Here is a 57,671-nt window from a genome sequence, read left to right as displayed (position 1 = left end):
AGATGGGATTGAAGAAATCACCCAGCAATATGGGTATCACCTGTTGGTGTACAGTACGCATGAGGATGTGGATCGGGAGAAAAAAATCGTCAATCTGCTGATGAATGGAAGGGCAGATGCGATCATTATGTCCGTTTCCAGTCAAACGAGCGATATTTCCCACCTGACCCGATTGCATGAGCGTGGATTTCCTTTGGTGTTTTTTGATCGGATCTGTCCGGATATTCCCACGACCAAGTTTATAACCAATGACTATGAAAGCGGATTTGAAGGCACCAAGCATCTGATTCAGCAGGGTTGCCGAAAAATTGCCTTTTTGATGCTTTCCAAAGAGCTTTCCATCACCAAAGACCGCTATCGGGGCTATTTGGATGCTTTGAGGCAGGCAGGATTGTCTCCCGAACCACAATTGAATATCACTTGCTGCCAGGAAGAAGAGCAGAATATTGAAGACATCCGGCAGATGCTGCTGTCCCCAAATCGGCCGGATGGAATTTTATCTTCAGTAGAGAAGCTTGCTTTGGCAACCTATCATGCCGTAAAGCGTACAGACTTGAAGATTCCCCAAGATTTGAAAATTATCAGCTTTTTCTCAAACCTTAGTATTGCGAGTTTGTTGCATCCTTCATTGACCACCATCACGCAGCCGGCCTTTTCGATCGGAGAAGAGTGTGCCAAGTTGTTGATGAAAAAGCTGACCAAACCCAGACAGCCTGATTTACCCAATCAGGTCATCAGTATTCCTTCTAAGATTACCATTAGATCCTCTACGATCGCGATATAACTTGTTTTTGGTTTTTTTAATTATGAAAAAAGGCTCTGAAAATCAGGGCCTCTTTTTTTTGCTGAAGATTGCGGGGAATCGTATTCTTTTATCTAAAAGGTTTTCGAAGATAGATTGAATCTATCAGAAGGAATCGATTTTGATTTTTACCCGATTTCTGGGTATTTCGATTCGTTATAGGGTACTCCAAGCAAAAAAGCCCTGAAATTTTTCAGGGCTCTTTAAAAGAAGTTGAAATGGAATTAATAACCTGTGTTCTGAGGGAATCCTGAAGGACCACCTTCTGCTCGGTCTATTTGATTCTGAGGAATCGGTCTCAATACATGGAAATCTTTGATATTAGGAGCTGCTTGAGCATTGTGTAATCTGACTCGTTCGATTAATTTACCCCATCTTTTCAAATTAAGCCATCTAAATTGCTCACCTGTCAGTTCTCTAGCGCTTTCTTCAATTAAGAAATCAAGATTCATTTGAGAAGGAGTAATTTCCATGGCATCAGCTTTTCCTGGAAAAGCCGCTCGTCTTCTCAAAATATTTATGGTGGCCGTGGCTTCCGAAACTTTTCCCTGCATTAACTGCGCCTCTGCCAAAAGGAGGTACGTTTCTCCCAATCTCATTGCTATAAAGTCACGTCCCCCTTCAAACTGAGTCAAATCCGCTCTTCCTGGATCCAAATGCTTTTTCAACCCTGGAAATAATCTTTCATCGTAACGGCTAGGAACCAATACCTGATATTTTTTCTTAGCTCGGTCCGCCAATGGCATTTCAAAACCGGGAATGTAAATAGCCGTATCACCCTCAGCAAAAGTGACGGTAGGTTTAGACAAATCAAAGCTGGTGTTGAAAGTGCCTGGTCTGTTTGAAAAATAGACATCTATAAAAGAAGCCTTGTACCTGCTGTCATTTTCACGATCTTTAAATACCGTGTTCAAAGCATAGGGCGTTAGCCTGTATCGTTTGAAAGGACGCCCATTTTGGGTGTCTCTTCGCATACCAGCTTGCACATCATACTCCATCAGGTAAAACACATGGGAATTATTTCCCCCACCGTTGGTCAATGGATCTCTGGTATATTGGATAGACCAAATGACTTCATCATTTCTTTCGTTACCAAACTGATAAATCTGGCTATACTGTGGAAGGAGAGTAAATCCATAGCTGCTGATAACACTTTTGAGAAGAGGTTCGGCTTTAGCAAAATCATCAGCTTGCTTTGCCTCGGAAGTTCCTTTGGTCAGGTAGACTTTTGCCAATAGGTTTTGAGCGGCTGCCCGGGTTACTCTTCCGTATTGGACAGATACTTTAGTGCCTTCCAAATCTGGAATAGCTGATTCCAAGTCTCGAATGATGGCTGCATAAACTTCAGAGACAGGAGCCCTGCTTACTTTTTTATTCGGCACAATATTCTCATTTAGCTGTAAGTCAATAGGTCCAAATAGCTGCACCATAATGAAATAATTGTGGGCTCTTATGAATTTGGCTTCAGCTACCCGTTGCTTCTTGATATTCTCAGCCATCCCTGTCACATTTTGTGCGCGGTCAATTACAGCATTACAGGTATTAATCCCTCTGTAAAATTCGTCCCATAGTTCGCGTACATGTCCATTCTGAGAATCGAACTGATTGGTATAGGTATTCATGAATTTCCATGAACCATCTGCTCCATTAGTGTAAACATCTGTTCCGAATTCAGTCAAATTATGACCTCTTTCTGTTCCATACCAAGACCTTAAGGAAGTGTAAGCAGCATTTACTGCATCTTCAAGTCCCTTTGGAGTATTCATATAATTACTTCCGATCTGGGAAACAACATCCTCTTGAAGTTGGTCTTGACACGAAAATGTCAAAGTGAGTGTCAAAGCCAATGCCCCTGATTTAATCCAGGACTTCATTTGATATAATTTTGATATTTTTTTCATAGTTCAATTGCTTTGTAATTAGAACTTTACGTTGATTCCGAAAGTATACTGAACCACTGGTGGGGTCACGTTTGCAGTAATAGCGCCAGCCTCAACTCCCTGTTCGCCATCAATAAAGGTCTCTGGATCAACTCCTTTATGTACTGATCGATATTCAGACCAGATGAAAGGGTTTTGGATACTGCTGTACAATCTCAAACTGCTGAATCCGATCTTTTTCAAGGTAACATCACTGAAGGTATAGCCGAAGTTGATGTTTCGGACCTTTACAAAACTTCCGTCAAACAAATTCATGGATGAATTGTATTTCGGGAATTCTTGGTTCTCGTTAGGTCTTGGATAGGCATTGGTTGGGTTGTTTGGCGTCCAATAGTCTACTGCCAAATTGTTGTATCTGCCAAACAAGTTATTATTACTTGTGTGGAATAAGGATCTGATCATTGATCCTTGTCTGGTGAATATGAAGAAGGAGAAGTCCAATCCTTTGAAAGCAAACCGGTTGGTAATACCCATGGAGAAATCAGGAACTGCTGACCCCAAAAACTGACGATCCAGAGAGTTTATTCGGCCATCTCCATTAAAGTCTTCGACTTTTATCTCTCCGGGCTTGTCCCCAAATCCAGCAGCTATGTCCTTCTCGGAAGTCTGCCAGATTCCTATTTTCTTGAGATCAAAGAAAACTGTCAAAGGCTTCCCGATAAATCTTCCTGCGGCAATGTCATCCCCATTGGGAAGTGAAACAATCTTTTCTCGATTTCTCGTGAAGATGATATCTGTTGACCATGTGAAATTCCCTTTTTCAATATTCAGGGTAGAAAGAGACAATTCGATACCTCTGTTTTGAGTTTCACCGATATTGGTGGTGAATCCTCCAAATCCGGTGGAGTTGGGAAGTGGCTGAGGGGCTAGCAAGTCAGAAGTATTGGTCACATAATATTCTAAACTACCCAATACTCGTCCTTTGAAAAAGGAAAAGTCTACCCCTGAGTTGAAGGTGGTTGAAGTTTCCCATCTTAAATCAGGATTTCCAATCGTATTGGGCCGGTATCCAAATGCTGCTGTATTTACATCCCATGCATAGCTGGTTCTTCCTAACAAGGCCTGAGTTTGGTAAGGCACAATAGCTTGGTTTCCTATTGAACCGTAGCTTACTCTAAGTTTTAACTGGTCCACTTTGCTGGAATTTTTCAGGAATTCTTCCTGATGCATATTCCAACCTATCGCCGCAGAAGGGAAATAACCGAATTTGTTGTTTTCACCAAATCGGGAGCTTCCATCTGCCCTTACGGTTCCAGTAATTAGAAATTTATCTTTAAAGGTGTAATTTACCCTTGCCATGTAGGAGAGTAGAGACCATTCTACCAATTGGGTATTGGCACCTGTTATCTGGGAGGCATCACCCAATCGGTGAAACAACTGAGAAGGGGCTGGAATTCCTTGAACGCTCAGTGTAGTTTGCTCAAATCGATCTTGTTGGAAAGATTGGAGGGCCGTAATATTAAAATTGTGTACAGAATTTAATGTCTTGTTGTAGGTGACGATGTTCTCCAAGGTGTAATTGAAGTTGAATCGATCATCCACACTTCCGGTAGGAGGTCCACCGCGTCTCGCATTGGTCTGTGATCCTGTAAAACGGCCGTTTCTTCTAATGTTTAAGTCGGGTCCGAATACCAAACGGTAGGTTAGTCCTTTGGTGATTTCCCAAGAACCATACAAGCTGGTAAATGCTCTGTATCTTTTAGTTTCATCCACTTGAGCGCCGGGTACAATTTCGGCAAACGGATTGGTTCTTAATCCGTCAGTAGTAGGCAAGAAAATGAGGTTGCCATTATCATCATAAGGTTTTCCGAGTGGGTTTTCAGCTAAAGCACCGCCCATAGGATTGAAATTTTCTCCGTTTCTCAAACTGGAAGTAAAGAGAGTGGAGGTTCCTATTTTGATCTTTTTGTTTATTTGATGATCAAGGTTAACCCGGAAGGTATAACGGGTAAAATCTTGGTTGTAAATAATCCCAACGTCTTTGAAATAATTTCCGGAAACGAAAAACGTTGTTTTGTCACTTCCGCCAGAGACTCCAATTTGGTGATTTTGAATATTTCCCATTCGTAAAAGTCCAGCAGGATAATCTGTGCTTCTTCCCAAAGCAATACTCTCGAGCTCTACTGGTTCAAAGATTTTGGCATCCGCCTCAGCGGTAGCAGGACCTTCCGGATATCTTCCGGTTGCTCTTCGGGATTCTCTTTTGTATTCGGCAAAGGCCGGTCCATCAAATACTTCAATTCGCCCTAATTCTTGGTTGAGGCCATAATAGGAATCGACCGATACTACGGTTTTTCCTACATTTCCTCTTTTGGTCGTGATCAATACTACGCCATTTGAACCTCTGGAACCATAGATCGCTGTAGCTGACGCATCTTTCAATACTTCCATTGAGGTGATATCACTTGGGTTGATATCTTCCAAACCACCCACGGTTGGGATTCCATCTACTACATAGAGAGGCTCATTGGATGCGTTGAATGAACGACGACCACGGATACGGACCTGTGGTGCAGAACCAGGCTTGGAACCTGCCTGAGTCACATCTACCCCAGCAGCACGTCCTTGGAGTGCCTGACGGGCGTCAGTAATAGGAAGTTCTTGAATTTCTTTGTTCCCCACAGAGGAAATTGCTCCTGTCAGCTGACTTTTCTTTTGGGTACCATAGCCGACCACGACTACTTCTTCCAGATTAGATACATCCGGAGATAGTGTTACATCAATTTTTGTCCGGCTTCCTATGTTCTCCTCTAGACTGTTGTACCCTATGAAAGAGAAAACCAAAACCCCACTTGAGGGGCCGGTGATGGAATATTTTCCATCCAAATCAGTGGTAGTGCCACGAGTGGAACCTTTTAGAAGAATGGATACCCCAGGTAGGGGCATTCCTGTTTCATCCAATACGGTCCCACTTACCTGCGCATCTTGTGCTTGCGCAATTCCTGCGCTTAGCAGCAGCATCAACACTACCGATAGGTAAGTGTAAAACTTTGTTCGCATAAATTAAGGGGTTATTGTTAATAGATAGAATTGGTTGCAATTGAATTCAATACTTGATGTTGACAAAAGGATAAAATATGATCCTTTCGGTAGTAAAAGGTAGATAAAAGGAAAAGTAGGGGCAATCCCGTAGATTTTTAAATTACGGAATCGATTGCGCGTATGAATCCAAAATGAAATAGAAAAATGTGGCTATAACAAAAAATTAACAAATCATCTTTTGTTTTAATAGAAACTCAATAATCGTGTGTTTGAAGCGCGTGATATACAATGAATGTTCGATTTTCATAAATAATGTATATCCATTGAATAAAAATATTTCACCAATAAAGATGACTTAAATAAAAACACCCGGCCTTGAATCAAAGCCGGGTGAGGTTGGAATTAAGAAAACCAATCAAACAAATTTACCTTATGAGTTTCAGTTAGATTTTGGGAGGTTCCCAACCTTTTTCATATTCACGGGTCCAAAGAGCCATGGCTTTGGAAGAGTTGGTGATGTGCCCATTTTTAGGATCACAAATCAAGGTTTCTCCCGTACGGCTGCTGATATTGGCCAAGTGGCAGAGTAGGGTAGAAACTGCACCTTCTTCGATGTTGGAATTTTGCTTTTCCTTGCCTCTTACTGCATTGAAGAAATTGACCACGTGAGTGGTACTCATGTCGCCACCACCACCCAAGACAGTGCCCCCTTCATTGTTGCTGGCCAGGTTGGACTTCACTTCTTTTCCAGTCCGGTCAAATTGTTTATAACCTCCTCGGTCTACATACACCGAACCCTCTGTTCCGTAGATGATGGTGCCCCTGTCCGAACCATAAGTTTTGTAGTTGTTCCGACTTTTCCCTTCCCATTGGATGATTCCTCCATTGGCAAATTTGAAGGTTGCGTCCATGGTGTCATACATGGTCCAGCCGTCTTCCGGATAGTGCATTTTTCCGGAAACCACCATCACTTCACTGGGATAGTCCACCTGCAAGGCCCATCGTGCGACATCCAATTCGTGGGTCGCATTGTTTCCAGTTTCGGCCGTTCCATAATCCCAGCCGTACCAGTGCCAATTGTAGTCCCAGGTATCGTGCATATAAGGCTTTCGGGGTGCGGGCCCCTGAAAAAGCTCCCAATCCAGTCCCTGCGGGGCGGCTTGAACTTTAGGTATCGGGACTGCCCCACGGTTATTGCTGTAGAAGGCTTTCGCCATGTACACTTTGCCGATCGCACCTTGATGAATTGCGGAAATGATTTCGCGGCTTTCCGGAGCGGAACGCTGCTGATTGCCCATTTGCACCACCTTATTGTACTTCTTTTGAAGTGCAATCAGCAATTCTCCTTCCCGTGGATTATGAGAACAAGGTTTTTCCACATAGACATGCTTGCCTCGCTCCAAGGCCAACCAAGTACCCGGCGCATGCCAATGGTCTGGAGTGGCGTTGATCAAGACGTCCACTTCCTTGTCATCCAATACTTTTAAAATATTTTGCTCTTGCTTGGGCTGGTAATCGATCCATTTTTCAAAGTTTTTGGCTGCCCTGGGCATCTGCGACTGCATGGCGTCGCAGAGGTACAGCAGATTGACATTGCTGGTCTTTAGACCGATAGGCTCGTAGAAAGCACCCAATCTTCTTCCCAATCCGGCAATGGCTACGTTCAGTCGATCATTGGCACCAAGAATTCGGGCGTAGGATTTGGGAGAAAAGCCCATGGCTCCCAAGGCTGAAATTCCAAGAGTGGCCGCAGTACTTTTTTTGATAAATTCTCTTCTGTTGGATTTACTCATGATTCAAAGAGTTTTGCCTTTTTGGTTACTTCAGTGGCTTGATTTTGATGTTTTTGTAGCTGACCTCGTCTCCATGATCCTGAAGAAGAATACGCCCTTCTTTGGCTTCTCCGAAATTTGGCCACACTTTATATTTACTGATGGCTACCAAGTCGCGGTATTCTTTGGAGCCTCTTACATATTCGATCACTTTGACACCGTTGATATAGTGCTCGACTCTATTGTCAGGATAAACTACGATTCGGCCTTGATTCCATTCCCCTGGCTTTCTCACAAACCGGGGTTGCTTATTGGCTTTGATCAGGTCATAGAGCGAAGCTAGGGTTCGGTTGCCGTCGATTCCTTGCTTGGCATCGGGATGATTGACATCGTCGAGAATCTGGTATTCGAGACCGATCGCGGAACCTTTGTTGCCTTCTGACAGGGTTACAAAATATTTCACTCCGCTATTTGCACCTTCTGTGATTTTAAAGTCGAAGGCCAAATCAAACGCACTGAACATCTCTGTCGTCACAATGTCTCCAAAAGAATTGGATTCGCTGCCGTCAGATTTTTGAATAGTGAGGATTCCGTCCTGAATATTCCAGCCTTTTTCCGGGAAGGTGTTTTTATAGGCACCCACCCATCCCTTGTTGGTTTTTCCGTCAAAAAGCAGTTTCCATCCATTTTTCTTTTCCAGATCAGTTAGCTCGTTTTTTAGCGTGCTGACCACGAACACATCTCCTTTGAATGGGATCGGTTTTAGGTTTTCGGTTTGGATTCGAACATTCCTGAAATAGGTTTTTCGGCCTTCATCCTCTTTGTTTTGAATGCTGTGAACCTGAAGCCCTATAAAGCCTTTGGCATCCATGTCATCCACGAAGTAGGCGACTTCCTGCCCATTGATCCACGTTTTGATGGTATTTCCGATGGCTTCGATTCGATAGGTATTCCATTCGCCCATTTTGAAGGCAGATTTGGCAGCCGGATTCAAATCAAGTGGATAGAACCAACCTCTACGGGCTTCATCATACACGCCTCCAGACCAGGCTCTAGGCGTTGGATCCGCTTCGATCTGATAGCCATAAACCAAGCCTTGGCCATTTCGGGCCGCCGGATCAAATTGTCCTCGGGCCATGATGCCGCTGTTGGAAGAAATATGATTGATCTTGAGATCTACCTCTAAAATAAAGTCGGTATACATTTGGTCGGTAACCAAAAAGGTATTGCCTGTTCCGTGAACCGCAGTGCCTTCAATGACTCCGTCTTTCACTTCAAAGGTGGCTTTGCCCGCAACAGCTTTCCAACCACTCAGGTCTTTGCCATTGAAGAGATTTTTCCAATTTCCGGTTTGGGCTTGGACTGTCAGAGACAACAAAGTCAAAACGGCTAGATAGGCTATTTTAAATTTCATGGGTTTGTTTTTTTGAATCAGCTAAAATTCAGGAAATAGGCGGGTCAGGACAATAAACTTTGGACTCAATTTACGAAAACGATTGCGAGTTTTTCGAGAGAAAACCGGATAAACGGCGTGGATTTGTCAAGGAATTCGGATTTTGATTGATGCATTTAATACATGAATTCTTCTGAATTGAGAGGGTGAATGATTTTTCACCAAGTAAGTTCAGGAAGAGAATTGAGGAGCATGGAAATAACCTTCTTTCCATTGGTTTTTGCCTAAGGAAGAATTTTGGCCCAACTGGACTGAAACTTGTTTCGCTTGGAATAATGGGACGAGTGAGTCTATTTTGATTGGAAAGTCTGAGGTAATCATTCCTTTAAACCATTAAGTGCCTTAAGGAATTTAAGAAGTCAGCAAGTGATTTTTTCTAAGTTCATTCCCCTCGCCATTCATCAAGAAATCCTTAATTGCCTAATTTCCTTCATGGTTTTAAAATCTTTATCCTTTTTCCCAGAAGGTTAATTCAAGCCGATTTCCCTGATGTATTTCTTGAACATTCGGAGTTTGATCGTTCTGTTTACTACTTTTGCGCATGCTTGATTTCAACCAGAAAGGAAAAGTTTTTATTACGTGTAAGGACCGTTCGGTCATGTATCTGGAGCAGGAAGTACGTGAACTGGGATTTGTTCCTACGTCTGTTACCCGAACCGGACTAGAACTTGTGGCTTCCTTGGAGGACTGCATGGACCTCAATCTACATCTTCGTACCGCTTCCCATGTGCTGTATGAGATCAAGTCTTTTTACCTGAGAAATGCAGAAGATATTTACCGCCGCTTTAAAGCCATTCCCTGGGAAGAATACCTGGATGTGGATGGGTATTTTTCAGTGAATTCGGTAGTTGATAATGAATCGGTCACGACGCCACTGATCGTGAATGTGAAGGTAAAGGATGCGATCGTAGACCGATTTCGTGAACTCAAAGGTCGGAGACCGGATTCGGGATCGGATTTTATCGGATTGGTTTTTCAGGTTTTTTGGAAAGAAACCCAAGCTTCTGTGTACATCAATACCTCAGGAGAGACGCTGGCCAAGCATGGCTATCGAAAGATTCCAGGCAAAGCACCGATGATGGAAGCGTTGGCAGCCGCCACGATCTATGCCACCGAGTGGAATACCCGCGTACCATTTATCAACCCCATGTGTGGTTCGGGTACCTTGGCGATCGAAGCGGCCCTGATGGCCTCCAAGCGCTATCCGGGTTTGTATCGAAATGAGTATGCTTTTCAGTATATCCTCGGCTATGATCCGCAGGCTTTTTTGGCCAAGAAGAAAAAGCTGGAAAATAAAGTCATCCATGACCCTGGAGTAGTCATTGTAGCATCCGATATTTCCCTTCAGGCTATTTCTTTTGCCCGGGAAAATGCGGCATACGCAGGAGTGGAGCACATGATTGATTTTCAGGTGTGTGATTTTGCCGAAACCGAAATTCCGGAAAGACCCCGTGGAGTGATCATGTTTAATCCCGAGTATGGAGAGCGATTGGGTGAAAATGATGAACTCGAAGTGACCTACAAGCGCATGGGGGACTTTATGAAGCAAAAATGTGCAGGATACCGGGGCTATATTTTTACAGGCAATCTTGAACTCGCCAAAAAGGTGGGTCTAAAAGCCAGTCGAAGGATCGAATTCTGGAACGGAACCATCGACTGCCGTCTACTCAAGTATGAGATGTACGAAGGGAAGAGGGAGTAGCTTTGGAGGATTGATCCGTCGCGGGAAGTCAGCAGTCTAAAATCAGACAGCTGAAAGAGTGTTCACTTATTGGTATTTGTTCGTAAGTCAGGGCAGAAAATTATTTCATTCCTACCAATCTGAAGGGAAGCATAAAAAGATTTCTGATCAAATCAAAACTCAGGTCAATGGCAAATCCCAACAATCTGAAAGGCAGGAGCAAAAGCCAGATGAAAGGATAAAGAATCAGAGCTAGAATAGCCAGTGGCCAGCAAACGATAAAGAGGAATATCCAAAGCAGGAAAGTGAGCATGGTGGATGAGTTTTGGTATCCTTAGTCAAATTACATTCCAAGTCGAAAAATCAAGGCTGAGGGGCTGTAGAGATGTTTTTTGGAATAAATACTGTTTTGAAATCGGACACTTTTTTTCGGACACTATTTTGGAGTGGAGCAAAGCCTAAAATAGTCTTTTCGCTCCTGTAAAAGGACTCGGGTGGTTTTTTAAATATAGACAATTAGTTTATATTCCAAACTTAAGTAACAAAACACCGTCTTTTCCATGCGCCTGATTCTTTTGCTGCTTTTTTTCTTGGTTCAAGGGCTTGGCTTTAGTCAGACGATTATTGGAACCGTTCGGGAAAAAAGTTCAGGTCTGCCACTTCCATTTGCGAATGTGTTTGTCAGCAATACCACTTTTGGCAAGGCGACGGATAAGGATGGGAAATTTCGGATTTCTGGAAATTTGCCTCAGGAAATCGAAGTGGTGGCATCTTTTGTAGGGTATATCACTGAAGTAAAAAAAGTGTCTATCCGAGGGCAATCTGAAATTCTTTTGGATTTTGAATTGTCCTTCAATGAGTCCAACCTTTCCGAAATCGAACTCAAAGCCAAGCGGGATAAAGCTTGGGAACGGGAATTCCGTCGCTTTGAAGAGGTTTTCTTGGCGCTACCCGATGATTCTTACAAACCCAAAATCGAGATTGTAAATCCGTGGGTAGTAGATTTTGAAAAGGTGAGAGTTCAAAACGGAGCGAATTACCTCAAAGCTTCAGCTCAGGAACCCATCAAAATCATCAATCGCGCCTTGGGATATGAGATCGATTATTACCTACAGGATTTTCGGGTTTTGAGAGTGGGATCGAGATTTTATGGACAAGTCTTTTATGAACCCATTCAAGGAGAACCTGAACAGGAAGAAGCCCGGGACTTGGCAAGAGATGAAAATTACTACAGTTCTATCCGTTACCTAAATCAATCAATTCTCCTCAATTTGGCGGATACCAAGCATTTCCGGATTTACCATGCCATACCGGACGAGTTGGATCGAGTAAGGACGAATGATTTTACCCGGGAATTGAATAAGTCCATCATCCCCATCGCCAATGATTCCATCTTAAAGCGGCCGCTGGGAGATGGAAACTTTCGGATTTTTTTGCCGGGAAGAATGGAAATCCATCATCTCGACAAGGAGTGGAGGAATGACTATTACACCAATATTTATCACGCGATAAGTTGGATTCAAGCGCCGAATGGCTACTACGATGTGGATCGAAATGGTGTTCTACTCAACCCCACCCAACTCGTACTTTCTGGCTATTTGGGCAGGCAACGAATGGCAAGAATTCTCCCTTTGGATTTTGAACCCAAAACAGATTTCGTGGTGGGCTCTATGACAGAGGAAGTAGTCCATGACCAGGGACAAAAGTTTAACCGCTTACGGGAGAAACCCTGGATAACCACCAATAAACCCTATTATTACCCGGGAGAGGCAGTTTGGATTGGAGGCCAAATGCTGTATCAGGAGGCCATATGGTCAGATACGCTCAGCAGGGTGATTCACGTGGATTTGGTCACGCCGGATTCTGTTTTTCAATCCTATCAGTTTCCCATCGAAAACAGCAGGATTTCAGGCGGTTTTGTATTGCCCTCTGATTTGCCTGTCGGCAACTATGCCTTGCGGGCATATACAAATTGGAGCCTCAATTACCCGGCGTCTGATCAGTTTCATCTTGAATTTCCAGTCATTGATCCAAGGTATAAGCCCAAGCCGGAGAACCCGGTTGAGGATTCGTTTATGGGAAGTGTCGAGGTAACCGAGACCTATTCGATTTCGGATTCCTTATCTTATCGGGTGATGGATCTGGAATTGAATTTTTTGGATGAGTTCCAAAATCCACTTGAGGCCAAATTTGTCATCACCATGACGGATGCCGAAGAGGTTTCCTTTCTGAAACCCAAAAGTGATTTGGAATCTTCGTTGAATTGGTTTGACAAGACGCTTCCAAAAGATTTTTCCTCGGAATGGTCACGGCAGATTGAATACGGAATTTCGGTTCAGGGGGAATTTATTCCCGCCAACAGGCGCCAGTCTTTTTCACAGCGGATTACGGTAGTCAGAGGAGATTTGGAGGATTTTGGGCAAGTTAAGTCAGATTCCTCAGGAAGATTTTGGGCGACAGGCTTGTATTATTCCGGTACTGCTCAGATTGCTATTGCAGCGGTCAATGAAAAATCTCAACCCTTTGGCACAGTGAATTGGATTCCTATGTCCAAACCTAGCCCACCGACCCTCATTCCCACCTTGGAATACGACCTAATCTCTCGCCCAACGGAAAGTCAATTTTTGGATACCTCCGGAGATTATATTCTGCTGGAGGAGTTTGTGAAAGAGGTTTCAAAGGAAAACCTCTCAGATAGGTATGGTTATTCAGAGCCAGATCGGGTGATGGACGAAAACAGCATAAAGCTCAGCACCACTTTATGTGATGTTTTACAGCGTATGGGCTTTAATTGTCGAAGTCAGCGTTTTGGCAATTATACTTATGGAGAGCGAACCGGTAGCCCGCTTTTAATTATTGACGGTTTCAAATATCCCTTTTTAGAGGGTGGTGAATTTAAGGAGATGTTAGATTCCTTTGTTCCCCAGGAATTAGAATCTGTTGGGGTATATACCTATGGAAATATGGTTTTTGGAATGGCGGGATATGCAGGTGTGATTGTTTTAAAAACCAAACGAGGCCAAAAGTTTACGGTCGATTCCGATCGAAAATTTAACTCGGATGGTTTTGGGATCTTTCCTGTTCCGGGATTCACAGATTTCGCTCCATTCCTTAAAAATCCACCTTCAGATCAATACCTCAGAAGAAAGCCTACGATCTATTGGGAGCCTGTTGCTGAAACAAGCAATGGGCAATTTCAAAGCAAGGTGAAAGTGCCTTATGGCACCAAATCAATCCATATCCGGGTCGAAGGCAGATCGGATGATGGCGAGGCTTTTTCAAAATTGATCAAGATTGAACTTTAGTATGCCTGATGGTCAATCACCTTTCCCATTCCCTGTAGGTGTTCCCACAGGAAATCGTTTTGAATTGGATGGAAAATTGCCAAATCAAGAAAATAGGCTGATCCCTGTCGTCCATTGCATTTCAATTGGCAAACCCATTTCAGGAAATGATTTTTAGAAATTAATCCTGCATATATGGTTTTATGATTGTCCGCTATTGCACCACCAGCCAAATTCTCTTTGTTTAATGGGTCGGATGCTTCGACTGTGCTCAGCACAGGCGACCGATGGATTCTTGATTTCTGCCTTTTTGAGAAATTTCTTAAGCCAGCTAAGTCACAGGTATGAAAGCAGATATGCAGATATGGTTTTTATCCTAAAATCCAGTACCTGTGAGGACCTCGAAAATAGATTGTTAGGAAAAAAGATTACATTGAAGAGGTAACTAGTTTTTGAATCTGTTGAACGTACACCGCCTACTTCTTTTGCTGCTTTTTTCCTTGGGATATGGGGTTTCATATACACAAACCATCACGGGCATTGTCAAAGAAAAGGGCTCCGGCTTGCCACTTCCATTTGCCAATGTGTTTATCAATAACACCACGCTTGGAGCTGCAACGGATATGGACGGAAAGTTTGTGATCCAAGGCAATCTCCCGGAACAGCTTGAATTGGTCGCTTCATTTGTAGGCTATCGAACCGTTTCAAAAGTCATCAATCGAAAGGGGCAATCCGAATTCCGTCAGGATTTTGAATTGGAATTGATTGAAGACAATCTGAATGAAGTAGAATTGAAGGCCAAAAGAGACCGAAATTGGGAACGCAATTATGCCACGTTCAAATATGTTTTTTTGGCTGTCCCAGAAGACCCTTATGGGCAGGAAATTGAAATCCTGAACCCATGGGTAATTGATTTTGAGCGGGTTAGATCCAATGATGAACTCAATTACATCAGAGCATCGGCACAGCAACCCTTGAAGATTGTCAATAGGGCTTTGGGTTATGAAATTGAGTATTTCCTTCAGGATTTTAGAATGCGATGGGGCGCGTCCCGATATTATGGATTGGCATTTTATAAGGAAATGGCGACCGTAGATTCTACCTTTCGATCCAAATGGAGAGAGGGAAGACTAATCAATTATCGGAGTTCGGTAAGGCACATGGCTCTGTCCTTTTTGCTCAAAAATCCGGAAATTCAGGATTTTAATTTTTATCAGGCACGGGCAACCATTCCAAAAGAAGATCGGACAAATGACTACTATTATGAGCTGGGAAAATCCATTTTTCCGGTCAATGTAGGCACCATTTACACCAAGCCCTTGGGAAATGGAAGTTATCGAATTTACCTTCCGGAGCGCATCGAGGTGCATCATCTGGCCCAGCCTTGGACAAATGATTATTACGCCAATATTTATAAAGCTATTTCCTGGATTGCCACACCCAATGGGTACTTTGATGTCGACCGATATGGGGCTCCAGTCAATCCCACGCAGGTGGTATTGTCGGGATATGTAGGAAGACAACGAATGGCCAGATCTCTTCCTCTGGATTTTGTTCCTGATGTAGGCCTCACTGAATTTGTGGAGGATTTAAAAGTATTTCACCATCGGTATGTGACCTTAAACAACCAACGCGAAAAGCCTTGGTTGACTACCAATAAGGCATTTTATCATCCTGGCGAAACGATGTGGATTGGAGGGCTGATGCTCTACCAAAATCCCGTGATGCAGGATACACTCAGCAGGGTGGTTTATGTGAATGTGCTGAATGAAGAATATAAATCTGTTCATCAAGCGAGATTTCCGATTCAGAATGGAAAGATTTCCGGAGGAATTACCCTTCCCGATTCCTTAAGAAAAGGGAATTATTTGCTTCGAGCCTATACCAGATGGAGTTTGAATTACGGGAAGAGAGATGTTTTTGAACTTCCCTTTCCAATCCTCAATACCAATGAAATTTTGGCGATCAATGAGCCCGATCAAGAGAAACTTTTTGGGGACTTTGATGTCGTTTCATCCCATACGGTTTCGGATTCCAGTTTTTATCGGGTCATGGATTTGGAGCTGAAAGTCTTGGATGATTTTGAGAATCCCATAGATTCAGAATTTATTTTATCCGTGGTAGAGGGAAGTCAATCGCAGGAAGTTCATGAAAAAGATCAGCTAGAGAGCCATTTAAATTGGCTGGAGGATGATTTGGCGAACACATTTGACAGTGAAATGCCTAATCCCATCGAATATGGAATTTCGGTGGAGGGGAAATATTTTCCAAATAAGAAAAGAGGGACTTTGGCCACTGTGATCACTTTGGTCAAAGGAGATTTGGAAGATTATGGCAGGGTCAATTCGGATTCCGCCGGCCGGTTTTGGGCCTCGGGATTTCAGTTCAGGGACACCGCTCAAATTGCCATCGCTGCTTTGGATCCAAAGATGAGATCTTTGGGAAAGGTGGAGTTGATCCCCTTTCAGCACCCCATATTCCTCGGTACTTTTCCTAAAAGATCCTACCAAGTCGAAATTAGACCCGATTCCGCTCACTCCATGATGGACATAGCGGAGGATTATTATTTACTGGACGAATTTGTAAAAGAGGCCCAAGAATTAAAGCCTCAATCAAGCGGGGAAAATAATTATGGATATGGAACACCTACTCAGGAAGTCGGGCCTGATCGGCTGGAGCGTCAAACTATGGGTGAAATTTTGGGCTACCTGGGTTTTAATCTAAACACCTTTAAATTCAGAAATTATAATTTCTTAGAAACGGTAGGCATGCCGCTTTTGATAATCGATGGTGTACAATTGGCTTTTTTAGATACTTCTGATTTCAGAAATACCTTGCTTGATTTTGAGCCATCGCAACTTGAATCCATCAAGGTATATTCAGACAATGTCAGCAAGACAATTTTTGGCATGGCGGGGTATGCTGGGGTAATTATGATAGAGACAAAAAAAGGATTTCGAACTGGTCCTGATTCCGATCGAAAATTTAATTCCGAAGGTTTTCAGATAGTTGATGTTGCTGGATTTTCAAGCTTTCCGGAGTTTCCAAAAGATCCTCCATCAGATCAGTTTTTGAGTCAAAAGCCCACGATTTATTGGGAGCCCAATGCACAGACGGTAGAGGGAGTCTATAAGACCAAAATCAAGGTGCCCTATGGGGTAAAACTGCTTCGGATTCGGGTGGAAGGAAGAACCATGGAGGGTGATTCCTTCAGTAAAATGCTGAAAATTGAAATTTGATGTCGGGCTAAAGAAGCTGATTTTTAGAATTTTGAGGATTAAATTCTAATCTGTTTTATGATAGATCACTTTTCCCACTCGCTCAATATGTTCCAAGAGGGAATCGTTCTGAATCTGGTGTAAAATTGCCACATCAAAAAAGTAGGGCTGATAGCTATCGTCCAGATCGTTCCAAAAGGCGAGTTGATCGGATAGTTTGAGATCTTTTCCTACCAACACCATATCCACATCACTACCCGGTCTATAGTTTCCTTTTGCTCGAGAACCATACACCACGATCTTTTCGATCGAAGGGTATTTTCTGGCAAATGCCCTGATTTCCGCCAATTGGGAGTCTTTTAGACCCAATTCGGATGCTAATATCTCATTCGCTAATAAATTCATTCTTTGGTTTCAAGGTTATCGAGCAATTGCTTTATCAACGGGTAATACGTAGTGATTACGTCTTCTTCTATAGATTCAGCAGTATCTTGATTATAAGTGTGTGAGGTGAGATTTCTACTTTTTACCATTTCCATCCAAATTTCTCCATCGGAGATCAATCCTAATTGAAAGGCTTGACGAAAGGTGTCCTTTGATCCCATAAGTTCGGTATAGCCCATATCTATCAGGTAATCTTTTAATGTAGTCCAAGCTAGTTCATAAGTGAATTCAAAGGCTTTTATCAAACCTTGCCTTTCTAATTCATTAAGATCAGGAGTTTTTACAGCTTTTTCCAGTTGAATAAAAGCCCTCTTAAAATTTTGAAGTCTCTGCTTCCATCGGACATCCATGTTTTCCATGATTACAATTTAGTCACATCCAAGGGACAAAAAAAACCGCCAAGTTCTCACTCGGCGGTTTAATGGTTAAAGTCTTTATTGAAGCTGACTCGTGAGCTTATCGATCTTTTTGCTCAGGTTTAAGATGGCTTTGGCGTATCGGGTATCCCATTCCTCCAGTCTTGTGGTGTTTTTGATCGCCACTTCATATTGGATACCGGGAAGAATCCACGATGCGTATCCGGAGAAAGGATCATTGCACACATAGAGGGATTTGTACCAGGATCCATAATACATGCCTTTGGGATCAATCCAGCTTTTCTCCAGCCCGATCAGTCCTTTGTTGATTTTCTGAAGGGATGAAGCAGAAAGGTTTCCGGCAGTAAGTCCGCTCTCCAAGGCATTTTGATAGGCCGCAGAACTGGCCTCCAAGCTTCTCAAAGCCGCATCCACCTGATCAAAGCCCGCAAAGTTGGCATCGATTGTTTTCACATTTTTAACAGCCTGTTCAAAGTGGCCCTTCAAATCTTTGGCATACCGAGGGACATCATAAGGAATGACTGCCGCATTGGCCTGACGAATGGCCACCAAGCCAAAAAGTTGGGCTACTGCTCCGCCCATTTTGAAACTCGGATCGGAAAACTTGGAATAGTAATGCAGGTTATCATAATTGGAGTGATAGGCTGTAGGGCCTCCCGAACCACCGCTTAGCGAAGGAATCCCCACATGCATGTAGAAAGCGATGTGATCCGAACCTCCGCCTAGATTGCCTATTCCCGGCTCTGGGTTTTTTCCAGCCCAAACTTCGAACACGGTTTTGGAGGAGTCTGGATAGACTACTTCTTTCGAGGCATCTATGATGAGTTTTTTCAAAGTGGGAGCTGCCGAAGCACCGAAGTTTCTTCCAGAAACCCCACCGTCAAAGTTCATGTAAGAAACAGCCTTGGCACCGAGTTCTTTTTTGAGATGCTCTACCCATTCGGTAGATCCGATGACGCCCTGTTCTTCAGCATCCCAATGTCCAATCAAAATGGACCGGGAGGGCTTTTGGCCCTTTTTGTACAATTCCCCCAAAGCCTCTGCAAAGGTCAACAGCATCGCTGTGCCGGAATTGGGATCTGTGGCACCAAAAGACCAAGCGTCATAATGACTGCCCAAAATGATCCACTCGTCTGGAAAGTCTTTTCCCACAAAAGTTCCAATCACGTTGTTGGCACGGATAAAGTCCGGTTTCTGGTCCACCATGACCCGGACTTTTAGCTCTTCACCTCCCGTGATCCTGTAGGTAAACGGCAATGCCCCCTGCCATTCTGCTGGTACTTCCGAGCCGGTCATGCGGCTGAGGATTTCTTTGGCAGCGCCATATCCAATGGGGGTGACTGGAATCGTATGAAAAGCGACATCCGCCGGATCATCGCGCTTGATTTTTTTGGCTCCGTCCAAAGGTAGAGCGGGACGGTTGGGTGTCAATGGATCGCCCGTAAAATCCAACGTCAGCATGGACCCACGCTGAATGGTCGTTTCGTTGAAAAAGGGACCCTTGGGATAAACCTCACCCCGGGTAAACCCTGAATCTTTCGGGTCGGTGTACACTACCAATCCGATCATTCCATACTGTTCGGCATATTTGGCCTTGTATCCCCGGAAGTTGCCTCCGTATCGTGCCACTGCAATTTTACCTGCCAAAGGAACGCCCATTTCGGCAAGCTTCATGAAGTCTTCCCGGGTTCCGTAATTGACATAGACGACTTCTGCCGTCACATCCCCGCTTCCGGAGAAGGCATTGAATCCCAAGTGAAGTCTGGGATCTTTGGAGAAAGGATCTTCTTCGATTTCTCCTTCTTTCTGCGAAAGGGTCAATTTCACCGGGGAGATGATCTGCAATTCGGATTTGCCCGGATGATTGGGGAGGTACACGTCATAGGGCCACACCTTGACTTCCATACCGGCATCCGACATGGTTTTGACCATATAATCTTTGACCAGTTCGTTTTCGGGAGTACCGGCGATGTGCGGGTTTTTGGTGAGTTCGGTAAGGTGGATTTTGAACCTGTCGTAGTCGACGGCTTTCAAAAAGTCTGCTTCAAATTTTTTCTGGCCTTCGAGCTGAGTGGGGAGAAATCCATCCTGCTGCGCCAAAGCCTGAAAAGATAGAAGCGAGGCGGCGGTGAGAGCGAGTAATTGGTGTTTCATTTTTTTGAATTGAAAGATTTTAAAATTTGAAAATTGAAAAATTGGGAAAAAGGCTACGGAGTATTAAATCTTCCAATTTTCCAATATTTTAATATGTGTATCCGGAACAATGCTCGTAGGTCTTGAATAGCGAATTTTCCTATATGAAAAATCCTCCCGTCATTCGTCGGGACAGGCTCCTAGCCCCCTTGGTAAGTAGGAATCCGCCTATTTTGAACCTCAAAACCTAATTTAAATCAGTAACGTGCAAACATGCGAATACACATATATTTTAATTTTCCATTTAGAAAAAAAAGGCCACAGAATCGCTTCCATGGCCTTTTTTAATTAATTAGCCTTCAAGCCTGGAGACCTTTCCAAAAACTCCTGATAAAGTCGGATATGTCTGTTGGACATCGGGATTCTGTATCCGTCGATAAAGACATGGATGATCTGGCTGCGTGTCTCAAAAGGATCGCCTGTGGATACAATCAAGTTTGCTCTTTTCCCAGTTTCCACCGAGCCGTATTGATCCGCAATACCGAAGATCTCAGCAGGATTGATGGTCACTGCTTTAAGCGCTTCCTCTTTTCCCAGTCCATAGGCAGCTGCAAATGCAGCATGGAAAGGAAGGTTTCTTACGTTTTCTTCTTCATCCGTTCTCAGTGCCACTTTTACTCCTGCTTTGGCCATTTTTCCGGCGTTGGAATAGGCCGCATCGTATCGGTCCGACTGACGGGTAGGAAGTTCCTGCACCGGACCGGTTACCACAGGGATTCCGGATTTGGCGATTTCCTCTGCTACTCTCCAGCCTTCAGCTACACCTGAAAATATCACTTTGATTTTTTTGTCTTGGACCCACTTGATCGCATTCTGAATATCAGAAGCTGCATTGACTTCGATCAAAAGGGGAAGTTCGCCTGCGATCACTTTGGAAAGCTGTTCCATTTCAGGGTAGTAGGAAAGTTCCGCACCGGATTTCTTCAATTCCAGGTAGCTCTTGGCATTATCCCAGATGTCATTGGCTTCTTTCATCGCCTTTTCTGCATCCTTCTTGATGTCCTCTTCGGATCTGCGGTCAAAACGACCACGTCGACCCGAGCTCGGGAAACTCATGGCCACCGCTTTGAACCCGCCGTACATCTGATCGGGTGTGTAGCCATTGAGGTTGATCAGAGCTGCGGTACCAGGGAAAAGTCCACCGGTAGGAACCGTCAAAACAGTGGTCACACCTGATACGCGGGTGACTCCGATCGCTTCAGAATTTGGATTGACGGTGGTCAATGCCTGCATGTTTGGCGTCACGTTTCCGATTTCTGCGTAGTCGACAGTTTCAGGAACAGAGCTCACTTCCACCAGGCCGAGGCGGGTTCCCCCATCGATCATTCCCGGATAGATAAACATTCCGGTACAGTCGATGACTTCTGCATCTGCAGCGGTGATGTTGGCCCCAATCTGGGAAATTTTACCATTTTCCAACAAAACTGAGGTATTGGAAAGGGTTCCTTTAGTCACTGTGACAACGGTAGCATTTTTCAGGAGGAATTTTCCTGTGCGAGGCTTTACAAATTCCCCGTCGATCTGGGCCATTGCCACTATCGGAAGCAGGGCAAGTAGAGCGGCACAAAAGGTTTTTAAAATTCGTTTCATTATCGTCTTGAATTTTCGGGGTGATTAGTGTTTTTCTTCTAGAAATGCGCCTTGAAATGCCTCGAAGTACGCATCTACATCCTGCATGCAACGATGAGCTTCCTCATTGGCTCTTAGGAAGATCGGCTCGACCATCTCAGTAGCAGCGACCAACTGACGCTGATCATCCTTATCTGACTTGATGTCAAAATATTTCACACCGTCCACGAAAGTCATCTGAGGTACTGCATAGGATGAAAGAGGGTGGGACTCAAAAATCACCAAATCAGCCTGCTTGCCCACTTCGATGGAACCAACTTTGTCATCGATGCCGAGTTGCTTGGCAGGATTGATGGTGATCATAGCCAAAGCCTCATCGTCGGTCAATCCACCATATCGCTGCGTTTTGGCAGCTTCATGATAAAGGTGACGGATCAGTTCCGCCGAATCGGAATTGATGGAAGTGATGGCGCCATTACGCTGAAGGATGGCCGCATTGAAGGCGGTGGAATAATACACTTCCATCTTGTACGCCCACCAGTCTGCAAATACAGAAGCACCCATGGTGTATTCTGCAATTTCCGGAGCTACTTTGAAGCCTTCGTTGGTGTGCTGGAATACCAGTTTTTTGATGTTGAAATCCTTCGCTACGTTGATGAGCATGTAGATTTCGTCTGCACGGTAAGAGTGGCAATGGATGATGATTTTGCCATCCAGAATATCTGCCAAGGTTTGCAAGCGCTCGTTGTACACCGGAGGAGTTACCGTATTTCCTTTTTGCGCCTTAGCCGCATTGTAAGTTTCCCAAGCCTTTTTGTACTGAAGTGCTTCACTGAAGCCATTTCTCAGGACAGCTTCCACGCCCATTCGAGTGCGGGGTTGGATGCCATTTCCCCGGCCGTGAACCCGGGTTGGGTTTTCACCCAAGGCAAATTTGATCGTGCGTGGCGCATCTTGCATGATGATGTCAGCAGGATCTTTTGCGCCCCAACGGTGCTTTAAGGTCGCATTTTGTCCACCTACCACGTTGGCGGAGCCGTGCATGGCATGGGAAATAGTCACTCCACCCGCCAAGGCTCGGTAGATTCCGATCTCAAAGGGATTGACCACATCCTTCATTCTCACCTCGGAGGTGATGGGAGAGGAGGCTTCATTGACCACATCCAAGGCCACGTGAGAGTGTGCATCGATGATGCCTGGCATTAAGAATTTGCCGGTGGCGTCGATCGTTTGTACTCCGGAGGGAGCAGCGATATTTTTTCCGATTTGTTTGATTACGCCGTCCTGAACGAGGACATCTGAATTTTCCAGATTTCCTTTAGTCACAGTCAGAACAGTCGCGTTTTTAATCAAAACACTGCCTTTAGGGGTTTGTGCTTGGGCGACACTTAGTCCCAAGCCTACAAAAGCAGCAAGTAAATAATTGAGCTTATTCATAGGATCAGTTGCTTAGGCTAGGTGAAGAAAGAGTGGCTTTAACCGGGAAAGAACCCATTTGCGGAACGGAAAGAGATCCTTCCATGGAGTTGCCGTTGATTTCTCCAGTGATGCTCACGGTGAGGCTCAATCCTCCGGCGTTGACATCAAACTCAAAACTGAGCGTTTTTCCGTTTACAGAGGCATTTTTGATCGGAGAAGTAACTTTTCCAGATCCGGCCGGATCGTCATAGCTGATGGTTCCACTCAATACGCCATTGGTTCTTTTCAGTACAATTTCACCGCCTGAACTACCGGCAGGAGTTTCTGAAGTGTATTCCCAAACCCCTTCCACAGAACCGGCTGGAGCTCCATCCGTTTTTCCATTGCCATTGGCGGCCTTCTTTTTCACTTCAAAGTCAAACACAAAACCGTCAGCGACCACATGTTTGATTTGGGAATCCTCCTTAAATAAAGAATCTGTGGTAATGACCAGATTGGCCATTTTCCCTTTTTCGATAGTTCCGGCTACTCTGCTGATACCAAGGATCGAAGCGGGATTGGAGGTCAATGCGGCCAAAGCAGCTTTTTCGCTCAGTCCGTTTTTTACCAAAGTCTGGATAGTCTTCATGGCATCACCGGCTTTGGCATCTATCGTTGTGAAAGCAAAGGCAATTCCTGCTTTTTCCAGCATAGCAGCCTGTTTCAACGCATTTTCATAGGCTTCTTTTACTCTTGCATATTGTGCTTTGGTATCTTCGGTCACCCCTTCGGATTTCTGAGCCTTTACGGCTTTGTCATCCGGGACTTGAAGTTTGATCAATACCGGAGTACCGGTGGATTTGATCAGGTCGATCACCGTTTCATAATTTTCCAATCCTGAAAGGATCAATTTGAAGCCGAATTCTTTTTGAAGTGCGATGGCTCTTCTGATTTCCAGATCAGATGGTGCGGTGAAAATGACAGGAATCTGCTTCTGAACTACGGCGGCCATCCCTTGCTGGGTAGGAGTGACCTGAGGTCTTTTGACACCGGCAGTGGATGCATACATTTTTTCATGCTCCAATGCTAGCGTGCTATTTTGGTACACGTCTCTGAATTTTGCCATCACTCCGGCGGCAGTGGCTGGATACATTCCTCTGGAACCTCTGAAATTGGCCGCCAATCCGGAATTGATCTGGATCAGATTGGTAGCGTTACCGGCACCCAAAACCATAATTGCTGCTTTTCCCGGAAGCATCCCTCCGTCAGGGATGACCTGACTGATGGTGAATCCAGCTTTTCTCCAATCGTCAACCTGACTGGATGACGCACTGAATTGCTCCGTAGCGGATCTCCAAGGCGTGATTCCTGCGATTTCATCGGGAGGATTGGAGGAGACGAAATCCTTTGGCCGCTCTGGATCTTTGGGTTTGGTGATTCCCATATTGCCTGCGCCGTCAATAAATCCCGGATAAATAAACAGCGAATCACCGGCAAATACTTTTGCCTCTTTTGGAATTTGGATACCGGAACCAACGCCTAAAATCACGCCGTCTTTAAATACAACAGTGGCTTTGCTGCCGGGTTGTCCGGGTGAGGTGATCACAGTTGCATTGGTGATGGCATAGGTGCTGGTCACGCGTCGCTTGCCTGTGGGGTCACTTTGTCCCCATGCAGCATGCGTCAAAATTCCAGCTGCCAGCAAGCCCAACCAACCTGCTTTCAGAAATTGTTTTTTCATTTGATTGATGGTTATTCTTCAATCAGCAAGCTAGTAAATGCCCATGGACTATCCAGATGGAATTATTTTTTCAATCTTTTTTTTTGACCAATGGTGTGTTACAGGTACTGAAATGCGAATAATTGCATTTTATTTACATTGAATTCAAATCCTCCTTATTTGGATGGTAGAGGATGCTTTGATTTAGGATTCTGATGCTATCTTTAATAAGAGTTTATCCCTGAAATATGAAAAAAATCCTAATTATTGAGGATGATTTGTTGATTTCAAGCCTAGTTCAGTTTAGGCTAAAAAAAGACGGTTATGACACCCACCTCGTGCAAGACGGCAATGAGGGGGTGAAAGCCATCGATACCCTTAATCCGGATTTGATCATTACAGACGTGATGATGCCCTTTCGCAGTGGAATCGAAATTATCCATCATGCCAAGAAACATCAGCCTGACACTCCGATCATTGTATTGAGTTCTCTCGGAGAGGAAGAACAGGTGGTGTTGGAAGCATTTAATTTGGGGGTGTCTGACTTCATACCTAAACCCTTCAACCCAAATGAACTTGCTATTCGTGTGAAACGGATCCTGCAATAATGATGATATGAGGACATTTTTACTCCTGACCTTTCTTTCCCTTCTGACGATTTCGTGGACCAGGCTAGAGGCACAAGAATCGATTATTCCCCAAGACAGTACTGATTTTGGGGATTTTTTGGTTTTACAGGATCAGGTTCCCGGCCTGAGTTTTCGCTGGCAAATCAAGGACAAATCCCTACCTGAATCCCTGCTCCTCGACAGTCTTTTCCTGTTTGCGAAAACTGATTCGGGCTATATTTCCCAACCTATGGAGCATTTTGCCCAACTCCATGAAATGTCCAGTCGGTTTGGTTTGGATAGTCTGAATGTTGGATTGTCGTATAGGGTCTACTCCGAAGAGGTTTCTTGGCAAGGAGCAAGGGAGTACTTGGCCAACTTGGTCAGAAACGGAGATTACCAACCGATCTATGAAGTAAAAGATGTCTCGGAAGATCTTGTCGTATTGGCGAAAAAGACTCCTTATTCCCCTTTTTTGAAGTTTAAAATTCTATTTATCTCTGATTACAAACTGTTTATTGTCACTGCTGTAATCATCTTCTTTTTTGTTGTTTCTATCGTTATGATAATTTTCATGATTATCCTAAAGGTGAAAAAAAGTAAAAGAGAGCAACACAAAAAAGAATATGAAAATCTGATCATAGATCCATTGACTTCCCTTCTTTTTGAAAAAGAATTGGATGAAATAAGCGTCATGAAAGCATCAGATTTCCATGCTTATTTTCCTGCCGAACTTTTGCAAAAAGTATTATTCAAAGAAGTGTTGATTCAGAAGATCATCGGTTTGAATAAAAAGATGAAGGGGGAGTTTAAAGGTAAATTGAAGACTATATATCAAAAACTTGATTTGGACAAAATGTCCATTCAATCCCTCAAATCAGGCAAGTGGTACAAGATCACGCAGGGATTGGTGGAGATCAACGAGATGGATTTGGTCGAAGCGCTGACAGAAGTGAAAGGTCATGCCAATTCTGACAATTTTCATGTCCGGTCCCAGGCAGTGGCGACCTTACTCAATCTTTCTGAGAAAGTCGATCTGAACTTTTTGAAAGATCAGACCTTCCCGCTGTCTGAATGGCAGCAGATGAATTACCTCCGGATCATCAAGTTTGTCAGTAACGTAAAACCACTGAAACTGGAAGTGCTCTTTGAATCAAGCAATCAATCCATTCGAGTTTTCGGGATCAAACTGGTCCGGATGCTCGGCAGGCTGGATCTATTGGTCAATTTGGCCAACATCAGTGAGGAAGTGGGACTGGAGGAGCAAATCGAAATTTTGGAAACCTATGAAACCCTCGGCGCTCATATGGAGGTAGGGTTTATCAATAGATGTCTTTCTTCTGAAAATGAAGAATTGGCCTTTGCTGCTGCCAAGGCCGCGTTTTCGTTGGGGGATGAAAATTCGGTTAAGCTGATCTACAGCCGATTGGCAAAAGATCAGCTTTCATTCAAATTGAAAAAGCAGTTGCTCAAAACCCTTCATGCCTTGGATATTTCCAAATTTGATCAGGCCACTATCGGAGCGTCAGACCCCATTTCCGGACAGATTCGAGCCCACATTTTAGACCCCCTGTTGAGCCATGTATAGTTTTCTGTTCTATTTTCTGTTGGAGGTCTTCGGACTGATGTTTTTGATTCTCAGTTTTGCGGTCATTTCCATTTATATTTTGCTGATGATTCTCAGTGCCCTTGAAATGAGGGATTACCTGAGGAAAAACCGATTCGCAGATTATGGGGATATCATCACGTCTCCTATTGCGCCAGGGGTGTCCATTTTGGCACCGGCCTTCAACGAGGGAATGACAATTGTCCAAAATGCACAGAGTTTGTTGTCTTTGCATTATGGGAAATTTGAAGTCATCATTATCAATGACGGGTCGAAAGACGATACCTTAGAAAAGCTGATTGAATCCTTCGAGCTGGAGAAAACCAATTTTGCCTATTTTCCTGAAATCGAAACCAAGCCGGTCAGAGGAATTTACCGCTCCAAAAACATGTCCTTCAGAAGGCTGGTGGTCATCGATAAAGAAAACGGTGGAAAAGCGGATGCGTTGAACACCGGGATCAATGTCGCCAACATGGAGATTTTGGCCTGTATCGATGTGGATTGCATCTTGTCGAGTGATTCTATTTCCAGGATGGTGAGACCGTTTATGGAGGAGACAAACCGTAGTGTGATTGCTGTAGGTGGTGTGATCGGCATTGCCAACAACTGCGATGTACAGGATGGAACCGTGACACAATACCGGGTGCCAGAAACCATGCTGGGGAAATATCAGGTCATTGAGTATTTCAGGGCTTTTTTGATGGGCAGGATGGCCTGGTCCAGAATCAATGGTTTGATGTTGATTTCCGGTGCATTTGGGTTTTTCAAAACCGATCTGGTTCGAAAAGTCGGAGGATATTTTCCCAAGACGGTAGGCGAAGACATGGAGCTGGTCGTCAGAATGAGAAGATACATGGAAGAGGCAAAAATCCCCTACAAATTGGGCTTTGTCCCCGATCCCTTATGCTGGACAGAAGTGCCTGAAAATGCGGCTATTTTGTCCCGTCAGCGAAACCGATGGATGAGAGGAACCATTGAGACTTTACAGCTTCATCAGGCGATGCGGTTGAATCCCAAGTATGGAATCTTGGGAATGATCTCCTATCCCTTTTGGGCGATTTTTGAAAAATCTGCCCCGATATTGGAAACAGCAGGTTTGCTTTACACCTTGATTTTGCTGGTGACAGGTGATTTCAGCGCCATCTATTTCTTTGCTCTTCTTGCTTTGATGTATTTGCTCTCTTTGTTGGTTTCTGCGTTTAGCGTACTCTATGAGCAAGTAGCCTTCAATAATTACAAAGACAAAAAAGATCTCCGAAAACTCATTTGGATGATTATCATCGAGCCGTTTACAGTACATCCAAAAATCGTATGGTGGGGACTGAAAGGTCATATCGACTTCATCAAAGGAAAAGGAGGCTGGGGCAGCATGATCCGCACCGGCTTCAAGAAGGCAGAAGACAAGAAAAATATCCAAACTCAAGCCACAACAAGTTAATGAAGAAGCTGTTTTTTACACTTTTCATGATCAGTGGGGTGCTGATCGGAGCAAAGGGCCAAGATTCATTTGATCCGGATGAGCTTTTTTCCCAAGCCAGGACTCAAATCATGGGAGGGAAATACCAAGAGGGCAGAAAAATTGCCTTTCGAGCCTTGTCTAAATATCCCAACTACGCTGATATTCTAATTTTGGTAGGAAGAAGTTATGCTTGGGAAGGGAAAAATGATTCTGCCAATATTTACTTTGAGCGTGCCATCATCGCATCTCCAGCTTATACCGATGGGTATGTTGGCTATTTGGACAATTTATTCTGGTCTGACAACCTAAATACCGCGGCCGAGGTACTTCAAAAAGCCAAATCCAACCTAGGAAGCCCGATTCCTGATGAGATTACCTACAGAGAATCCAGGTTGTTTTATTATCGGGAAGAATATGATCAGGCGTATGATTTGGCCAAACCGCTTTTTGACAAAGGATTCAATCAGGAAGGGATGTTGGCTTATATGCAAAATCTGCAGCGATTCAGAAATACCAACGCCATCGGTGCTACCTATGATTATGACACGTTCTATGGAAGTACCTCCCCTTGGCATACTTGGTCAGTCTATGGAAGGACGCGGACCAAACTCACGGGTGCTTTGATAGCGCGGGTGACACAATCGGAGCGATTCAATGGATTTGGGACGCTGTATGAGTTGGATGCCTATCCTTCCATCGGAAAGAATGGCTATGCTTACCTTAACCTGGGCGGTTCAGGTGCAAGTTTCTTCCCCAAACTGCGGTTCGGAGCTTCTTATTACCACAATCTACCCAAAGCCTGGGAGTTGGAAGGCGGATATCGGTATTTAGGATTCACTCAAGTTACACACATTCTCACGGCTTCTGTGGGAAAATATGTAGGAAGCTGGTGGTTTAATTTCCGTGCCAATGTGATTCCCAGCGAAAACTCAACCGGTACCTCCGGACAATTGACAGCAAGGTATTACTTCAAAACCGCTGAGGACTTCTTCAGTATTCAGCTGGGTTCTGGAGTGTCCCCGGATGAAGAGACCCGAGATCAGACCCAATTGCTCAATTCCTATCGTGCAAGGTTTGGCTATCAGCAACTCCTTTCCCCTAAGTTTATGATCTATGGATTTACCGGGTATTCCAGAGAAGAATTATCAACAGATAATTTTAGAAACAACCTGAATTTGTCTGTCGGTTTTGAATATCGGTTTTAGGGGATCGATTCGAACCATACGGACAAACCACCAACCAAAGTTGATTGCCTTTTGATTTCCATTCCTTAAGACATTCTGTACAGCACTTGAAATCTATTAAGAAACTGATGAAAGAAGAATTTAAGCTCTTTTTGACCCGCTTGCTTCCTTTTGTGTTGATTTTGGCGGGTATTCCTTTGATCAGTTATTTGATTTGGTTTTGGACCCCAACTCGAAACCTGGAGATTTTGGTGGTGGATAAAACGGTGAGAGATCAAACCTATCAAGAGCATCAAGGAATTTTCTGGATTCTGGAACATGGCAAATTCAAAAAATCAGAAGATCGGTTTTATGACAGTTCCCAAGATTATTTGGGTTTTTTCCCGGACCGCTCTGCCCAAAATTATGGTCAGATCAAAGACCTGACGGGTAAATCCAGGTCGGATATCGATTCTCTGGTCAGAAAAAAAGAGTTGATTTTCATTGCGGACACCTATGGGGTATTTGAAAATGATTTCAATAAGCCTCCTGTAGAAAACCCCAGCACAAAAATCTATGGTGGCATGGATCTTTCAGAGATCCGGCTGATTCAAAGTGCCAAAGAACAGGGGAAAACCGTCATCGCTGAGTACAATTCGATGGCTTCACCCACTCCCAAACCCATTCGGACAGAGTTTGAAAATCTGATGGGTATCAAATGGACGGGCTGGATCGGCCGTTATTTTGATGAGTTGGATACCGTTCAGAATGGAGATATTCCCTTGTGGATGAGAAAAGAGTACAAAGCGCAACATGGAACTTGGGATCTTGCCGGTCCGGGGTTGATTTTTGTGAAGGAGAGTGGGGAGATTGAGGCTTTTCTGATGAAGCGTGATTTTCAAAACCAAACCCCGCTTATCCGCACGCAGAAAGTGAACAAGCACGGATTTAAGTTGCCTCAGGTGATTCCCTATCCGGATTGGTTTGATGTGGTGATGATCGAAAGAGACTATCAGGTGGTTTCATATTACGATATCAATCCCACCGCTTCCGGATTGCAGCGCTTAAGAACCATGGGACTTCCCCGATTTTTTCCTGCTGTGGTTTATCGTCAGATTGGAGAGGGGAGACAGTATTATTTTGCGGGAGACTTTTCTGATATCAAGAAAGACCTCGGCTCTCCGAAATTTTCCGGATTGCCATTTCTTTGGAGGTCCTTGTACGTGGCTGCGGATTTTACAGATCGCCAAAGTTTCTTCTGGAACTACTATCAACCGCTTTTGGAGCAAATCCTACAGCAGGAACATCAATCAAAGAAGAAAGACTAACCTTCTTTTCCGAAAGTCATTCACTTGAAGTTGGGAATTTATCCTAAACTCAGGTTTTTCAGGGTTTGGGAGGCAATAGCTTGCGGGTTTGCACCATGTAGCTGTTTTTGTTTTTAAATTCCTCAAACTCTCCCGTCAGTCGAGTCAATAAATCGGGATCATCTACCGGATCGATGTTGAGCCCGTCAGTGACCAGGAATATCTGGCCTTCGGAAAGGAAGAACTCTCCATGGATGTAATCCACCAACTGATTTTTGTTGCGCATCAGCGGCATGGCAATCATGGATTGGAAGGTGCGGGTGGTGTCAAGGACCTGTCCCTGCCAAATGACCTCTTCCGGAAGTTGGATTCCTGCATTTTTCTCCAAGAATGCCAACAGCGAAGGCGTTATTTCATAGTGACTGCTGATCCCTTTGAAATAGTCGCGACGTTTGAGAAGAGGGGAATAGATCATCAAAGGAACATGAAAACGATCCAATCTCGAAGCCATCGGTACTTCGGGAAGACGGTGATCCCCGGTAATGACGAAAATGGTGTTCGCAAATTCCGGACGCTTTTTGTATTCCTCAATGAATAATTTGACCGCATCATCGGCATACAATACCGTCATGTAGATGTCCTGATAGGCCAAATACTCATTGATTTTTGCAGTACTCAGCTTGAGGTATTCTCTGAGATGGGCCTGAAGTTTTTGCTGGTAAACCTCCCGCTCTGGGACTAAATAAGGATCATGGGAAGTTTGGGTTTGAAAAATACGCACCTGTGGGGCGACTCTTTCCGCAGGGAGTTTTCTCAATCCGTTTTGAAATAGTTCTTTGTCTGCATATCCCCAGGAAAATCCATTTTGAGACGGTGATTTTTGATATCCGGGCAAGAAAGTGGATTCATCTTCCAGCTGGGTTACCTGTTGATATTCCAAAAAGTCTGAAACCCGGTCAAATTTACGGTCCGCTCCAATAAAATACCGGACATCATAGCCGTTGTCCTTCATTACGCTGAGAAAAGAGTGATGATAAGGAAACTCATCAGAAAGCTCCAGAAATCCTTTTTCTCCAAAAGGTAAGCCGCCAAATACTCCGGGAAGTAAACCGAAGGTCCTGCCCGTAGAGGAGAGGGCATTGGTCCACACCAGGGAATGCTGCTCCAGTGAATCCAGGAATGGCGTGAAAGAGCCCAAATACGCGTTTTTGCCGGAATAGGCTTTTCCCAAACTTTCCACAAAGATGAAAACGATATCAGGGGCTTGGGTCAGGCTGTCGAAGAAGGGGCTCAGGACGTCGGGATAGTTGTTTTTGTGAACAAAGGGATACTCATCATTGGTGAATTCTTTTTGTACCAAAAGATCATCGCTGCTTCCCCGAAGGTAAAAGTCAAAGTAATATTCACCGCCATAAATCCAATAATCAAACGCCTGCTCAGTCAAAAAGCGGGACTTGTTCAATTCCACGTTTCTTTTCGTTTCGCTGGTTCCTGCACTGATTAATTCAGGAAGAAAAGTGAACGCAAGCAGCAGGGCATAAAGCGCTGCCGTGAAATAAAGCGAAGTCTTCAGTTGGAAAGGGAAAAATTTGATCCCCAGGTGGAAAACAAGCAACAACACAGAAAAAAGTACAAGTCCTAAAATCAAGTTGATCAAATTGAGCTGTCCCGAAGAGGAGACTGTCAAAATAAGATCATTCCAATTGTAGGCAAAGAGGTCTTTTCCAAGAGGGAGCAAGGTCTTCAGAAAGTAGAAAATCAGCGCGACATGGACAATCAAGGCCACAGCAAGCGTCACTTGGAGGACTATTTTTGCTAAAGTGCGGGAAAGCAGGCTTAAAATCAGAAAAACAATAAAGAGTAAGCCCAGAAAATAAAGGATCCATTCCAAGTCTTGCAAAAATCCATAGGTCCAAACATCCCGGAATGTGAAATCCAAAACATGGGTTTGGAAGACCAAGCCCAATTCGGCCAAGCGAAGCAAAATCATCAATCCTAAAAACACCAGAGACATTCCCCAGAAGTTTTTTAAGACGGAATACAAGCGATCTAGAAAGGTGGAGCGGATTTCAGCCTTTTGGGCCATAAATTGAGCGTAAGTTTTTGTGGGAGATTCCGAAAAGATAAGGCAAAATCAGGTATCTTCAACGGTCATTTTCACAGCATGAGTAAATCAGATTTATTGGTGGAGTTGTACTCCAATATCAACACAACAGGCGCACTGACTTTTAGCTCCAAAGCCCTGGTCAATAAAATGCTTTCTTACACCGACTTAAGTCAAGCTCGCTTGGTCATCGAGTTGGGCGGGGGAGACGGAAGTATTACCCAAGGCATAGTGGATCGCCTGTCGCCGGAGGCCGAATTATTGGTTTTTGAGATCAATACCTCCTTTTGTGAGGCCATGAAAAAACAGTTTCCTCAACCCAATGTGAAAATCATTTGTGATTCGGCAGAAAACATAGAGGCATATTTGGAGGGGAAAAAAGCCGACTACGTTCTTTCTTCTCTTCCTTTTAGTTTAATCTCCAAGGAGGGTACCGATCAGATTCTCAAGCAGAGCAAACGCGCGCTGACACCGCAGGGGAAGTTTATTCAGATTTGTTATTCCTATTTGCTCAAAAAACTTTTCCAAAAATATTTTTCTCAAGTTGAGGCAAAATTTACCCTGAAAAACCTTCCCCCGGCCTTTGTGATGATTTGTCATTGAGTAAATGGAAGTGCTCAGGGTGGCGATATTGGATTTTTGCCGAAGGAGGAAAAACAACTCATTTTGTCCTTCCGAAGTGGTCCGGCAGCTTTACCCCGAGGATTGGAGGCATTTTATGCCGGAGATCCAGGCAGTCATGATGGACATGTATCGGGAAGGGTTGATCCGGGTGACTCAACAAAACAAGCCTGTAGATCCCAACCAACTTCCCATAGGTCCTGTCAGAATCTCTGCTCTTCCTCAGAAACCTATCTGAACCAATTTGGGTTTTGATGGAGATTCTTGAAGTTTGAATAGTCCAAAAGAAAATTTCTTGAGAGTCTAGTTGGATTTTAGGGTTTGGTGTGTTGCGCCTTTGATGAAGACCTAAAGCGCAATCATTAGCCTAAACAATTCGCCTTAATGGATTCCCTCTAAACCAAACCAAAAACAAATGAAACACGACGAGTTGCTTCCCAAAACAAACCTGGATATTCCAGAAGGCCAAGAAATGATCATCTTAGGCGGGGGATGCTTTTGGTGTACCGAGGCAGTTTTCCAACGGTTGGAAGGAGTGATCAAGGTGGTGTCGGGGTATGCAGGAGGCATATTCGATCATCCGAGCTATCGTCAGATTTGCACGGGTACCACCGGTCATGCCGAAGTGATTCAGGTGTTTTTTGATCCTTCCAAGATCAGTCTGGAATCCTTGTTGGAGGTCTTTTGGGCTACCCATGACCCGACCACGCTCAACCGGCAAGGGGCAGATGTCGGTCCCCAGTACCGATCTGCCATTTTCTACAAAGATGATTCTCAAAAAGCAATTGCCGAAAAACTGAAATCAGAGCTCAATCAATCCAAAATCTTTGACTCACCCCTAGTTACCGAAATTACAGCCTTTACCAATTTTTATGCTGCCGAAAACTACCATCAGGATTATTACAATCAGAACGGAATGCAGCCTTATTGCCAGTTTGTGGTTCGGCCCAAAGTGGAGAAACTGAAACAATATTTTGCAGATAAACTTAAAAAATAAAGAAGGACGGAAAGAATTGTTTGAAATTTTAGTTTTCTTGTAACGAGTTCGTATTATTATTTCAAATTGTTTCAATCCATGCATTCATTCCATTTTAGAAAATCGTTTTCCTTGTTTTTGCTGCTTTTTGCAAGCGTTTTTTCAAATCTTCTCGCTCAAGAAAAAAAACCGGATTACCTCGGCGTTTTGTTTAGCGGGGAATCCCATCAAGAAAGGTTTAATCCCAACATAGGGTTGATGTATGAGTGGAACTTTTCTCAAAAATTTGGGGCCGAAGTCGGAATTTTCTACCGGACTTTCTTCGAAGAGCAGTTGATCACGATCAGTAGCCCTACGGTATTTGTTTCTGATTATGTCCGCTATGTGTTGGGCTTTGTGGGAGTGCCGGTACTATTGCGATATGACGTCGGTTTTGCCCATGTATCTTTGGGACCACAGGTCGATATTTTTACGGATTGGACTCAGGTAAGAAAAGGGGAAATCACCCTGGATTCTTACAGTCGAAGTCCAAGGGTCAGAGTGGGTCCGATGTTGAAAATCGGAAGGGAAATCCCTTTTAAAGAGACCTTGATTTTTGAACCCGAACTGAGGGGAGGTATCCGGTCTTTCCAAGTGGGAGAACGGTATTTTGGAATAGGACTCAAGGTCAAAAAAGGAATAAAGAAGGACTGATCGGGTATTTCTCGGGCAGGGAATTATCCGGGATATTGAGCAAAGGGTCATCTCAACCTTACCCCATCTTTCAAAAAACTTAACCCTCAAAATCAGGTTTTATTCCTAATTTCGCTGAATTAATCTGTTTTTTATGCAAATGAAGAGAACGAGAGCACAAGAGTCCAGAGCAGCGATTGAGCGGTTGTACATCACCATGAGACATCTTTTTAACCGGGGAAGTTATAAGCCTATGGGGGTTTCAGGTGAGGGATTGATCCAGGCTTTGATGGTCTTGAGTCCTGAAATTTATGGGACGCTTACCGATACCGAAAAGATCGAACTGGACGGATTGCTTTATGTGATGGAGCGATTGCCAAAAGGGATAGAGGAATGCCGCTATGTGCGATTGATCAGCAGAGAAGGCTATGAAACTTCGCATTTGGTACCCTTGGTGCCTCCCCGTCGAAAGCGAAATTGCTATCGCCTCGACGATCAGATCATGTATGTGGAAATGACCCGCGGTCGGTCTGACATTTACGATATTCTGACCCACCTCACCTTTTTATATATCGAATCCAAAAAAATCCTTCGCAACAGCACAGACCCGAAAGGGAAAATCTCTTCCAACTGGGAGATGCTCGAGGAGTTTGTCCGTAAAGAACGGGATGGGGAAGAGCTGGACATGGAATGTGCCTCGGCGTATTTGAGTCACATCATCGGTCGGACTTTTGAGGAGACCTTGGGTGCCGTGAAGAAATTTGCCAAAAGCTCAAATTCCAACAGCTTATTTTCCATTGTTTACCATTTGGGTAAAGTAGCCATGGAAGAGACCAATTTGGGATTGGATAGAGAGATTAGTTTTTCAGCCACCCTGAGAGAGCGGATTGGCCACCACGTGTATGGCGAACTTTGGGCCGACCGAATCAAGGAGAAACTGTTGGAAAAGAACCTGATACATCGGCCGATTCACATCATCTCTGCCAATCTTCACAGCGTGCTCAATACCGTCTATGCTCATCAGGCCTTGGGATGCGGGAGTTTTGAAGAGATCGAACAAGTGGCCACGGATATTTCGGTCAAATCCAAAAATAATCAGGGCAAGAAAATTCAAGATTATGCCGAAAAGCATGGATTCATTGATCTTCCCGATGAATCCGGAACCAACATCGGAGCACAGATCATTGATACCGCCCATTTGCAAAAATCCTCACTGATCCCCGGCACCTCTTTGCCGGATGATCCGGAAAAGCGTCCTGTTCTTGTTGTCATGGACTACGCCTTTGGCGAGCAAGCCTACGAATGTTTTGATGAATTGCTCAAACCGTACTCCAAAAACGGTAAAAAATACCCCCTCAATGTAGTTTCCACTTCCATCATGGGAAAAGCTGGAATCCTTCATGGTGGAAAAGGAGACCTGATGGTTCCTAATTCCCACGTGTTTGAAGGTACCGCGGACAATTACCCCTTCCGAAATGAATTGAAAAAGTCCGATTTTGAAGGCTATGGATTGGGAGTGTATTCAGGTTCGATGATTACCGTGTTGGGAACCTCACTTCAGAACAGAGAGATCTTGACGTATTTTATGGAATCTTCCTGGAATGCTGTGGGACTGGAAATGGAAGGTGCTCACTATCAAAAGGCTATCCAATCTGCCTCCAAAATCCGGGGCAGCATCCGCTCCAACGTCAAGGTACTCTACGCCTACTATGCTTCTGACAATCCCCTGGAAACAGGTAGCACCCTGGCCTCGGGAGCTTTGGGTATGGAAGGGGTGAGGCCTACCTATCTGATTACCTACAAGATTTTGGAAAAGCTATTCAAATGAGCCTAACAAGAAAGTCCCAGCCTGAAACCAGGCTGGGACTTTTAATTTATGGTGGTTTTTTTTATGAAAGTCTCAAAATAAATTGCGATTGTCCGGAATTGCACCACCAGGCAAATACTCTTTGATTAATGGGTCGGATGCTTCGACAGTGCTCAGCACAAGCGACCGAAGGATTCCTGATTTCTACTTTTCTAGAAAACTTTTAAGCTCGCGTAACTTCCTGGTAAGAAAGTGGATATGCAGAATAATGTATTAAGTTCAGACCTGTCAGGTGTTCGTTCACTTTCATGATTGTGGTGAATTTCCCAGATTCATATCAGTTTTAATGGGTACCGGTTTCTGGTATCAGGCAATCTTTTTGACGGTAAAGAAAAAGGTACTTCCCTTATCCAGCTCAGACTCCACCCATATTTCCCCTTCGAGTTTTTCGACTGCTTTTTTGACAATACTCAATCCGATGCCGGTTCCATCGTATTCGATGTCCCGTTGGATTCGCTGGAAAATCACAAAGATTTTATCAAAATATTCCTCCTCGATCCCAATGCCATTGTCTTGGACTGAAAATTTCCAATGGTCCTTGAGTTCTTCTGCCGAAATTTTCACCTCCAGCGGAATGTCCTTTTTGGCGTATTTCACCGCATTGGAAATCAAGTTGAGAAAGATGTGTTGAAGTAATGCCTTATTGGTTTTGATCTCCGGGAGCCCCTCAAAAATGAAATTTCCTTTCCGGTTTTTCAGGGCAAGTCCTTCGATGATATCGTTTACAAATTCATGAGTATTGACTATTTCCAGGTCTGTTTCATTTCTTCCCACTCTGGATAGTTCCAAGAGTTCCAAAATGATCCGCTGCATCCGTTTGGCGCCTCCGATGGCAAATTGGATGTATTGATCCGCCTTTTCATCGAGCTGGCTCCCATATTTTCTTTTCAGCAATCCCATAAAGCTGGATATCATCCGAAGGGGTTCCTGAAGGTCATGAGAGGCGACAAAGGCAAACTGCTCCAATTCCAAATTGGAAATCGCAAGGGCTTTCACCTTGGCTTCCAATTCCTCATTGAGTTTTTGGAGGGATTTTTCATACTCCTTTCTGGGACTAATGTCCTGCATTGAGCCAACTATCCTTGTGACCTGTCCTTTTCGGTCACGAATAAAAAGGGCTTTGTCAATGACATAGGAGTAGGTGCCGTCGGCTTTTTTAAACCGGTATTCCTCCAGCCATTTGTTTTGTTCACATTTGGGATTGAAGTAGTCTTCAATGATGGCTACTATTCGTTCCCGGTCCTCGGGGTGAATCAGGGAAATCAGAAGATCCAAACTTGGTTGAATTTGAGCCAAGTCGTACCCAAAAAGTGACTGGAATCCGTCTGCCCAGAATAGGGAATTGTTGGCTACATCAAAATCCCAAATGGCATCATTGGTGGCTTTGGCCAAAAACTCAAAACGCTCAATACTTTGCGATAGCAAAGATCTATTGGTGGTTATTTCAGAAATGTCGAGTCCTGTACCAAAGACACAGATTTTACCCTGATAATTGATTCGGGAGGCGGTAAAAATAAACGGGATAGTTTTTCCAGCCTTGGAGGTTAGAGCCGTTTCCAATTCGGTATGTCCCTGTTCCAACACTTTTTGGATATGTTGCTTGACCAAATCTCTTTCGCTTCCTTGGAAAAAATCCAGTGGATGCATGTGTTGGATTTCTTTTTCTGAAAAACCGGAGATCGACTGTAGCAGACTGTTCCAAATCAAAAATTTTCCAGACTGATCAAAGAGATAGAATACGCTGGGGAGGGTTTGGATAAAATTTTGCTTTAGTCGCAGCTCATCATTGAGAGCAGTGGATAGCTCTTTTTCATGAGTGATGTCTACCATCAAGCCGGCTAGTTTGAATGGAACACCGTTTTCATGTAATACCTTGACCCGATCGTTCAGCCAGATATAAGTGCCGTCTTTTTTTAAAAAGCGATAATCAAACTTATGATCTTTGAGGGCTTTACTTTCCAGGTGGCAGAAGTTGACGGCAAAGTCCCGGTCTTCCGGATGAATGTGATCCGACCAAAACCTCGGAGAGCCCATCCATTCTTCTCTTGAGTACCCGGTGATTTTTTCAACTTGCGGGCTGACATAGGTGAATTGAAAAGTTTGGGCATCTGCTTCCCAAAAAATTCCATCGATGTTTTCGATAAGGATTTCAGTAACAATTTTTGATTTTTTTAGCTTTTTTTTGGTTTTGATAAACTCAGTAACATCCTGAAATATCCCGATCATGTAGACCGGATTTCCTTGCTCATCTCTTTCCAGGTTGGCTTTGGAGACCACGTGGATGATAGCCCCATCTTTTTTAATCAGTCGCTTCCGGATCGAGTATTCGATATTTTGGGACAAAACCTCATTCATATGGGCTAGGGCCCGATCCCGATCATCGGGGTGAAGTACCGAAACTCCCTTTTCAAAAGTCACCTCGAACTCATTGGGTTCATAGCCCAACATGAGAAAAACTCCTTCCGACCAGTGGAGTGTATTGTCTCGAAAGTTCAGTTCCCAAGTCCCGGAAGAGGTCAATTCTTCCAAGTTTTTAAGTAAAACAGTGGAGGAAGTGGTTAGGACTTCAGTCGGTTTTGTCGCATTCATAGGTTTCTTGTCTTACGATTCAGCATCATATCTGAATCAATAAAAGTTACAAATCCATAGCCAACCTCTGATGGTTAAGAGTCACTGCTGTAGATTTACACAGCAAGAAAACGAATAATAAAGTATGGAACGGTTTGGTGCTAATCATCGGTCTTTTGAGGTAAATGAACCGATCCCGGAAAATTATATTTGGATAGTCAAGTCCTTGAAAAATAAGAAAGAATTGCGAGGAGTGTGGAATAATTCCCCACTTTTCTGCAACATAAGTTTGATTTAATCTTATAGTGAGGATGAATTAGAATGTTTATTTAACAAGTCGTTAATCAAAAAATAGGATTGTCCGCAATTGTACCACCCTCCAAATCAGCTTTGATTAATGGGTCGAATGCTTCGACTGTGCACAGCACAGTCGACCGAAGGATTTCTGATTTCAACCTTTTCGAGAAACTTTATTTGCTCGCTCAGCTTTCTGCTAAGAAAGTGAAAATACAGCTCAAAAATTTAATGGTATTGTAATTGAATCCTGAAAACGAGCTGAGTTGCTCCGCAGAAAGGAGAGGTCAGAATTACTCTTTTTTATCCGCCCGCGTGGAATGAAGCATATCCAACCTCCATCCGTTTTCTGTCCGGATGGCGGTGGCACTTTCCAGCCAATAGAGTTCGCGAAGCACTTGCCCGTCTCGGGAGATCGTGGCATAGTTGTGATAGGCAATCCAAGCCCGGTCTCCTTCCACGATTGTTTTGATATATTCAAAGCGATTGGTGCGGGTAGGAGGGTTGGGGTTGCTTTTGGCTTTGCCGAGGTAGTTTCGAATAAACGACATATCCCAAACTTCTCCATGCTCGAGAAGGATAAAATCCTCGGTGTAAAAGTCAGTGAGCTTTTCTGCGTTATAGTTGGAAAAAATCTCATCAAAGGAATCCTGAATCAGTTGCTCCACCTGACGGACATCGGAGGTTTGGGAAAAGGCGGTGGTGGAAAAAAGGAGAGCCACTAGGACTAAGAGGGTTTTCATGGGTGTGAATTATTTGAGAAAAGGTTGGAAAAATAGTTAAGTCAGGTATTCTGACGAAGGGCCATTCAATTTGTTTTTTGATTCTTTTTTAGGGATTGAAAAGGGCTTTTCATCAGGTAAAGAAAGGTTTGTTTGTCTTCGGAGTCAAATTCTTTCAGGCCAAAGTCTGACTTTTTCACAGAAATCCATTTAAAGGTTTTGAACAGTCTATCCCAAAGGATAAAGATATCGGCAAAATTGGAGTCGGTGTACTGCTGATCTTTGTGGTGGTGCACCCGGTGATGGTCCGGCATGACCAGCACCATTCCCAGCGTGTGATTTAACCACTTGGGGTAATTCAAGTTGGAGTGCTCCAGGAAGAAAAACACATACAAAATGAGGTAATAAAGCGCCAAAGCGGTCATATCTGTGCCGAAAATTGCCGCCGTGAGGACATTGCCGGTTTGGTAGATAAAAATGATTTCCAAAGGATGAAAACGAAAGGTGGTCGAGGAATCCATTTGCGTGTCGCTGTGATGTACCCGATGCAATCTCCACAGCAAGGGAACATGATGAGAGGCCCGATGAATCCAATAGGTGGTCAGATCATAAAATACCACCCCCAGCGCCAGTTTGACCCAATAGGGCCATTCGGTCCAGTGCAAAAGTCCGATTTGATGCCTGGTAAGCCATTCGATCCATTGAAGCTGAATGCCGAGAAAAACCAGATTCAAAAGGGTAAGCGAAAGCTGGAAAAGGAGGTTTTGGAAGAGGTGCTTTCCTCGGTTTTGGAACGAATAGGGGTTGATAGTCACTTGCTCCAAAAAGAAAAAGAGGCTCAGTAAGCCAATCAGAATATAGTTTGGATCGATGCTTAAGATGCTGTTGATCAGTTCCATATCTTGTTATTTACACTTGAAGTGAATATAAGTCAATCCCATGAACCTTCCTATCGTCCCCTAATCGGGATCATTGGAAGTTCTGGCACCCCCTAGACTAGATGAAGGATTGCAACTGCCCCATTCAGTCTAAAAGGAATTGATAATCCCTCCTTAACTCAATTTTTCCTTGACAACTTGTCAAGTTAAATCTAACTTAGCTTAAAATCAGACCACTATGACACTGACGATGCACATTGGGGAGTTTAAGGCGCGGTTTTCCGAAGTAGTGGAAATGATCAAAAACGGCGTGACCGTCAAAGTGATCAAAGGAAAATCCGGTGAATTGGTCGGCTATTTTGGAAAAACCCTGGAGCCTCAAAAGCCAGCCAAGCGTACCCTGGGATTTTTCAAAGAACAGGGTGTAACCATCAACCAAGAAGATCTCTACTGGTCTGATCAAGAACTGGAAGAATTTGGGCTATGAAGTACTTGGTCGATACCCATGTCCTCTTGTGGCTGGCCTACGAAGATGATAAGCTCAGCAAAGCAGCTCAAGAGATTTTACTCGATCCAAGAAATGAAATTTATCTCAGCGCAGTAAGTTTTTGGGAAATAGGATTGAAATTCCAGTCTGGAAAACTAGACTTAAAAGGCCATACTCCCGAAATGCTGAAGGCCGGGTTTGACCAATACTTTGAATTCAGAAGTTTGGATTTGACTGTAGAGGATGCCCTTTCTGTTTTCAGACTTGAATCTTCCATTCACAAAGATCCATTTGACCGGATGCTGATCTGGCAAGCACTCCGACATAGTCTGACTTTGCTCACAGCCGATGAAAGCATCAAACGCTATCAGGAAATTGGACTAAAAGTAGTCTGGTGATTCGGGAAATTTTCAGGGTTTTTAATGGACCCACCCCAATCGTAGGTTCTTCTTTGCAGCGTTGAAGATCAAAATAGCACTGGATGAGTTGGTGACCACTTTTTGTTCTAAAAGTCTTCCCAATAAAACTTCACCATAAGATTACACCAGTCAGATTTTCAAAACCAGACCGGTTATTGGCACTTTCAGTGCTGTGGGTGAATACCTAAATCCTATAAGTTTTGTAAAACAACTTTGTGCGTTGGATGCCCAGCATCCAATTGAGCTTTACATAGGTAGAGGAGAATCTAAGATGGGGATATGCTTTTTGAACCGGATTTCGTACTCGTCAACTTGACTTGGGTTGAAGCCAAACGACTTTTTGCTCAGGTTCGTGGGCTTGACCTAGAATGTCCCGATAGAGGTCCGGACGTCTTGCCCGGAGGTAGCGAGAACCACCGGCTTGGGTGAGTTTTTCGGGAGTGATCGTAGCGATTACAAAGCTGTCTTCGAAGTCCCGACACTCGGACAAAATATCTCCAAACGGATCGAGAATCATCGAACAGCCGTTTTTCAACTGATCGTCGTCCATTCCGATCGGATTGGAAAAGACGACATACACCGCATTGTCATAGGCTCGGGCAGGCAGCCACTTCATCAACCAAGCCCGACCCTTCAGGCTGTCAAACTCGATGCGAAGGGAAGTGGGATCATTTTCCCGGTTTTCCCAAAGCTTGGGATCCACAAATCCGGCTCCCGGACGGGTAGAAGGGGTACACATGGTCTCATGTGGCATGAAAATAACATCTGCCCCAAGGAGTTTTGTCGCTCGGACATTTTCAATGATGTTGTTATCGTAGCAGATTAGAATTCCGCATTTCCAGCCAAGTAAGTCAAAGACCACGTACTCATTTCCGGGTAAAATATGTGGATTGATAAAGGGGTGGAGCTTGCGGTATTTAGCCAGGAGCCCGTTTTGATCTACACAGACATAGGCTTTGAAGAGTTGGTCTTGCTCGTCTTTTTCGAAGAGGCCGGCCAAGATGACGGTTTGATTCTTGCGGGCGATTTCGATGAGTTTTTGGATGCTTGGCCCCTCGGGAATCCGCTCGGCCACTTCGAGCATCTGTTCCTTGGACAGCTTTCTGGCAAAGGTGTATCCAGTGACGGAACATTCGTGGAAGGCAATGACCTGCGCGCCTTGAGCCGCTGCCTTGGCGGAAAGCCGGTCGATGACGGAGAGGTTGTATTCCTTATCTCCGCTTCGGTTTTCAAACTGGGCACTAGCAATTTTCAGTTTTTCCATAGAATAGAAAGATAGGGGTGAGGAGGAGAAAGGGCAAGTGAGTTGAAGTATTGGATTAAGAAATGCTTTGCATGGATTTGAAAATGGCAAAAAATAGAAAGGGCGGAATTGCAAATCCCGCCCAGCTTCTATTAGAACTTTTAAGCCGAAAATAAGAAAGTTAATACTAGAGACTGAATCAATACCCAGCCTTCAAAGGCGGAGGGCCGTCAGGGATAATGCCCTTGTAGACATAGTCTCCTTTTTTCTGTTTGAATTCAGCTTTGATCTCGTTTCTCAGGGCTTCGTTTTGGTACAGATCCACCATGGTCATGGCCAAGGCCTTGGCTGCATAGCCCATTCCCTTGTGACCGATGGACATGCCTCCTGAGGCTACGACTGCCCAGGAATGCCAGGGAGTTCCATTTGGTGCGGTGGTTGCTCCCATTCGGATGGTGGGAACGACCCAGCTGACATCGCCTACGTCGGTACTGCCACCCATGCTGTGTTCTTGGGTTTCTTCCATGGGTTTGATTTGGGAAACAAGTCCGATTTGAGGTTTACCGGTAGCTTCCTGGATTTTTTTAGCGAATTCTTGTTCCTCGGCGGTATAGCTGATTGGGCCAAGGTTTTCCAGGTTTTTTTGCATCACCGCCGAACCGGTTCGGTTGACCAGGATCTCATGCACGCCGGATACGAGCTTCACTTCGTGGGAGACATTGGCCATGATGGCGGCACCTTCAGCCATTTTTTCTACCTGCTTCCAGACAGGCAAAAGTCCCTCACGACTGGTATCACGGACTCTGACCCACAGTCTGCTGTAGTCCGGCACGACGTTGACGACTTGTCCTCCGTCTTGGATATGGTAATGAATCCGGACGGTAGGCTTGATATGCTCGCGATAGTAGTTGATCCCTGTGGTGTAGAGTTCGAGGGCATCGGAGGCAGAGCGGCCGTTCCAGGGATCACCGGAGGCATGGGCCGCCTGTCCTTTGAACTCGACAATAAAGTCCACCAAGGCCAGTCCTTTTTGGACTTCGGTTTTGGTTTCGTCGGCGGGGTGCCAGTCCATCATGACGTCCACATCGTCCATCAGTCCGGCACGGATCATCCAGAGTTTGCCGAAGTATTTTTCCTCGGCAGGAGTGCCATAAAATCGGATGGTACCTTTCAGTTTACCCTCGGCTATCAGGTCTTTGATGGCTGATGCCGCGCCCAGGGATGCGACCCCAAAGAGGTTGTGCCCACAGCCGTGACCCGGAGCACCTTCGTGGAGCGGGCTTTTGAAAGGAACTTTGTTTTGGGACAATCCAGGTAACCCGTCAAACTCACCCATAATACCAATGATTGGAGATCCTGAACCGTATTCCGCCACGAAAGCAGTGGGGATTTCGCCCACGCCTCGGGTGACTTTGAATCCGAGATGTTCGGCATAAGCAGATAGAGCCGCCGAGGATTGGGTTTCCTGAAAGGCGATTTCTTCGAAAGCCCAGATTTTGTCGCTGAGCTCCGTCATGTCGGCAAATCGGGAATCAATGGTTTGCTGTACGGATTGCTTGAGTGGATCGGGTTTGGGGGCGGCTTTTTTCTGTGCCAATAAGGGACTTGCAACTAGGATCAAGCCCAAAGCACTGAGGTAAATTTTTCTCATAAGGTGATGGTTGGTGTTTGGTAAACTAAGATGCCTATAAGATAATAAGGAAGAAGTGATTTTTTAGCCGCAAAGGGCTCAAAGGAAAAATAAGAGTACACAAAGCTTAACCGTCAAGGTCACCAAGGATAATTCAGAGGACTCAAAGGGTAAACCGTATAGGTCAGGAAGAATGGAGGATTGCTACAAAGACGCTAAGGCGCAAAAAAAAAGGATTCTAATAATAGAAAGAAGAAAAGGACTGCGACTATGTTTTCTATGTGTCTACTGTGGTTTTGAAACCGCTTTTGAGAAATCTTTTTCTATAGCGATGGAACAAGCTTTCGTTTCCAAACCAGCTTTTGGTTTCCAGCGCTGGGGATACCATTGACAAATTTTTCCACCAAGATTTTGCTTCTAGAGGTTCATTTGCCACGAAGACACTAAGGCGCAAAAAAAATGATTCTGTTAATAGAAAGAAGAAAAGGACAGCGAAATGTTTTCTATGTGTCTACTGTGGTTTAAAAAAAACGGTCTCAAAAATTTACCTGATATTTAATGGTCAAATCGATTATCTATTTCCAACTTGCCTCAACATGAATTTCCATTACTTCCCTGACTTTGATACCATGAGCCGAAAGGGCTTTGAATTGGTGAAGACCGAAATTGACCGAAAGCCAAATTTGTTGTTTTGTGTTGCAAGTGGGGGATCGCCATCGGGTCTTTATGCTCAAATGGTGGCTGAAAAGGTTAAAAATCCAAGCTTTTGCAATCAGCTCCGGGTGATCAAATTGGATGAATGGGGTGGGTTAGAGGAAGGGTCAACCTTTACTTCCGAGCTCGATGTGCAGACCAAGTTTGTTCAGCCCATGGGGATTTCCTCGGATCACTATTGGACCATTGATCCATTTACTTCTGATCCGGAAGGGGATTGCAAGAAAATGGAAGAAGCAATTCAGCAGGAAGGTCCAATGGATATCTGTATTTTGGGGATTGGGGTGAATGGCCATATTGCGCTCAATGAACCCGGAGAAAGGCTCAGACCTGAATTTCACGTCTGTGAGTTGGCCGAATCCACCCTCAACAATGGCATGATCAAATCGCTGAATCAACCGCCGACTTTCGGTATGACCATGGGCGTGGGGAATATCCTACAATCCAAAAAGATCCTGATTTTTATCGCGGGTTCGGGGAAAAAAGAGGCTTTTGAACGCTTGCTAAAACCAGAGGTAAGTACGCAGTTTCCCGCTTCCCTGCTTTGGCTTCATCCCAATGTGGATGTGTTGGTGGATGAAAGGGCGGTTTGATTTTTGCCACTAAGACGCTAAGGCGCAAAAGTTTTTTTGAAGGCGACGCAAAAAGGCAGAGATTCTTTGGCTACAAAAAACTACTTTGAATTATGCCGACGGAGACGCAAATGCACAAATGGTTTTTTGATCAAAGATATCTTTAACGGTAATGATTATTTTTTTCGGAGAAAGGAATACGAAAACCTTGAATCAGTCGAATACGGAAATTTTTAAACTTAGCGTCTTTCTGCCTTCGTGGCAATAATCCTTTGCAGCCTAAAAACAAAAAAGTCCCAAATTTCTTCGGGACTTTAATGCGGAATGGACGGGACTCGAACCCGCGACCTCCTGCGTGACAGGCAGGCATTCTAACCAGCTGAACTACCACTCCATTTGTTTTCGGACGATGAACACTGACCAGCGACCTTCCCGATGTATCGGGACAAGCACTCTAACCAGCTGAACTACCACTCCTAATGGTTTAGCTTTTTTAATCTTATGCGGAATGGACGGGACTCGAACCCGCGACCTCCTGCGTGACAGGCAGGCATTCTAACCAGCTGAACTACCACTCCGTTTGTTTTCGGACGATGAACTCTGACTAGCGACCTTCCCGATGTATCGGGACAAGCATTCTAACCAGCTGAACTACCACTCCGTTTGTTTTCGGACGATGAACTCTGACTAGCGACCTTCCCGATGTATCGGGACAAGCATCTAACCAGCTGAACTACCACTCCGTTTACCTTCTCTTTTGAAGTGGTGCAAAGGTAGGCAAATGATAGTTTGATGCAAGAGTGTAGGTTAATATTTTTTACTTTTTTGGCTATCTGATTCTTTTTCAGTTCAATAATTTTAAGGATTTATGTTGCCCCATGTTCCTTATTTTGGGTTTGTCAAACAGGGATTATCCTTATCTTTGCTTCTTCCAAAAATCACCAAAATGGTATTAGAATTTGAAAAACCCATTGCTGATTTAGAGCAAAAACTTCAGGAGATGAAAGACTTGGCCAAAGGCCGAAATATTGATCTAAGCAGTGATATTGAGTCTTTAGAAGAAAAAATCCTGGCTTTGAAAAAAGAGACTTTTGACAACCTCACTCGCTGGCAGCGGGTGCAGCTTTCCAGACATGCGGACCGTCCTTATTCCCTTGACTATATTTATGAAATCACCAATGACTTCATAGAGCTTCATGGGGACCGTACGGTAAAAGACGATAAGGCCATGATCGGAGGGCTGGGTGATATTGACGGACGAACGGTAATGTTTATCGGTCAACAAAAAGGCCGAAACACCAAGCAAAGACAAGAGCGGAATTTTGGGATGGCCAATCCTGAAGGCTATCGTAAGGCACTTCGTCTGATGAAAATGGCGGAGAAATTTGGTAAGCCAATCGTCACATTGATCGACACTCCGGGTGCTTTCCCCGGTTTAGAGGCAGAGGAAAGAGGTCAGGGAGAAGCTATTGCCCGAAACCTTAAAGAAATGTTTATGCTCAAAGTGCCCGTGATCTGTATTATTATAGGTGAAGGAGCTTCTGGAGGTGCTTTGGGAATTGCGATAGGGGACAAGGTATTCATGCTTGAGAATACATGGTACTCCGTAATCTCACCGGAATCGTGTTCTTCCATCCTCTGGAGATCATGGGATTACAAAGAGCAAGCAGCCGAAGCCTTGAAGCTGACTGCCAAAGACATGAAATCCAATGGCTTGATTGACGATATCATTCCTGAGCCATTGGGTGGGGCGCATAAGGATCTCAAATTTATGTCTAAAACCATCAAAGAGGTGATCCTGAAAGCCTTAAAAGAACTCGACAAAATCAAACCTGAGAAGCGCATCGAGCAGCGGATTGAAAAATTCTGCTCGATGGGAGTGGTGGTGGAGTGAACTTCAATATTAGAGATTTGAAATTTGAGATTGCGGTGACGCAAACTTATTTAAACCAAAAAGCAATCTGTCCATCCTGGGAAAGGTTGCTTTTGGTTTTTTAAACCCAAGAATAAACTCAAATGGAACTGTATACCGTAAATACCGGATTTTTCAAGCTGGACGGAGGCGCCATGTTTGGAGTAGTACCTAAATCCTTGTGGTCCAGGACCAATCCAGCAGATGAAAACAACCTCTGTACCTGGGCCATGCGATGTTTGCTGGCCGTAGATGGGAATCGGGTAGTCTTAGTTGACAATGGAATTGGAGATAAGCAAGACGCCAAATTTTTCTCTCATTATTACCTGCATGGAGAGGCCTCCCTGGATCAGAGTCTCCGAAATCTTGGCGTACATCCCACCGACATTACTGATATGTTTTTGACGCATCTGCACTTTGACCACTGCGGAGGTGGTATTCGCTATGGCTCCCATGGTCAATATGAACTTACTTTTCCGCGTGCTACCTACTGGTCCAATGCAGCTCATTGGCAATGGGCGACGGTCCCTAATCCCAGAGAAAAAGCATCTTTTCTGGAAGAAAATATCCAGCCTATGCAGGATCATGGGGTTTTAAAACTTGTTGATCTGGAGAAAAAGTCACTTTTCCCCGGTTTTGACTTCATTACTGTAGATGGTCACACCGATAAGCAGATGCTTCCAAAAATGACCTATAAAGGCCACACGGTGGTTTTTATGGCGGATTTGCTTCCTTCCGTAGGACATATTCCCTTGCCTTATGTGATGGGCTATGATACCCGGCCACTGATCACGATGAGTGAAAAGCAGGCGTTTCTGGAAGAAGCAGCCCGGGAGAACTATGTACTCTTCTTGGAGCATGACCCGGTCAATGAATGCTGTACCGTGAAGATGACCGAAAAGGGGGTACGCCTTGATCAAACTTTCCGACTCGATGAGCTCTAAACTGAAAATCGGTCTGGCGCTTTCCGGGGGAGGTGTTCGTGGAATCTCTCATTTAGGAGTTTTGAAAGCACTCAATGAGCTTGGTATTATCCCTTCCAAAGTTTCAGGAAGCTCAGCAGGTGCCATTGCAGGGGCCATGTACTGCCAAGGCTATCAGCCGGAAGAGGTAATGAAGATCATCGTGGAGACCAACTACTTCCGCTTTATGCGTCCGGCGATTTCCTGGAAAGGAATTTTGAAAATGGAAAGCCTGGCCGACCTTTTTAAAATCTATTTTCCGCACAATGATTTTGCAGGATTGAAAACTCCCCTGGCCGTAGCTGCTACAGATATCCGAAAGGGAAAAGTGGTCTATTTCGACGAGGGTGAGTTGATCAAACCGATTTTAGCATCTTCCTGTATTCCTGGGATGTTTGAACCTATCCATTTGGAAAACAAATACCTCGTAGATGGGGGAGTATTGAATAATCTGCCAGTAGAACCCCTAGAAGGCATTTGCGATGTGGTGATTGGAGTCAATTGCAATCATCTGCCTGAGGAAAGCAACATCCGCAATATGAAAAATCTGATCGAACGGTCAGTGATCATGACCATGAACTTCAATGTCTACAGTCGCAAGTCCAAATGCGATTACTTTATCGAAGCGCCGGGATTGGGTAAATACGGGGTATTTGATATCAAAAAAGCTCCTGACCTTTTTCAGGCAGGATATGATCAAGCGATGAAGGTGTTTGAGGAAAACCCTTCCATGAAGGATTTGATTGCCAAACCCAAAAAAGAAAAAACCGAAACTATATGATGAAAGTACTTTCCCGATTTATCTTCTGGATAACGGGCTGGAAATTGAATGACAATTGGCCGATAGGACTGAAAAAGGCTGTATTGATTGCCATCCCACACACCTCCAATTGGGATATTTTATACGCACGTGCGGCCTTTTACCTGATGGATATTCCGGTAAGGTTTACCATCAAAAAAGAAGTGATGATTGGACCCTTGGGTTGGTTGCTTTCGGGCTTGGGTGCGATTCCTATTGACCGAAAAAGAATCCCTGGAGGTAGAAAACAAACCTACACCGAAGCGATGGTTCAGATGCTCAATGAGCGGGATGAGTTGGTGGTGATGGTGACTCCTGAAGGAACCCGAAGTGCGGTAAAAAAATGGAAGACAGGGTTTTATCACATCGCACTTGGAGCAAATGTTCCGGTGGTGATTGGCTATTTGGACTACAAAAAGAAAGAAGCCGGAATCGGTCCCTGCATCTACCCTAATGGAGATATGGACGGGCAGATTGAAGAAATGAAAGCCTTTGGCCGGACCGTTACCGGCAAACATCCTGAGAAGGGTATCATTTGAGCAGTGGTTCCTAGACTTTTCCAAAGCGCTAAACTTTGGGAAAATTCTAATTCACAGGTGTCCAAATCACTTCAAATCAAACTGCTCTTTCAACAAGTGGTAGTAAGGTCTCAGCCCATGATGAAGAAAAACCTTCTCTTGGTCATCCGGGAAAAGTTTTCGATAGGAGTCAGTGGGCTGAAGTACGATGAAGCTACCCGTTCGGGTAAAATGATTACTCTGAAAATAACTGGGATATCGGTATTCAGGTAAAGTTTTTAAAACCTGCTTTCCTGCGTATTTTCCCAAAAATTTTTCAAAGTTTTTCTGGGCTTTTTGGGTGGGTTTGTTGAGCTTATTGTAGACCTTTTTGAAAACCAGTTTTTGAGGAAACTTTTGTTTTTTGATAAACTCCGATGCATCGGTGAAAGGGTTTACTGGATTGAAGTCATTGACTGTTTGGATGGAAAAAGGCACTTCAGGAACCCAATCGGAGGCATTGACCACATTAAAGGCCCAGCCGCCTTGGGTGATAAATTCATAATGGTAGGCAAAAAACAGGTTGCCCGGCTTTGGGGCTGCACTTGCGTAGGTTTTGATCCGAATGGCTTCAGTCCAGCGTCCCTCTTTCTTAAGCTGATGAAGATGTGCAGTCATCAGGTAAGCTATTGCACCCCCTTGACTATGGCCCGAAACCATAAAATCCCGATACCCTGCCTGATATAAAGAATCCATTTTTGGAACCAAGGTTTCCGCCAAGGCTCCCGTGGATAAGGTCCACCCCACATGTACGGCAGCCTTGGGATGCTCAGCAAATTGATATTGGAATTGGTAATCATCTCTGATTTGAAGGCTTCCTTTGGCAGGAATCATCGCGGCATAGAAGTTGGCGAGCCAGGAAGTTGGATTATTTGCTGTTCCTCTGATGGTCAGCCAAGCCGTCTTTTTTCCTTCTTCGATCCACAGATACCATTTGTTTTCAAGGCCTACGAGTGGAGACTCGTAGATCAAAGAGAATTTAGGGTTTTGTGGGATCCCTTTGGTAAAAGAGGTGTCTTTCACACTTCCGGCGGTAATTCCCAAAAAATCCCGATATTCTTCGGGGGAAAATCCGGGTTGAAGTTGGGCGAAAGCCTGGTTTACCGTAGCGAAAAGCAAGCAAAAAGCAACTAGTGATCGTTTGACCATAGGATTAAAATTTTCTAAAAAACAGTTTTCTGGCCTATTGGTTTAAGCCCAGTTTTTTGTCCACCGGATCTTTGACCAATCGAAACCCAACATTGGAAGTCCCGGAGTCGAAAGCATGTCCCTGTCGGGCAGAAGGTCGATAGTTGACACAATAATTGGGAGCACAAAGAAAAGATCCTCCTTTGATCACCCGCTCCATGGCATAGGGATTATTGGGATTGTAGCAGGGGTTCATTCCGGCGTCAAGCTTGGGTGCATAGCCTGCGAGTCTCGCTAATTTAAGGGCGTCGTACCAGTCAGAGGTCAATTCCCAGACATTTCCGATCATATCATATAGGCCAAAGGAATTGGCGGGAAATGCCTTGGCAGGAGAAGTACCGATAAATCCGTCTCCTCCCTCATTGCGGTTTGGGAAATTTCCCTGAAAAGTATTCGCAAGGTATTTGCCTTCCGGGGTCAGTTCATCCCCCCATGCAAATCGTTTCCCGTTGACACCACCTCTTGCGGCAAATTCCCATTCAAATTCACTGGGAAGCCTTTTTCCTGCCCATTTGGCATAAGCTTCGGCATCTTCAAAGGCAATGTGAACGACGGGATGGTCTTCTTTGCCTTTGAGGTTGCTCTGAGGTCCTTCGGGATGCCTCCAATCTGCCCCTATGGTCCAAATCCACCATTGGGAAATGTCCGTCAAAGGCACGGGTCTAGCAGGAGGGGAGAAAACCAAGGAGCCCGGCAACAGGGCGGAATCATCCAGTTTGGGAGTGCCGGGAGGAAGTTGTTTTTTCAGCTCTTCCCAATCTATCGGCCTTTCGGCCACGGTAAGGTATCCGGTGGCTTTTACAAATTCTTCGAATTGGGCATTGGTGACCTCTGTTTCATCCATCCAAAACCCACGGACGGCAACATTTACCGCGGGCTTTTCAGCATCGTAAGCATCCGCCTCGTTGCTTCCCATGATAAACTCCCCGCCAGGAATCCAAACCATTCCTTCTTCTTTGAGGGGAGGCTCCGGATCTGCAAAAACTACTTTTGATTCCTCGTGAATAGGTGCAGGGCCAGACTGTGGACCTGAGGAGGAATTGCACGCAGAAAGGACTGATATGACTCCAAGAATTATGAAAATCCGTAATTGCTTCATGTTGGAAATATAAGGCTTGTCAGTCACTTATACATTCCAAAAATGTTGTGGGGCTATTTTTCTACCTCCACCATTGCAATTTTTGCCTGAACTTTCTTTCTCAGTTTATTGAAGAATTGTTTTCGTTCTTTTTCTCCTGTTCCAGAAATCAAGGTGGATTTTTTCATCAGGTTATCCAGATTTCTAAACATGCCCTCATTGAATTTTTGGTCAATAGACCCCACAAAGTAGAGTACACTATGATTAAGGTAGGTGATCTTAGTTTCTCCGATTTCAGCCATGAAGGTATTGTCTCCCAGTACGATTTCGTTCAAATAAAGGCGATATTCGGCGCTGTCTTCTGTAGGGGCATGTCCGAACATGGATTTTTTGCCGTTTTCGGCCATTTTTTCCAGATGATCAATGACTTCAAGAACGCATTGATAAAGTTGCAAGGTGATTTCTGAATGCGCAATCAACCCCATCTCATGGTAGACCTCGATCTGTCGGAGGGTTGTGTTGAGTCCCTCCTCGTTCCAGATTTCAGAGGTGGGGACTTTGTTATATACCCGCAGGATTTTATGAGTAATGTCCTGATAAGGGGCGAAGTAATTCTTCTCCAAAGAGAATCTTTCATTTTTCAGGCTATCGTAATACAGGATGGACTTCATCCAAAAGAAAAATTTAAACCCGGCTAAAACCGGATGGTAATAGTGATGAAACGGAGGCATGTCCTTGACCAAAAAATAAACATGCCTGTGGCTAAAACTATTTACCAGGTTCAATTGAGCCAGCACATCGTCCATCCAATTTTTAAATGCATCCTCATGGTAGGTATTTAATCTGCCTTGGAACATGATGGAATCGGTGTTTAAACTCAAAAATTTATCCAGGGATAAATTGAATCGTTGGCATAAGAGTTTGAGTTCATCAAAGTCCAATAGCTTTTCTCCTCTGATGCGTCGGTAGGCACTATCCACACTGACGTTGAGCGTTTCTGCAACTTCATCTACCATAGAAGTGTAGGAGGGCAGGGTGGTTCTCAGATTTTGAAAAAACTGAGCCTGGGTATTGTGTGCAGGATTAGTCATAGATTGGGTCGATTTACAAAAACCTGTATGTGAAAAGTTTACAAAATATAGAAAAAAAAATGTGATAAAATAAATACTCTTAAAAGAAGATGTGGGTATCCGAGATAAACAAAAAATAAAATGTCGAGATATGTTTTAATTATAAGGTAAAATTCCGCATTACTGCCTGCATATCTTATATTCTATGTAAGTAGTGATCCAAGCTAAAGGATTCTTATACCATTTTTTTTTTAGAACCATTTTGGAGGCTCTCCTTGCTTAGGGGAAGTATTTGCAGGTTTCAAAAATTGATCCCAAGGTTGATATAGGAAACCTTTCGATCTTCTAAACCAAAATCCAAAGCGAATTTGAATTGTGGTGTAATTGTTTTGGGTCGAAAGGTCTGATTATGAGGCTGAAAATGCGAATTCAGAGGGAATTTTGATTGTTTGGCCTTTCTTGCTTAGCTGCGATTAGGTTCCTGTAATCGATGCCGTGCCACATAAAAGGGAAGGAATACTAAGGATCAAATCATAAGAGAAAGAGAAGTTGTGATGGGAGCAAATAAGATAGATAAGCAGGTAATCGATCCTTCACATTCGTAAATCTGTTTCGTGTATGAATTATCATGAAAACGTGAAAAAGCCAATGATCATGTTCTGGCATTGGCTTTTTTGAATTTAGAAAGAAATAGGCTGATCGAATTCCTGAATCATAAGGAGAAAAATACTTAAGTGTTTAAACTTTCAGTGAGGTTGATGATTAATTAACTACATCCATCATATTTGTATCTAAATAAGATATTTTAATAATTATCAATGTTAATAGTATTTATATAATAATAAGATTAGGTACTATGTGATTTTGTTTCTTGCCCTTTGTTAAAATTTTTGAAGTAGTTTTCTCTCATTTTTTCAGTCACTTGTACATGAGCCGGGGCAAGTGTATGGAATAACCAGTCCCATAATATGGTACTGAAACTATATCCTTGATTGGGATACTTGGTATGGTGTAAAATATGTGCCCGTTGGATTCTTGGGAAAAGGTATTTTCCAACCCGCTTATGGAGGAGGTAATGCAGAAAATTATACATCAAAAATCCGGTGAAGAAGCCGGCAAAAATGGTAAAGGTGCTGTTTCGTTCCCAAGCAACCCAATTGATCATTATTCCCAAAAGAAGGGTGAAGGTCCTGTGGAAAAAATTGACTTTTAGGTTGCTGGGGTTGCTATGGTGCTCGTGATGGTGAAAAAGGGTGTCTTTTTGACCTGGAATGAGTAATTCATGCATGAGGAATCGATGAATTACGTATTCGGCAAAGGTCCAAATCAACCATCCTCCTAGGAATAAAAAGATAAAATATCCTAGTGTCCCTTTGGCATAAAAGCCTAATGACAGGATAAAAGCAAAGATCAAGGAAGCTTTAATCAGGCAAAGCTGAAGAGCTCTGGGTGAATTTTTAGATATCGTTTGCATGGCGATTGTTTTTTTGATGAAGTTATATCGCCAAGTTTTTTTCCATAGGTTAAGATTCCCTCAGTCCTTCAATATCTTATGCAAAAAATGCTTTTGAAAGCCTTTCCATTTTTAAAATAGGACAAAATGCCAATGCAAATTTTTAAAAATCGCAAAATCTCAATATTTACTAAGGTGGACTAGCGCATTTGAAATTTGAAAATTTCCCTCTGATTAAAGGGATTTCTGATATTTTGAAAAAAATCAAACTGATAATACGCTAATCTGCCAGTTGACGACTATTCCACTGATTTTGGGCTGGATGCTTCGACTGCGCTCAGCACAGGCGACCGATGACCGAAGCCCGAAGATTCCCATAAATATGGCGTTAACTTGGTCTTTTGACCTTTAGAAATGCTACTGGCAAGATTCCGTATATTCATTAAAATCAATTGAATTTTGATCAGGAGGAGCGTAGCGAGCAAAAAAAAAAACGGCCTAAGCCGCTTTTTGAGATGGATTTGATCGATCACTCGCCTGAATCGGCTGCCGCATGAAGCTTGCCAAGTTCTTGATCAATGGTCCAAAGGCCGATGCCTTCTTCTCCGATGATGTCAAACAATTCTAAGGCTCTCCGTGACATGGTTTCTTCTTCGCGTTGCTCGGTGACGTACCACTGCATAAAGCTAAAAGTGGCAAAATCCTTCACGCCGAAGGCATGATCCACAATGTTGTTGATGGACTTGGTCACTTTGATTTCATGCTCCAAAATCAGTTCAAACACTTCTCTCAACGAGTTGAAATTGTGTCTGACTCCTGTGATTTCGGGTTGGATTGCATGCCCGCCCGCCTCATTTACATATTGGAAAATCTTCATCATGTGCATTCTCTCCTCATCGGCATGCGTGTAGAGGTATTTGGCAGCATTGGCATAGCCCATCATGTGACACCAAGAAGCCATAGAGAGGTAATAAGCAGAAGATTTGCCCTCCATTTCAATTTGTTTGTTGAGCAAGACCTCTGTATCGGGAAGTAAGGAACGCTGAAGCGTTACGATTTCTTTCTGTTTCATAGAAGTAGTTGATAAAATAGTTACACCAATCTAACTAAATCAACCCGCTTAATGATTCCCAAGAGCGTCTTTTATTTTGAAATTTAGAATTGGTTTAATTTGAAATTCAAGCATTATCGGGTCTGGGGAGAGGGAAAAACTGCCAAGCTTTCTTCACCTGATTCACTGACAGATTGGACAGCAAAGAAATAATTGTCTTTACTGTATGGAAGGGAAATGGAAGTTTCGGTCGTGAAAAATTTCTTTTCCCACATCGGAGAGGAAGTTTCTCTCATCAACACATAGTACCCTTTGGCTTTGCCCTGAAGTGGGGCTTTCCAGTTCAGTTCAGATTTGTTGGTCAAACCCCGGACATCGATTCGTACTTCTTGGGGCATCCCTGCCGAGTTGGCCAAGGAAGCTGCCGAAGACAAGTTGACTGCAGACACTTTTCTCAGGTACTCAAAATCCATAAACTCCGGAAGATCTCCATACTGAATACCATTTTCCACTCGGACATTTTCATGTTGATGGAGGAAATTTTCATTCATTTCGGACATTCTCACCGCCGTAAAACCGTTTCTCATAAACGGAGTCTGATCGCCACCTCTCAGAAATCGGTCACTTCGATAGATCAGCTTAACTTCCATGTGGTCCACATAACGCTCGCCGATTTCTTTGATGTATCTGGCCAACTGCCTGGAAGGGCTGTCATTGTCCGAATTGGTAGATCGACGGATAGCGGCTCCTCGCTCATCCTCAGCCAAAGGAACCGACTCCGAGAAGACACGCATGACGGTATTGTTGCTGATGAGTGTTTCTGAGGAATTGCTGTTGCCTACAATATCATTGTTGAGC

General features: G+C 44.0%; 44 protein-coding genes and 2 tRNA genes (2 of these 46 cut by a window edge). 21 read left to right on the top strand and 25 right to left on the bottom strand.

Annotated elements, in window-relative coordinates; all coding sequences use genetic code 11:
* Nucleotides 1-784, top strand: the 3' portion of a protein-coding gene (locus CLV31_RS08635) for a LacI family DNA-binding transcriptional regulator (RefSeq protein ID WP_111392488.1). The gene continues 242 nt to the left of window position 1, outside the view; only the last 784 of its 1,026 coding nucleotides appear in the window; the start codon falls outside the window, past its left edge; the stop codon is at nucleotides 782-784.
* Nucleotides 785-1,026: 242 nt separating this feature from the next.
* Here CLV31_RS08635 and CLV31_RS08630 read toward each other — a convergent pair whose 3' ends face one another.
* The 4 genes from CLV31_RS08630 to CLV31_RS08615 form a co-directional block, all read right to left on the bottom strand.
* Nucleotides 1,027-2,676 (bottom strand): RagB/SusD family nutrient uptake outer membrane protein, encoded by a 1,650-nt coding sequence (locus tag CLV31_RS08630; protein ID WP_245943360.1) that lies wholly within the window; start codon nucleotides 2,674-2,676, stop codon nucleotides 1,027-1,029.
* Nucleotides 2,677-2,721: 45 nt separating this feature from the next.
* A complete protein-coding gene (locus tag CLV31_RS08625; protein WP_111392486.1) occupies nucleotides 2,722-5,742 on the bottom strand; it encodes a SusC/RagA family TonB-linked outer membrane protein in 3,021 nt (1,006 codons plus the stop codon).
* A 425-nt stretch (nucleotides 5,743-6,167) separates the two neighbouring features.
* Complete coding sequence (locus CLV31_RS08620; protein ID WP_111392485.1) at nucleotides 6,168-7,517, bottom strand: Gfo/Idh/MocA family protein; 1,350 nt, start codon at nucleotides 7,515-7,517, stop codon at nucleotides 6,168-6,170.
* A gap of 25 nt (nucleotides 7,518-7,542) precedes the next feature.
* Nucleotides 7,543-8,910, bottom strand: coding sequence for a 3-keto-disaccharide hydrolase (locus CLV31_RS08615; RefSeq protein ID WP_111392484.1), 1,368 nt, complete (start codon nucleotides 8,908-8,910; stop codon nucleotides 7,543-7,545).
* Nucleotides 8,911-9,490: 580 nt separating this feature from the next.
* Here CLV31_RS08615 and CLV31_RS08610 point away from each other — a divergent pair.
* Complete coding sequence (locus tag CLV31_RS08610; RefSeq protein WP_111392483.1) at nucleotides 9,491-10,651, top strand: THUMP domain-containing class I SAM-dependent RNA methyltransferase; 1,161 nt, start codon at nucleotides 9,491-9,493, stop codon at nucleotides 10,649-10,651.
* A gap of 100 nt (nucleotides 10,652-10,751) precedes the next feature.
* Here CLV31_RS08610 and CLV31_RS08605 read toward each other — a convergent pair whose 3' ends face one another.
* The gene (locus CLV31_RS08605; protein WP_111392482.1) at nucleotides 10,752-10,943 is read right to left on the bottom strand and encodes a hypothetical protein; all 192 of its coding nucleotides are present in this window, start codon (nucleotides 10,941-10,943) and stop codon (nucleotides 10,752-10,754) included.
* A gap of 247 nt (nucleotides 10,944-11,190) precedes the next feature.
* Between CLV31_RS08605 and CLV31_RS08600 the strand changes: the two genes are divergently transcribed.
* A complete protein-coding gene (locus CLV31_RS08600; RefSeq protein ID WP_111392481.1) occupies nucleotides 11,191-13,935 on the top strand; it encodes a carboxypeptidase-like regulatory domain-containing protein in 2,745 nt (914 codons plus the stop codon).
* A 440-nt stretch (nucleotides 13,936-14,375) separates the two neighbouring features.
* Nucleotides 14,376-17,153 (top strand): carboxypeptidase-like regulatory domain-containing protein, encoded by a 2,778-nt coding sequence (locus CLV31_RS08595; protein WP_181452594.1) that lies wholly within the window; start codon nucleotides 14,376-14,378, stop codon nucleotides 17,151-17,153.
* Between the two features lie 45 nt (nucleotides 17,154-17,198).
* Here the strand turns inward: CLV31_RS08595 and CLV31_RS08590 are convergent, their stop codons facing one another.
* The 6 genes from CLV31_RS08590 to CLV31_RS08565 all read right to left on the bottom strand — a co-directional run bounded on the left by CLV31_RS08590 (nucleotide 17,199) and on the right by CLV31_RS08565 (nucleotide 24,854).
* On the bottom strand, nucleotides 17,199-17,537 hold the full coding sequence (locus CLV31_RS08590) for a nucleotidyltransferase family protein (protein WP_111392479.1): 339 nt from the start codon (nucleotides 17,535-17,537) through the stop codon (nucleotides 17,199-17,201).
* Nucleotides 17,534-17,935 carry a nucleotidyltransferase substrate binding protein gene (locus tag CLV31_RS08585; RefSeq protein WP_111392478.1) on the bottom strand — a complete coding sequence of 134 codons (402 nt, stop codon included), beginning with the start codon at nucleotides 17,933-17,935 and terminating at the stop codon, nucleotides 17,534-17,536. The genes CLV31_RS08590 and CLV31_RS08585 overlap by 4 nt, the downstream gene beginning before the upstream one ends.
* Before the next feature lie 75 nt (nucleotides 17,936-18,010).
* A complete protein-coding gene (locus CLV31_RS08580; RefSeq protein ID WP_111392477.1) occupies nucleotides 18,011-20,107 on the bottom strand; it encodes a M28 family peptidase in 2,097 nt (698 codons plus the stop codon).
* Between the two features lie 327 nt (nucleotides 20,108-20,434).
* Nucleotides 20,435-21,736 (bottom strand): amidohydrolase family protein, encoded by a 1,302-nt coding sequence (locus tag CLV31_RS08575; RefSeq protein ID WP_111392476.1) that lies wholly within the window; start codon nucleotides 21,734-21,736, stop codon nucleotides 20,435-20,437.
* Between the two features lie 24 nt (nucleotides 21,737-21,760).
* Nucleotides 21,761-23,152, bottom strand: coding sequence for an amidohydrolase family protein (locus CLV31_RS08570; RefSeq protein WP_111392475.1), 1,392 nt, complete (start codon nucleotides 23,150-23,152; stop codon nucleotides 21,761-21,763).
* Nucleotides 23,153-23,156: 4 nt separating this feature from the next.
* A complete protein-coding gene (locus CLV31_RS08565; protein WP_111392474.1) occupies nucleotides 23,157-24,854 on the bottom strand; it encodes an amidohydrolase family protein in 1,698 nt (565 codons plus the stop codon).
* Nucleotides 24,855-25,081: 227 nt separating this feature from the next.
* Here CLV31_RS08565 and CLV31_RS08560 point away from each other — a divergent pair, with 227 nt between their 5' ends.
* The 5 genes from CLV31_RS08560 (at nucleotide 25,082) to CLV31_RS08540 (ending at nucleotide 30,997) form a co-directional block, all read left to right on the top strand.
* Nucleotides 25,082-25,441 (top strand): response regulator transcription factor, encoded by a 360-nt coding sequence (locus tag CLV31_RS08560; protein WP_111392473.1) that lies wholly within the window; start codon nucleotides 25,082-25,084, stop codon nucleotides 25,439-25,441.
* A gap of 7 nt (nucleotides 25,442-25,448) precedes the next feature.
* Nucleotides 25,449-27,029, top strand: coding sequence for a hypothetical protein (locus CLV31_RS08555; RefSeq protein WP_111392472.1), 1,581 nt, complete (start codon nucleotides 25,449-25,451; stop codon nucleotides 27,027-27,029).
* Nucleotides 27,022-28,485: a glycosyltransferase family 2 protein gene (locus tag CLV31_RS08550; RefSeq protein ID WP_111392471.1), complete on the top strand. Its 1,464-nt coding sequence runs from the start codon at nucleotides 27,022-27,024 to the stop codon at nucleotides 28,483-28,485. The genes CLV31_RS08555 and CLV31_RS08550 overlap by 8 nt, the downstream gene beginning before the upstream one ends.
* Nucleotides 28,485-29,711, top strand: coding sequence for a YaiO family outer membrane beta-barrel protein (locus tag CLV31_RS08545; protein WP_111392470.1), 1,227 nt, complete (start codon nucleotides 28,485-28,487; stop codon nucleotides 29,709-29,711). The genes CLV31_RS08550 and CLV31_RS08545 overlap by 1 nt, the downstream gene beginning before the upstream one ends.
* 107 nt (nucleotides 29,712-29,818) lie before the next feature.
* Nucleotides 29,819-30,997, top strand: a complete 1,179-nt coding sequence (locus CLV31_RS08540; RefSeq protein WP_111392469.1) for a hypothetical protein — start codon at nucleotides 29,819-29,821, stop codon at nucleotides 30,995-30,997.
* A gap of 58 nt (nucleotides 30,998-31,055) precedes the next feature.
* On the opposite strand, the gene CLV31_RS08535 is transcribed toward CLV31_RS08540, so the two are convergent.
* A complete protein-coding gene (locus CLV31_RS08535; protein WP_111392468.1) occupies nucleotides 31,056-33,062 on the bottom strand; it encodes an LTA synthase family protein in 2,007 nt (668 codons plus the stop codon).
* A gap of 78 nt (nucleotides 33,063-33,140) precedes the next feature.
* On the opposite strand from CLV31_RS08535, the gene CLV31_RS08530 reads away from it, so the two are divergent.
* The 5 genes from CLV31_RS08530 to CLV31_RS08510 all read left to right on the top strand — a co-directional run bounded on the left by CLV31_RS08530 (nucleotide 33,141) and on the right by CLV31_RS08510 (nucleotide 37,177).
* Entirely contained in the window at nucleotides 33,141-33,683 is a 543-nt protein-coding gene (locus tag CLV31_RS08530; protein ID WP_111392467.1) for a class I SAM-dependent methyltransferase, read from the top strand.
* 4 nt (nucleotides 33,684-33,687) lie between these two features.
* Nucleotides 33,688-33,939 (top strand): DUF3253 domain-containing protein, encoded by a 252-nt coding sequence (locus tag CLV31_RS08525; RefSeq protein ID WP_111392466.1) that lies wholly within the window; start codon nucleotides 33,688-33,690, stop codon nucleotides 33,937-33,939.
* 177 nt (nucleotides 33,940-34,116) lie between these two features.
* Nucleotides 34,117-34,698 (top strand): peptide-methionine (S)-S-oxide reductase MsrA, encoded by a 582-nt coding sequence (gene msrA / locus CLV31_RS08520; protein ID WP_111392465.1) that lies wholly within the window; start codon nucleotides 34,117-34,119, stop codon nucleotides 34,696-34,698.
* Nucleotides 34,699-34,776: 78 nt separating this feature from the next.
* Nucleotides 34,777-35,370, top strand: a complete 594-nt coding sequence (locus CLV31_RS08515; RefSeq protein WP_111392464.1) for a hypothetical protein — start codon at nucleotides 34,777-34,779, stop codon at nucleotides 35,368-35,370.
* 139 nt (nucleotides 35,371-35,509) lie between these two features.
* Nucleotides 35,510-37,177, top strand: a complete 1,668-nt coding sequence (locus CLV31_RS08510; RefSeq protein WP_111392633.1) for a DUF6909 family protein — start codon at nucleotides 35,510-35,512, stop codon at nucleotides 37,175-37,177.
* 345 nt (nucleotides 37,178-37,522) lie between these two features.
* On the opposite strand, the gene CLV31_RS08505 is transcribed toward CLV31_RS08510, so the two are convergent.
* From CLV31_RS08505 to CLV31_RS08495, 3 genes are all read right to left on the bottom strand, one after another.
* Nucleotides 37,523-39,805, bottom strand: a complete 2,283-nt coding sequence (locus tag CLV31_RS08505; protein WP_111392463.1) for a PAS domain-containing protein — start codon at nucleotides 39,803-39,805, stop codon at nucleotides 37,523-37,525.
* A gap of 566 nt (nucleotides 39,806-40,371) precedes the next feature.
* The gene (locus CLV31_RS08500; RefSeq protein ID WP_111392462.1) at nucleotides 40,372-40,821 is read right to left on the bottom strand and encodes a nuclear transport factor 2 family protein; all 450 of its coding nucleotides are present in this window, start codon (nucleotides 40,819-40,821) and stop codon (nucleotides 40,372-40,374) included.
* A 65-nt stretch (nucleotides 40,822-40,886) separates the two neighbouring features.
* Nucleotides 40,887-41,699 (bottom strand): sterol desaturase family protein, encoded by an 813-nt coding sequence (locus tag CLV31_RS08495; protein WP_111392461.1) that lies wholly within the window; start codon nucleotides 41,697-41,699, stop codon nucleotides 40,887-40,889.
* Nucleotides 41,700-41,916: 217 nt separating this feature from the next.
* Between CLV31_RS08495 and CLV31_RS08490 the strand changes: the two genes are divergently transcribed.
* A complete protein-coding gene (locus CLV31_RS08490; RefSeq protein ID WP_111392460.1) occupies nucleotides 41,917-42,165 on the top strand; it encodes a hypothetical protein in 249 nt (82 codons plus the stop codon).
* Nucleotides 42,162-42,563 carry a type II toxin-antitoxin system VapC family toxin gene (locus CLV31_RS08485; protein ID WP_111392459.1) on the top strand — a complete coding sequence of 134 codons (402 nt, stop codon included), beginning with the start codon at nucleotides 42,162-42,164 and terminating at the stop codon, nucleotides 42,561-42,563. Before CLV31_RS08490 ends, CLV31_RS08485 begins: the two co-directional genes overlap by 4 nt.
* Nucleotides 42,564-42,891: 328 nt before the next feature.
* On the opposite strand, the gene CLV31_RS08480 is transcribed toward CLV31_RS08485, so the two are convergent.
* Complete coding sequence (locus CLV31_RS08480; protein ID WP_111392458.1) at nucleotides 42,892-43,848, bottom strand: nitrilase family protein; 957 nt, start codon at nucleotides 43,846-43,848, stop codon at nucleotides 42,892-42,894.
* 178 nt (nucleotides 43,849-44,026) lie between these two features.
* Nucleotides 44,027-45,478 carry an amidohydrolase gene (locus CLV31_RS08475; protein WP_111392457.1) on the bottom strand — a complete coding sequence of 484 codons (1,452 nt, stop codon included), beginning with the start codon at nucleotides 45,476-45,478 and terminating at the stop codon, nucleotides 44,027-44,029.
* 575 nt (nucleotides 45,479-46,053) lie between these two features.
* Here CLV31_RS08475 and CLV31_RS08470 point away from each other — a divergent pair.
* A complete protein-coding gene (locus tag CLV31_RS08470) occupies nucleotides 46,054-46,764 on the top strand; it encodes a 6-phosphogluconolactonase (protein WP_111392456.1) in 711 nt (236 codons plus the stop codon).
* A 299-nt stretch (nucleotides 46,765-47,063) separates the two neighbouring features.
* Here the strand turns inward: CLV31_RS08470 and CLV31_RS08460 are convergent.
* A tRNA-Asp gene (locus tag CLV31_RS08460) sits at nucleotides 47,064-47,137 on the bottom strand.
* A gap of 110 nt (nucleotides 47,138-47,247) precedes the next feature.
* Nucleotides 47,248-47,321: transfer RNA gene (locus tag CLV31_RS08455), tRNA-Asp, on the bottom strand.
* A gap of 368 nt (nucleotides 47,322-47,689) precedes the next feature.
* Between CLV31_RS08455 and CLV31_RS08450 the strand changes: the two genes are divergently transcribed.
* The 4 genes from CLV31_RS08450 to CLV31_RS08435 all read left to right on the top strand — a co-directional run bounded on the left by CLV31_RS08450 (nucleotide 47,690) and on the right by CLV31_RS08435 (nucleotide 50,955).
* A complete protein-coding gene (locus CLV31_RS08450; protein WP_111392632.1) occupies nucleotides 47,690-48,637 on the top strand; it encodes an acetyl-CoA carboxylase carboxyltransferase subunit alpha in 948 nt (315 codons plus the stop codon).
* Nucleotides 48,638-48,759: 122 nt separating this feature from the next.
* On the top strand, nucleotides 48,760-49,599 hold the full coding sequence (locus tag CLV31_RS08445; RefSeq protein ID WP_111392454.1) for an MBL fold metallo-hydrolase: 840 nt from the start codon (nucleotides 48,760-48,762) through the stop codon (nucleotides 49,597-49,599).
* Nucleotides 49,589-50,398 (top strand): patatin-like phospholipase family protein, encoded by an 810-nt coding sequence (locus tag CLV31_RS08440; RefSeq protein WP_111392453.1) that lies wholly within the window; start codon nucleotides 49,589-49,591, stop codon nucleotides 50,396-50,398. The genes CLV31_RS08445 and CLV31_RS08440 overlap by 11 nt, the downstream gene beginning before the upstream one ends.
* Nucleotides 50,395-50,955 (top strand): 1-acyl-sn-glycerol-3-phosphate acyltransferase, encoded by a 561-nt coding sequence (locus CLV31_RS08435; RefSeq protein WP_111392452.1) that lies wholly within the window; start codon nucleotides 50,395-50,397, stop codon nucleotides 50,953-50,955. Before CLV31_RS08440 ends, CLV31_RS08435 begins: the two co-directional genes overlap by 4 nt.
* 66 nt (nucleotides 50,956-51,021) lie before the next feature.
* Here CLV31_RS08435 and CLV31_RS08430 read toward each other — a convergent pair whose 3' ends face one another.
* The 6 genes from CLV31_RS08430 to CLV31_RS08400 form a co-directional block, all read right to left on the bottom strand.
* A complete protein-coding gene (locus CLV31_RS08430; protein WP_111392451.1) occupies nucleotides 51,022-52,122 on the bottom strand; it encodes a lipase family protein in 1,101 nt (366 codons plus the stop codon).
* Between the two features lie 34 nt (nucleotides 52,123-52,156).
* Nucleotides 52,157-53,260: a formylglycine-generating enzyme family protein gene (locus CLV31_RS08425; RefSeq protein WP_111392450.1), complete on the bottom strand. Its 1,104-nt coding sequence runs from the start codon at nucleotides 53,258-53,260 to the stop codon at nucleotides 52,157-52,159.
* A gap of 53 nt (nucleotides 53,261-53,313) precedes the next feature.
* Entirely contained in the window at nucleotides 53,314-54,330 is a 1,017-nt protein-coding gene (locus CLV31_RS08420) for a hypothetical protein (protein ID WP_111392449.1), read from the bottom strand.
* Nucleotides 54,331-55,156: 826 nt separating this feature from the next.
* Complete coding sequence (locus tag CLV31_RS08415) at nucleotides 55,157-55,783, bottom strand: sterol desaturase family protein (protein ID WP_111392448.1); 627 nt, start codon at nucleotides 55,781-55,783, stop codon at nucleotides 55,157-55,159.
* Between the two features lie 508 nt (nucleotides 55,784-56,291).
* Entirely contained in the window at nucleotides 56,292-56,834 is a 543-nt protein-coding gene (locus tag CLV31_RS08405; protein ID WP_111392446.1) for a ferritin, read from the bottom strand.
* Nucleotides 56,835-56,947: 113 nt separating this feature from the next.
* Nucleotides 56,948-57,671 carry the 3' portion of a M20/M25/M40 family metallo-hydrolase gene (locus CLV31_RS08400; protein ID WP_111392445.1) on the bottom strand. It continues 623 nt past the right edge of the window, so 724 of the gene's 1,347 nt are visible here — the last part of the coding sequence; the start codon falls outside the window, past its right edge; the stop codon is at nucleotides 56,948-56,950.

It is taken from the genome of Algoriphagus aquaeductus (assembly GCF_003253485.1).
Taxonomy (GTDB): Bacteria; Bacteroidota; Bacteroidia; order Cytophagales; family Cyclobacteriaceae; genus Algoriphagus; species Algoriphagus aquaeductus.
Note: the sequence above shows the minus strand (reverse complement) of the source record. Positions and strands in the feature narration are given on the sequence as shown.

Excerpts from the sequence above, each read along its gene's own strand:
- CLV31_RS08630 (WP_245943360.1), bottom strand. The coding sequence starts at position 2,676 with ATGAAGTCCTGGATTAAATCAGGGGCATTGGCTTTGACACTCACTTTG.
- CLV31_RS08625 (WP_111392486.1), bottom strand. The coding sequence starts at position 5,742 with ATGCGAACAAAGTTTTACACTTACCTATCGGTAGTGTTGATGCTGCTG.
- CLV31_RS08620 (WP_111392485.1), bottom strand. The coding sequence starts at position 7,517 with ATGAGTAAATCCAACAGAAGAGAATTTATCAAAAAAAGTACTGCGGCC.
- CLV31_RS08615 (WP_111392484.1), bottom strand. The coding sequence starts at position 8,910 with ATGAAATTTAAAATAGCCTATCTAGCCGTTTTGACTTTGTTGTCTCTG.
- CLV31_RS08610 (WP_111392483.1), top strand. The coding sequence starts at position 9,491 with ATGCTTGATTTCAACCAGAAAGGAAAAGTTTTTATTACGTGTAAGGAC.
- CLV31_RS08605 (WP_111392482.1), bottom strand. The coding sequence starts at position 10,943 with ATGCTCACTTTCCTGCTTTGGATATTCCTCTTTATCGTTTGCTGGCCA.
- CLV31_RS08600 (WP_111392481.1), top strand. The coding sequence starts at position 11,191 with ATGCGCCTGATTCTTTTGCTGCTTTTTTTCTTGGTTCAAGGGCTTGGC.
- CLV31_RS08590 (WP_111392479.1), bottom strand. The coding sequence starts at position 17,537 with ATGAATTTATTAGCGAATGAGATATTAGCATCCGAATTGGGTCTAAAA.
- CLV31_RS08585 (WP_111392478.1), bottom strand. The coding sequence starts at position 17,935 with ATGGAAAACATGGATGTCCGATGGAAGCAGAGACTTCAAAATTTTAAG.
- CLV31_RS08580 (WP_111392477.1), bottom strand. The coding sequence starts at position 20,107 with ATGAAACACCAATTACTCGCTCTCACCGCCGCCTCGCTTCTATCTTTT.
- CLV31_RS08575 (WP_111392476.1), bottom strand. The coding sequence starts at position 21,736 with ATGAAACGAATTTTAAAAACCTTTTGTGCCGCTCTACTTGCCCTGCTT.
- CLV31_RS08570 (WP_111392475.1), bottom strand. The coding sequence starts at position 23,152 with ATGAATAAGCTCAATTATTTACTTGCTGCTTTTGTAGGCTTGGGACTA.
- CLV31_RS08565 (WP_111392474.1), bottom strand. The coding sequence starts at position 24,854 with ATGAAAAAACAATTTCTGAAAGCAGGTTGGTTGGGCTTGCTGGCAGCT.
- CLV31_RS08560 (WP_111392473.1), top strand. The coding sequence starts at position 25,082 with ATGAAAAAAATCCTAATTATTGAGGATGATTTGTTGATTTCAAGCCTA.
- CLV31_RS08555 (WP_111392472.1), top strand. The coding sequence starts at position 25,449 with ATGAGGACATTTTTACTCCTGACCTTTCTTTCCCTTCTGACGATTTCG.
- CLV31_RS08550 (WP_111392471.1), top strand. The coding sequence starts at position 27,022 with ATGTATAGTTTTCTGTTCTATTTTCTGTTGGAGGTCTTCGGACTGATG.
- CLV31_RS08545 (WP_111392470.1), top strand. The coding sequence starts at position 28,485 with ATGAAGAAGCTGTTTTTTACACTTTTCATGATCAGTGGGGTGCTGATC.
- CLV31_RS08540 (WP_111392469.1), top strand. The coding sequence starts at position 29,819 with ATGAAAGAAGAATTTAAGCTCTTTTTGACCCGCTTGCTTCCTTTTGTG.
- CLV31_RS08535 (WP_111392468.1), bottom strand. The coding sequence starts at position 33,062 with ATGGCCCAAAAGGCTGAAATCCGCTCCACCTTTCTAGATCGCTTGTAT.
- CLV31_RS08530 (WP_111392467.1), top strand. The coding sequence starts at position 33,141 with ATGAGTAAATCAGATTTATTGGTGGAGTTGTACTCCAATATCAACACA.
- CLV31_RS08525 (WP_111392466.1), top strand. The coding sequence starts at position 33,688 with ATGGAAGTGCTCAGGGTGGCGATATTGGATTTTTGCCGAAGGAGGAAA.
- msrA (WP_111392465.1), top strand. The coding sequence starts at position 34,117 with ATGAAACACGACGAGTTGCTTCCCAAAACAAACCTGGATATTCCAGAA.
- CLV31_RS08515 (WP_111392464.1), top strand. The coding sequence starts at position 34,777 with ATGCATTCATTCCATTTTAGAAAATCGTTTTCCTTGTTTTTGCTGCTT.
- CLV31_RS08510 (WP_111392633.1), top strand. The coding sequence starts at position 35,510 with ATGAAGAGAACGAGAGCACAAGAGTCCAGAGCAGCGATTGAGCGGTTG.
- CLV31_RS08505 (WP_111392463.1), bottom strand. The coding sequence starts at position 39,805 with ATGAATGCGACAAAACCGACTGAAGTCCTAACCACTTCCTCCACTGTT.
- CLV31_RS08500 (WP_111392462.1), bottom strand. The coding sequence starts at position 40,821 with ATGAAAACCCTCTTAGTCCTAGTGGCTCTCCTTTTTTCCACCACCGCC.
- CLV31_RS08495 (WP_111392461.1), bottom strand. The coding sequence starts at position 41,699 with ATGGAACTGATCAACAGCATCTTAAGCATCGATCCAAACTATATTCTG.
- CLV31_RS08490 (WP_111392460.1), top strand. The coding sequence starts at position 41,917 with ATGACACTGACGATGCACATTGGGGAGTTTAAGGCGCGGTTTTCCGAA.
- CLV31_RS08485 (WP_111392459.1), top strand. The coding sequence starts at position 42,162 with ATGAAGTACTTGGTCGATACCCATGTCCTCTTGTGGCTGGCCTACGAA.
- CLV31_RS08480 (WP_111392458.1), bottom strand. The coding sequence starts at position 43,848 with ATGGAAAAACTGAAAATTGCTAGTGCCCAGTTTGAAAACCGAAGCGGA.
- CLV31_RS08475 (WP_111392457.1), bottom strand. The coding sequence starts at position 45,478 with ATGAGAAAAATTTACCTCAGTGCTTTGGGCTTGATCCTAGTTGCAAGT.
- CLV31_RS08470 (WP_111392456.1), top strand. The coding sequence starts at position 46,054 with ATGAATTTCCATTACTTCCCTGACTTTGATACCATGAGCCGAAAGGGC.
- CLV31_RS08450 (WP_111392632.1), top strand. The coding sequence starts at position 47,690 with ATGGTATTAGAATTTGAAAAACCCATTGCTGATTTAGAGCAAAAACTT.
- CLV31_RS08445 (WP_111392454.1), top strand. The coding sequence starts at position 48,760 with ATGGAACTGTATACCGTAAATACCGGATTTTTCAAGCTGGACGGAGGC.
- CLV31_RS08440 (WP_111392453.1), top strand. The coding sequence starts at position 49,589 with ATGAGCTCTAAACTGAAAATCGGTCTGGCGCTTTCCGGGGGAGGTGTT.
- CLV31_RS08435 (WP_111392452.1), top strand. The coding sequence starts at position 50,395 with ATGATGAAAGTACTTTCCCGATTTATCTTCTGGATAACGGGCTGGAAA.
- CLV31_RS08430 (WP_111392451.1), bottom strand. The coding sequence starts at position 52,122 with ATGGTCAAACGATCACTAGTTGCTTTTTGCTTGCTTTTCGCTACGGTA.
- CLV31_RS08425 (WP_111392450.1), bottom strand. The coding sequence starts at position 53,260 with ATGAAGCAATTACGGATTTTCATAATTCTTGGAGTCATATCAGTCCTT.
- CLV31_RS08420 (WP_111392449.1), bottom strand. The coding sequence starts at position 54,330 with ATGACTAATCCTGCACACAATACCCAGGCTCAGTTTTTTCAAAATCTG.
- CLV31_RS08415 (WP_111392448.1), bottom strand. The coding sequence starts at position 55,783 with ATGCAAACGATATCTAAAAATTCACCCAGAGCTCTTCAGCTTTGCCTG.
- CLV31_RS08405 (WP_111392446.1), bottom strand. The coding sequence starts at position 56,834 with ATGAAACAGAAAGAAATCGTAACGCTTCAGCGTTCCTTACTTCCCGAT.